The sequence below is a fragment of the Caulobacter sp. SLTY genome, assembly GCF_009905535.1.
Taxonomy (GTDB): domain Bacteria; phylum Pseudomonadota; class Alphaproteobacteria; order Caulobacterales; family Caulobacteraceae; genus Caulobacter.
Genome location: NZ_JAAALA010000025.1, coordinates 1 through 56,346, shown reverse-complemented (window position 1 = coordinate 56,346; position 56,346 = coordinate 1). Strand labels below are relative to the sequence as shown.

Below are 56,346 nucleotides of genomic sequence, written 5' to 3'. Positions count from 1 at the left end.
GCCGTCGGGAACCAGGATACGGACGTCGGCGTCCGGATAGCCGGCGGCCTTCAGCCGAGCGGCCATCCGCTCGGCGGCCAGGGTGCAACTGCCGGACGACAGGGTGGTGTTGGTCTCGACCAGCTCTTCATAGAGACCACGGAAGCGTTGGACGTCAGGCGGGAGGCCCTCCTGGGCCGAGGCGGCGCCGACGAGCGAAAGGGCGAGAACGGCGGCGGCCGAAGCGAAGGCTTTGTGGCGGACGGACATGGCGGCTCCCCGAGGTGTGAGGGAGCCTATGAGGCGGGATGGGTCAGGGCAACCGCCCGCCGCTACTTCCGCAACTCCAGCACGTCGAGCTTCGATTCCTGCTTTGGCCAGGGCAGGGTCAGGCGCCAGCGGTCGGTCCCGACGCGCTCGAAAACGCCGATCTGGTCGCGTTCGGGCATCTGGCCGTAGGTGGGGTAGCCCTTTTCTTCGGCGCCCCAGGCCTGGGCGCCGATGAACACCAGGCGCTTGTCGGTGTCTGGATAGAGCAGGCCGCGCAGGCGTTGGCTGCCGGTGGTCTTGGTGAGGATCAGGTCGCCGCCGGGGGTCAGCTCGATGGTGCATTTGAACGGCGGGTATTCGATGTAGGCCAGGCCCGCCGGCTGCAGTTGGGAGCCGAGCTTGATCGTCTTGCAGCGATAGGTTCCGGGGGCGGGCTGCAGGTTGCCGGCCAGAGCGGCGTCGGGGACCAGCAGCATGCCTTGGGTATCGACCATGGCGCCGTGGTCGGCGTTCGCCTCGCGCAGGGCGGTACGCCAGGCGTCGGGCAGGCGGGCGATGCGGTCCTCGTCCTCGGCATTGGCGACGGCGCGCCACTGGTCCGTGCCGCCCTGTTCGCCGGCCCCGGCGGGCGGGTCGGTCATGGGCGCGCCAGGATCGGCCGGCGCGCCGGTGACAGCATCCACCGCACCGGCGGCGGGCCCGAGCGCCTCCTGGCCGACGGATGGGGCCGTCTCGACCTTTTCCTCGGTCTTGGCGGGGCGGTCGCAGGCGGCGAGCGCGAGGACGGCGAGGGAGGCGAAGAGGGCTTTGCGCATCATGAGGTAACGGTGGCGCGCGTCGACGGTTTCGTCAAAGCCGCTCGCGCTACACGCGGTCCCGGAAGGGGTCGGCCGGGAAGACGCCGAGGATTTCCAGACGGTCGGTGAAGAAGCCCAGCTCCTCCAGCGCCAGGGCCAGGCCCCGGTCCTCGGGGCGGCCGTCGACCTCGGCGTAGAAGAAGGTGGCGGTGAAGGCGCCGCCCTCCATATAGCTTTCCAGCTTGGTCATGTTGACGCCGTTGGTCGCGAACCCGCCCATCGCCTTGTAGAGGGCGGCGGGAAGGTTCTTCACCCGGAAGCAGAAGCTGGTGATGCAGCGCTGGGTGAAGGGGGGCGGGGCCGGGGCCTTGTCGGCGGTCATCACCAGGAAGCGGGTGGTGTTGTGGCGCTCGTCCTCGATGTCCTTGGCCAGGATATCGAGGCCGTAGATCTCGGCGGCCAGGGCCGGGGCGATGGCGGCCTTGGTCGGATCGGGGTTCTGGGACAGGGCGCGGGCGGCGCCGGCGGTGTCGCCGACGGCCTCGGTTTCGACGCCGAGCTTCTTGAGCGACCGACGGCACTGGTGCAGGGCGATGGCCATGCTGGAGACCGTCTTTACTTGGTCCAGCTTGACGCCCTTGTTGGCCATCAGCTGGAAGCGGATCGGCTTGAACCGCTCGCCGATGATCTTCAGGCCGCTGGAGGGCAGCAGGTGGTGGACGTCGGCCACCCGGCCGGCGATGGAGTTCTCGACCGGGATCATCCCCAGTTCGCAGACGCCGCTGCTCACCGCCTCGAAGGCCTCTTCGAAGGTGGCGTAGGGGGCGGCTTCGTAGCCGGGGAAATAGTCGCGGCAGGCCTCGTGGCTGTTGGCGCCGGGGGCGCCCTGGAAGGCGATCTTCTTGAGCATGATCAGAGGGTCTTTGCGTAAGCCCGGGCGGCTTCGAGGTCGGCCGGGTTGTCGACGGAGATGGGCGCGGCCGCTGCGATGGACGCCCAGTATTCGAGGCCCATTTCCAGGCCGCGAAGTTGTTCCAGCTTCTCGCGCCGCTCCAGAGCCGAAGGCGGCGCGCTGTTAAATCGCTCGAGCGCGGCGCGGCGGTAGCCGTAGATGCCGATGTGGCGCCAGACGGGGCCGTCACCGTAGAGGGTGGAGCGGGTGAAGTAGAGGGCGCGGCCGGACTGGCCGTCGGCCTGGAGCGCCAGGATGGCCTTGACCACGTCGGGGTTGGCGCGGTCGTCAGGCGAGGCCTCGGGCGCGACCACCGTGGCGACGTCGCAGGAGGGCTGGGCGGCCAGCAGGCCGGCGCAGGCGCTGAGCACCGAGGGTTCGACGAAGGGCATATCGCCCTGCAGGTTGATCACCGCGTCATGGGCGCCGGCGGGGTCGAGCTCCGCCAGGGCCGCCTGAATGCGGTCCGAACCGCTGGGCAGGGCCGGGTCGGTCAGCACCGCCTTGCCGCCCGCGCCGCGCACCGCCTCGACGATCTCGGGATCGCCCGCAGCCACCGCGACAGGCCCGATGTCGGCCGCTTCGGCCTGGCGCAGGACGCGCACGATCATCGCCAGACCGCCGATGTCGGCCAACGGCTTGTCGGGCAACCGGGTGGCGGCCATGCGGGCCGGAATGAGGACGATCGGTTTCATGCGCTCAGAATGGGATCAACGGGCGGCGCGCCGCTTGCGAAGGCGGCGGTAGCGTGTCAGAGACGCACGCGCAACAAGGGCCGGGATTCTGAGTTTCCCGGTCGGTCTCGAAACAGACGAGTTCAGAGCGGACATGAGCGACCTGACCTTCAACAAGATCGCCGGCGGTGTGCTGGCGGCGGGCCTGGCCATCTTTGGCCTGCGTGAAGTCAGCGGCATCCTGTTTACGAGCCACGAGCTTGAGAAGGAAAAGTTCGGCTACGCCGTGACCGTCGTGGAAGACACCGGCGGCGCCGGCCCGGTCGAGGTCGCTCCCGATTGGGGCACGGTGATCCCGGCCACCAATCCGGCGCTGGGCGCCGCGGTCTCGGCCAAGTGCACCAGCTGTCACACCTTCACCCCCGGCGGCGCCAATGGCACCGGCCCGAACCTGTACGGCATCCTGGGCAAGGTCCCCGGCACCCACGCCGGCTTCGCCTATTCCGACGGCATGAAGACCTGGGGCGCGGGCAAGACCTGGACCTGGGACGAGATGGACCAGTTCCTCAAGGCGCCGCAGAAGCACGTCCCCGGCACCAAGATGTCCTTCGTCGGCCTGAAGAAGCAGGAAGACCGCATCGCCATGCTGTCCTACCTGCACAGCCTGGGCTCGACCCTGGCGGTGCCGGCGCCCAAGCCCGCCGCCGCCCCGACCGACGCCCCAGCGGCCGACGCGACCGATCCGACCGCCACCGGCACGACCCCGGCCCCGACGACCGCCCCGGGCGGCGCGACCCAGCCGCCGGCCACCGCCGAAGCCGCCAAGCCGACGACGCCCGCCCCGCCGAAGTAGGCGGCAAGGCCGGCAGATCAAAATCAACGGGCTCCACGCGCTGGGGCCCGTTTTTCTTTGGGCGTCAGGGTCGCCGATAGGCTGTGGGCGCCCCGTTCCCGGCTGCCTCGATGCGGGCAACGGCGGCCTCCAGCGGCTCGATCGTCACGGCCATATGGTGGGCGTTGGCATGGATCATCCGCTCGGCGTCGAGCATCATCGCAACATGACCCTTCCAGAAGACCAGGTCGCCGCGATCGAGCGCCGCGCGGTCGATGGCCTGGCCGATCTTCGCCTGCATGTCGGTATCGCGCGGGCAGGCCCGGCCGCAGGCCAGCAGGGCCTGCTGCACCAGGCCCGAACAGTCCAGGCCCAGGCTCTCGCGGCCGCCCCACAGGTAGGGGGCGCCGAGGAAGGTGGTGGCGACCTCGGCCGGGTCGGTCCGGAAGGCGGAGCCGACCGGGGCCAGATGGTCGGTCATGAACCAGCCGGCGTGGGCGGCGCGGGCGAACCGGCCATCGGCTTCCTCGACCGCGACCAGGGCGTTCAGGGAGTAAAGGCCGACGGGGGGCGACTTGATGTCCGGGCGGCTGAAGGCATAGGTCCGCAGCGCCGTGACCCGATGCGTGGGGCTGAGCGCCGGGGCGGCCAGGGCGTCGCTGCGCACCCAGCCGACGTAGCCGTCGCGCGCCAGCCTGCCGAAGGCGAACCCGTCGCGCTCCAGCAGCACATCGAATTGCTCGCCGAACAGCAGCAGGCTCTCCTGCTCGGCGCCGTCGTCCCTATGGCGGCGAAGCGGAGCGGAGGGGGCGACGCAGGTCATGGCGATCGGGTCGTCGTAGGTCTCGGCCGCGACCACGCCCTCCAGGACGCGGGCGGCGGTTCCCTCGTGGATCAGGGTCAGCCGGCGGTCGAAGCTCATCCGAAGCGGTCCTTGATCAGTTTGAAGAGGGCGCGGATCGCCTGGGCCTCGGCGCCGGTCGGCCAGCCAGGCCGGCCCTTGGGGTTCCAGGCGAAGATGTCGAGGTGGACCCAGCTGCCCGAGGTTGGGGCGAAGCGCTTGAGGAACAGGGCGGCGGTCACCGACCCGGCCTGAGCCCAACCGTCGGGGTCGTTCTTCAGGTCGGCGAGGTCTCCATCCAGCGCTTCCTCGTAGCCGGGCCAAAGGGGCATGCGCCACAGGGGGTCCTCGGTTGCGCGGGAGGCGGCGGCCAGGTCGGCGGCCAGGGCCTCGTCGTCGGTGTAGAAGGGGATCACCTGTGGGCCCAGCGCGATGCGGGCGGCGCCGGTCAGGGTGGCCAGGTCGATGGTCAGGGCGGGGCTGAGTTCCTGGGCGCGGGTCAGGGCGTCGGACAGGATCAGGCGGCCCTCGGCGTCGGTGTTCCCGACCTCGACGGTCAGGCCCTTGCGCGTGTTGAGCACGTCGCCCGGCCGCATGGCGTCGCCGCTGATGGCGTTCTCCACCGCCGGGACCAGCACGGCCAAGCGCACGGGCAGGCCCGCGTCCATCACCATCCGAGCCAGCGCCAGGGCGTGGGCCGCGCCGCCCATGTCCTTCTTCATGTTGCGCATGCCGGCGCCCGGCTTGATGTTCAGGCCGCCGGTGTCGAAGGTCACCCCCTTGCCGACCAGGGCGACGAGCGGGGCGTCTGGACCGGCGCCGGGACCGGTCCAGGCGATCTCGATGATCCGGGGATCACGTCCAGGACCGGCGGCGCGGCCGACGGCGTGGACGGAGGGATAGCCCTCGGCCAGCAGCTCATCGCCCGTGACCACGGCGATGGTCGCGCCATGCTGCTCGGCGATCTCGCGGGCGATGGTCTCGATCTGCAGCGGGCCCATGTCGCCGGCCGGGGTGTTGACCATGTCGCGGGCCAGGGCGCAGGCATGGGCCAGGCTGTGGACGGCGGCCAGATCCGCGCCGGGCACAACCAGCCGGGGGCCGGCCTCGCGGCCCGCGCGGTAGCGGTCGAAGCGGTAGCCGCCCAGCGCGAAGGCCAGGGCGACGGCCGTGGGATCGAGGCCCTCCGGCGTCTGCAGCTGATAGTCGCCGGCCGACAACTTGGCGGCCAGGGCGCGGAACACGGAAACCTCGCCGCCGTCGCCGAGACCGAACAGCACCATGTCGATCTCGCCATCGATGTCGTGGACCGGCATCAGCTGGCCGCTCCTGGCCTTGAAGCCGGCGATCTCCGCCAGCCGGCCCAGGGAGGCCGGCCGCTCGCTGAGCAGGGCCGGCCAGGCGGCCGTGGTCACCGCCAGAACGGGGATGGCGCGGCCTTCGGCGGCGGCGATCACGGGGTCGGTCATGGGAGGCGGTCTCTTAACGGACATGCTTAACGATTCCTTGAGCCGGAGCGGCGAGACTGGGCGCCTGTCGGACTGGCCAAGGGACTTCCCCATGTCGCGCAAGCGCGTCCTCGCCGCAACCATTCTCGCCCCTGCCCTGCTGGCGTTCAGCCTGCCCGGCGCCGCCCAGGCCTGGCCGTTCGGCGGCAAGAAGGAAGAAAAGAAGGCCGAGGCGCCTGCGAAGGCCCCTGCGGCCCAGGCCCCCGGCGCCATCACCCCGATCGCCGCCACCCCCACGCCTCGAGAGGCCAAGGCCACCGCCGCCCAGCGCGCCGAGGCGCGCCGGTTCGATCCCCTGGCCGCCGCCGCCTTTTGGGGCCGGGAGTTCGAGGTTGATCCGCGCGACGCCGAGGCCGGGGTCGCCCTGTCGCAGTCGCTACGGGCGATGGGCCGCTACCGCGACGCGGTGGCCACCGCCCAGGCGGTGCTGGTGGTCGATCCGCAAAACCTCAACGCCCTTCTGGAAAGCGCTCGCGGCTTCATCGGCATGGGCCAGGGCTTCTATTCTATCGAGCCGGCCCGCAAGGCCGCGGCCCTGAGCCCCCGCGACTGGCGGCCTCATTCGCTGCTGGGTGTGGCCTATGAGCAGGCGCAGCGGGACGAGGAGGCCCTGGCCGCCCACCGCCAGGCCGTGGCCCTGGCGCCCGACGAGCCGGCGGCCTTGACCAACCTTGCCATGTTCCAGGCGGCGCGCGGCGACCTGCCCGCCGCCGAAGCCCTGCTGCGCCGCGCCGCCGCCAGCCCGCGCGCGACCATCCAGGTGCGCCAGAACCTGGCGCTGGTGGTCGGACTGCAAGGCCGGCTGCCGGAGGCCGAACAGCTGGCCCGCCGCGACCTGCCGCCGGAGATGGTGGACAGCAACATGGCGTGGCTGAAGGCCGCCCTGGCCAAGGGTCCGGCGCCGGGCGCGGGCCGCAGCTACCAGTCCCTCAGCCAGGGCGGCGGCGGGCTTTAGAGAACCCACCCCGCCGTATCGGCGGTGACATCGCCATTGATCCGCAGCCGGTAGTCGGCGTTCCGGTCGCCATCGACGTCCAGCAGAACGGTGGTGATCCCACCGCTGAAGCTCAGGCTGATCCTGCCGGCCGTGCCGTCGAAGGCGCCGAAGGTCAGGGCTTCGTCGATCCCATTGGTGGAGATGTCCGCGTCCACGTCCGAGAAGTCGATGCTGTCCTGGCCGATGACATAGTCGCTGATGGTGTCGGTCTCCAAGGCGCCGATCAGGTCGGTGCTGGGGGAGATGGACTCGATCTGCACGAAGAAGACGTCGGCGCCGCCGCCGCCGATCAGGATATCGTTGCCGGCCCCACCGATGATCTCGTCGTTGCCGAGACCGCCATTGAGGGTATCGGCGCCATTGCCGCCGAACAGCAGGTTGGCCCCGCTGTTGCCGGTGATCTGATTGGCCTGGTCGTTGCCGCTGCCGTCGATGTCGCTCGTCCCTTCCAGGACCAGCCGTTCGAAGTTGTCGGCCAGACCCCAGGTGACCGTGCTGCGGACGATGTCGTTGCCCTCGCCCACCGCCTCGACAAGGATGTCGAGATAGTCGGTGACGATATAGGTGTCGTCCCCGATCCCTCCGGTCAGGATGTCGGCGCCGGCGCCGCCGGTCAGCTGATCGTTGTCGGCGCCGCCGAACAGCGCGTCGTCCGCATCACCGCCATCGAGCCTGTCGTTGCCGGCATCGCCGTTGAGGACATCCTCGCCGGTCCCGCCGTCCAGGGTATCGACGCCCGCCCCGCCGTGAAGGGTGTCGGCGTCCGCCCCGCCCTGCAGGACGTCGTTGGCATCTCCCCCGTAGAGGAGATCGTCCCCGTCGCCGCCCAGCAACTGGTCGGCGCCGCTCTCGCCCTCCAGGGTGTCCAGGCCGCCGGCGCCACGGATGACGTCATTTCCGCCGCCGCCGTTGAGGGTGTTGGCGCCGCTGTTGCCGTCGATCTGGTTTGCGCCGGCGTTGCCGACGCCATCGATGTCAGCCGTGCCGGTAAGCTGCAGATTCTCCACGTCGGCGCCGAGCGTGTAGGTGATGCCGGCCCGGACGCGGTCCACGCCGCTGGTGTCGGTGATCGTGTCGCCGAGGTCGTCCACGACATAGGTGTCGTCGCCCGCTCCCCCCGCCATCTCATCAGCGCCCTCGCCGCCGTCCAGCAGGTCGCCGCCGATTCCGCCGACCAGGTCGTCGGCGCCCAGACCGCCGTACAGCCTGTCCTTCCCGTCCCCGCCGTTCAGCAGGTCATCGCCGGTCAGGCCCTCGAGGGTGTCATCCCCCCCCGCGCCGCTGAGATCGTCGGCCGCGCCGCCGCCCACATAGGCGTCGTTGGCGCCCGTGCCGACCTCGACCACCGGCGCGGGCGGGAGGCCGTAGATGACGTAGGCCGCGCCCGCGCCGCTGCTCAGCCGGGCCCCGATGATGATGTCGCTGTTGCCATCACCGTTGATGTCGGCGGAACTGACCGACCAGCCGGCGCGATCGTTGGCGGCCGCGCCGTTGATCTGGAAGCCGTTGCTCCCGTCCAGGCTGGAGAGGGCGAGGGTGGCGCCGAAGCCGGTGCGGCTGCCGAAGACCACATAGGCGGCGCCGGAGCTGGAGCCGTTGGGGTCCGCCTGCGGGGCCCCGATGATCAGGTCGTCGATCCCGTCGCCGTTGAGGTCTCCGGCCGCCGAGACCGAGCGGCCGGCATGATCGGCCCCGGCCTCCCCGGCGATGCGGAAGCCGTTGGTCCCGTTCAGGTCGGTCACGCTGAGGGTGGCGGCGAACCCGGCGTTCGAGCCGAAGATGATGGACACCCCGCCGGTTCCGCCCGAGCCGCGGCCGCCGACCGCCAGGTCATCGAAGCCATCGCCGTTGATGTCCCCCGCGGAGGCGACCGAGAAGCCAACATATTCGTTGGTCGTCGTGCCGGCGATGCGGAAGCCGTTGCTCCCATTCAGGGCCGACAGGTCGAGGTCTGCGTCGAAGGGCTCGTCGGCGGAGCCGAACACAACATAGGCGGCGCCGGACCCAGCGTTGGCGCTGTCGACGCCGGTCGCGCCGATCACCAGGTCGTCGATCCCGTCGCCATTGACGTCGCCGGCCGCGCCGACCGAGTAGCCGGCCAGGTCGATGGCCGCGACGCCGCCGATCCGGAAGCCGTTGGCGCCATCGAGGGTCGACAGATCCAGCACGCCGCTGGGCGAGGCATGGCCGAACACCACGTAAGCGGCCCCGCTGGAGGAGCCGTTGATGTCGGCATACTTGGCGCCGACCAGGACATCGTCGAAGCCGTCACCGTTGATGTCGCCGATCCCGGCGACCGACCATCCGACCAGATCCTCGCTGACCACACCGGACAGCTTGAAGGCGCTGCCCAGGCCGCCGGTGGCGGGGCTGGGTCCGCCCAGGACGATGTAGGCCGACCCGGCGTTGGTCACGCCGCCCGGATCGTTGCCCCGGGCGCCGACAATGATGTCGTCATAGCCATCGTTGTTGAAATCGCCGGCCGCGCCGACCGAGCCGCCGGCGCGGTCGCTGGTCGTCTCGCCGGTGACCCAGAAGCCGTTGGTCCCGTCCAGGCCCGACAGCGCCAGGGTGGAGGGGAAGCCGCCTTCGTCGCCGAAAAGCACATAGGCGCGGTTCGCCGGCGAGCCGTCGATGCCGATCACGAAGTCCTCGACCCCGTCCCCGTTCACGTCGCCAGCCGACGAAACGGTGATGCCGGTGGCGCTGACGCCGCCGGCGGTGATGGTGAATCCGTCGCTGCCATTGAGCGCCGAGACGTTAACAGTTGCCGGAAAATCGGCCATGGAATGCCCTCTGTTGCTGCGGTCGCATCGGCGACCGCCGTTCCCTCAAAGCGAGGGGGCGGACGGTTAGCGGATCAGAACAGCGGGGGGCAAGGCTAAACGAAAGGATGCGCATTAAGCTTTTGACACTTAAACGGAATGTAATGACTTCGAAGTAATCGATCGTCTTATTCCGCCGTTACATCGCCGTTGATCCGCAGGTCGTAGTCGGCGATGCGGTGTCCTTCGAGATCGAGCAAAACCGTCGTGATGACGCCGCCGATGCTCAGGCTGATCCTTCCGGCCGTGCCGTAGAAGGCGCCGATGGTGGAGGCTTCGCTGATCCCGCCGGTCCACCGGTCGTTGTCAGCGCCGCTAGATCTTGCGGAGTGGACGGCGGCTCCTCTTCGCCGTCGCGGAGCGGGAACCAACACCGCGTGGTCACGCTGTTGTCCGGCAACGGGGAAACGAGAATCATGGCGGCCAAGGGGCTAACTCGGAGCCTTAAGCGGCTGGCTCGGGCCGGCGGCAAGGTCGATACGCCGGAGGTGCTGGAGTGGGTATCGCGCGCGGGATATGGCGCGCGAGGCTTCGTCTATTTGAGCATCGGCTTGCTGGCGGCCCTGGCGGCCGTGGAACTGGCGCGGACGCCGGCCGGGGCGCGCGGAGCGGTGACGGCGTTCGCGGAAGGCTGGCTGGGCCAGTTATGGATCGCCGGCCTGGCCGCCGGGCTGATCGGCTTTTCGGTCTGGCGCGGGCTGCAGGCGGTGCTGGACGCCGACCGGCAGGGGACCGAGCCCATGGCCCTGGTCAGCCGCGCGGGTCAGGCGATCAGCGGGCTGATGTACGGCGGCCTGGCCTGGTCGCTGCTGGAACTGCTGGACGAGCTGGAGGACATCGGCGAGGCCGACGAGAACCAGGATGCGCGGCAGATGGCGGCGGAGGTGATGGCCATCCCCTTCGGCCACTGGCTGCTGATCGGGGTCGGGCTGTTTGTGGTGGCGGTTGGGATCGCGGGGATCGTGCAGCTGTTCCGGCCGAAGTTCGGAGAGAAGCTGAGCTGTCCAGCCCGCTCGCACCGCTGGCTGTGCTGGGTGGGGCGCATCGGCTATGGCGCGCGCGGCGTCGCCTTCCTCGCGCTGGGCTATACCCTGGTGCGGGCCGGCTGGGACTTTTCGTCGTCCGAAGCGCGGAACATGGGCGGGGCGCTGCAGGCGCTGGAGGCTCAGCCGTTCGGCTCGCCCCTGCTGTTCCTGACCGGCGTCGGCCTGGCGGCCTTCGGCGCCTTTGCCCTGATCGAGGCCCGGTGGCGCCGGATCAACGCCCCGGACCCGCTGTAGCCTACAGCACCCAGCCGCCGGTATCGCCGGTGACATCGCCGTTGATCCGCAGGCGGTAGTCGGCGTTCCGATCGCCATCGACGTCCAGCAGGACGGTGGTGATGCCGCCGCTGAAGCTCAGGCTGATCCTGCCCGCCGTGCCGTCGAAGGCGCCGAAGGTGAAGGCGTCGTTGACACCGGGGGTCCCGGCAATGGCGTCGATGTCGGAGAGGTCGAGTTCGTCCTGACCGATGGCGTAGTCGCTGATGCTGTCGGTCTCGACGGCCCCGAGGCCGACCCGCACCGACTCCTGGCGGAACAGGAAAACGTCGTTTCCGCCGCCACCGATCAGGGTGTCGCCGCCCAGCCCGCCGATCAGGGTGTCGGCGCCCAGGCCGCCGTTGAGGATGTCCGCGCCCGCGCCGCCGTCGAGCGTATTGGCCCCGCCATTGCCGGTGAGTTGGTTGGCAAGCTCGTTGCCGGTCCCGTCGATGTCGCCTGAGCCTTCGAGGATGAGCCGTTCGAAGTCGGCGCCCAGGGTCCAGCTCACCGTGGCCTTGACGATGTCGCTGCCCTCGCCGGACGCCTCGACCAGGGTGTCGGTGTAGTCGTCGACGACATAGGTGTCGTCCCCCAGGCCGCCAGTGAGGACGTCGGCGCCGGACCCGCCGCGCAGCACATCGTTGTCAGCCCCGCCGAACAGCTGGTCGTTCCCGTCGCCGCCCTGCATCTGGTCATTGCCGGCTTCGCCGTAGAGGACGTCCGCACCCGTCCCGCCATCGAGGGTGTCGATACCGGCCCCGCCGTACAGGGTGTCGTCGTCCGCGCCGCCCGAGAGGATGTCGCTGGCGTCTCCGCCATAGAGCTCGTCGTTTCCGTCACCGCCCAGCAGCTGGTCGTTCCCGTCGTCCCCGTTCAGGTCATCGAGCCCGCCGTTGCCCCGGATGACGTCATTGCCGCCGCCGCCGGACAGGATGTTGTTGCCGCTGTTGCCGCTGAGCTGGTTGGCCAGGCCATTGCCCGTGCCGTTGATGTTGGCCGAGCCGGTCAGCTCCAGGTTTTCGACCTCGGCGCCCAGGGAATAGGTGATGCTGGCGCGCACCCGGTCCGAGCCCTGGGTAACCAGTTCGGTGACCAAATCGCCGAGGTCGTCCACGACATAGGTGTCGTCTCCCAGACCCCCGGCCATCTGGTCCGCCCCCGAGCCCCCGTCCAGCAGGTCGCCGCCGGCCCCGCCGATCAGGTCGTCCGCTCCCAGGCGGCCGAACAGCTGGTCCGCGCCATTCCCGCCATTCAGCAGATCGTCGCCCGTCCGACCGTCCAGGATATCCTTCCCATCGGCTCCGCGGAGGTCGTCGGCGGCGCCGCCGCCCGCATAGACGTCATCGGCGACCGTGCCGACCTCGACCACCGGCACGGGTGGAATGCCGTAGATGATGTAGGCCGCGCCGGAATACGTGACGTTCGGGCCGGCAAACCGAGCCCCGATGATCAGGTCGGCGGCGCCGTCCCCGTTTACATCTCCGGCCGAGGCGACCGAGCACCCGCTGTAGTCACCCTCCCCGACGCCGGAGATGCGGAAGCCGTTGGTTCCGTCCAGGCTCGACAGGTCGAGGTTGGGCGCAAATGCCGTGTCCTTGCCGAACACCACATAGCTGGCCCCGGAACCGCGGCCGTTGGGGTCGGCGTTCCTCGCCCCGACGATCAAGTCGTCTAGGCCATCGCCGTTGACGTCGCCGGCGGAGGCGACCGAGAAGCCGCTTTCGTCCCCCGCCGCGACGCCGGAAATGCGGAAGCCGTTGGTTCCGTCGAGGGTCGACAGATTGAGGTTGGCCGCGAACCCCGTGGCCTTGCCCAAGACCACATAGCTGGCCCCTGAACCGCTGCCGTTGGGATCGGCGCCCCGAGCCCCGACGATCAGGTCGTCGAGGCCATCGCCGTTCACATCGCCCGCCGAGGCGACCGAGTAGCCGGACTGGTCGGCGGACGCGACGCCGGCAATGCGGAAGCCGTTGGATCCGTTGAGGCTCGACAGGTCGAAGTTGGCCCCGAAGCCCGTGCCCTTGCCGAAGACCACATAGCTGGCGCCGGAAGTGCTGCCGTTGGGATCGGCGCCCCGAGCCCCGACGATCAGGTCGTCGAGGCCATCGCCGTTGACGTCTCCGGCCGAGGCGACCGACCACCCGCTGAAGTCAGCCGCGGCGACCCCGAAAATGCTGAAACCGTTGTTTCCGTCCAGGTCCGACAGGTTGAGGTTGGCCGTGAACCCGGCCTTGCTGCCGAAGACCACGTAGCTGGCGCCCGAGTTGCTGACGTTGGGGTCGGCGTACGGAGCCCCGACGATCATGTCGTCAATGCCATCGCCGTTGACGTCTCCGGCCGAGGCGACCGAACGGCCGCTTTGATCATACGCCGCGACTCCGGAGATGCGGAAGCCATTGCTCCCGTCCAGGCTCGACAGGTCGAAGTTGGCCGAAAACCCCGCGTCGCTGCCGAACAGCACATAGCTGGCCCCTGAGGCACTGCCGTTGGGGTCGGCGTCTTTAGCTCCGATGATCAGGTCGTCGATGCCATCACCGTTTACGTCTCCGGCCGAGGCGACCGAACGGCTGCTCTGGTCAAGAGCCGCGACCCCGGAGATGCGAAAGCCGTTGCTTCCGTCCAAGGTCGACAGGTCGAAGTTGGCCGAAAACCCCGCGTCGCTGCCGAACACCACATAGCTGGCCCCTGATGAACCGCCGTTCGGGTCGGCGCCTGGAGCCCCGATGATCAGGTCGTCGATGCCATCGCCGTTGACGTCGCCAGCCGAGGCGACCGAATGGCCGCTGTAGTCAAAGCTCGCGACGCCCGAGATACGGAACCCGTCGGTTCCATCCAAGGTGCTCAGCTCCACAACCGCCGGAAAGTCAGCCATAGTATCCCCCCAAAGCGCTACGATCGCCCCCGCGACCACTCAATACTCAAAACGAGCAACGCGCTCATAGCAGCTAGTTTTCGGGGGTGACAAGGGGCGAACGCGCCCTCGCGCGCGCACCCAGAAGCAGGCGGGTTCGCGTCATCTTTCGACGCGGAAGCGGGCAGAAAGTCTCGGAACGCGAGCTGCTGCCGCTTCAGCGCCGTCAGCCTGCTGGGGCCGGCCGACCCGCCCCTACGGCTTGGCCATGATATCGGGCGCCTTGATGATCGCGGGCCGAGGATCACCCCGAGCAGGACGGGCAGGAAGACCATGATCATCGGCGCCGTCAGCTTGGCCGGCAGGGCGGCGGGCGCCGTTTAGAGCACCCAGCCGCCGGTATCGCCGGTGACATCGCCGTTGATGCGCAGGCGGTAGTCGGCGTTCCGGTCCCCATCGACGTCCAGCAGGACGGTGGTGATGCCGCCGCTGAAGCTGAGGCTGATCCTGCCCGCCGTGCCGTCGAAGGCGCCGAAGCTGAAGGCGTCATTGACCCCGGCGGTCCCGGCAATGGCGTCGATGTCGGAGAAGTCCAGCTCGTCCTGACCGATGGCATAGTCGCTGATGCTGTCGGTCTCGACGGCCCCGAGGCCGACCCGCACCGACTCCTGGCGGAACAGGAAGACGTCGTTTCCGCCGCCACCGATCAGGGTGTCGGCGCCCAGCCCGCCGATCAGGGTGTCGGCGCCCAGGCCGCCGTTGAGGATGTCCGCGCCGGCCCCGCCGTCGAGGGTGTTGGCCCCGCCGTTGCCGGTGAGCTGGTTGGCAAGCTCGTTGCCGGTCCCGCCGATGTCGCCGGATCCCTCGAGGATCAGCCGCTCGAAATTGGCGCCCAGGGTCCAGGTCACCGTGGCCTTGACGATGTCGCTGCCCTCGCCGGACGCCTCGACCAGAGTGTCGGTGTAATCGTCGACGACGTAGGTGTCGTCCCCCAGGCCGCCGGTCAGGGTGTCGGCGCCGAAGCCGCCGCGCAGCACATCGTTGTCAGCCCCGCCGAACAGCTGGTCGTTCCCGTCGCCGCCCTGCATCTGGTCATTGCCGGCTTCGCCGTAGAGGACGTCCGCACCCGTCCCGCCATCGAGGGTGTCGATACCGGCCCCGCCGTACAGGGTGTCGTCGTCCGCGCCGCCCGAGAGGATGTCGCTGGCGTCTCCGCCATAGAGCTCGTCGTTTCCGTCACCGCCCAGCAGCTGGTCGTTGCCGTCATCCCCGGCCAGATCATCGAGCCCGCCGTTGCCGCGGATGATGTCATTGCCGCCGCCGCCCGACAGGCTGTTGTCGCCACTGTTGCCGCTGATCTGGTTGGCCAGACTGTTTCCTGTGCCATTGATGTTGGCCGAGCCGGTCAGCTCCAGGTTCTCGACCTCGGCGCCGAGCGCGTAGCTGATGCTGGCGCGGACCCGGTCGCCGCTGCCGCCGCCCGCCAGTTCGGAGACCACGTCCCCGAGGTCGTCCACCACATAGGTGTCGTCACCCACGCCGCCGGCCATGTCGTCGGCGCCCAGGCCGCCATCGAGCAGATCCCCGCCCGCCGCGCCGATCAGGTCATCGGCCCCCAGGCCCCCGTACAGCAGGTCCTTGCCGTCTCCGCCATCGAGGACGTTGGCGCCGTCGTTGCCGGTGAGGATGTTGGCGAGGCTGTTGCCCGTGCCGTTCAGGTCCGCCGCGCCGGTCAGGGTGAGGTTCTCGAAGTTGGCCAGCAGGCTGTAGCTGAGGCTGGCGTTGACGGTGTCCGTCCCCTCGCCCGCATTCTCGATGACCACGTCCCCGGCGTCGTCCACGTAGTAGGTGTCGTTGTCCAGCCCGCCGGTCATGGTGTCGGCGCCCAGGCCGCCGTTGAGGATGTCGTCGCCCGCCGCCCCGGCCAGGGTGTCGGCGCCATCGGCGCCAGTGTAGCTGTCGGCGCCGGCCGTGCCCGTCTCGACCGCCGCCGAGGACCGCCCGTAGATCACATAGACCGAACCGGCGGCCGTGGCGTCGAAGCTGGCCTGCACGGCGGTGACCAGGATGTCGTCCACCCCATCGCCATTGACATCGCCGCCGCCGGTCACGCTCCAGCCGGTCCGGTCGTGGCCGCCCAGACCCTGGATGATGAAGCCTTTGATCCCGTCCAGGGCCGGGGCGCTGATCACCGCGCTGAAGCTGGTCCCCCCATAGATCACGTAGGCGTACTGGGTCCCGTTCTGGCCGAACGGCGCGCCTATGATGATGTCATCGTACCCATCGTCATTGACATCCCCGGCCTTGGACACGGAGGTGCCGAGGGCCGCCGACTGCTGGTTCGTCTGGACGATGAAGCCGTTGCTGCCGTTCAGGCTCTGCAGGGAGAGGGTGGCCGGCGGAACGGCGGAGCCGAAGACCACGTAAGCCGCCCCGGCGTTGAACGCCGGGCTGCTGATGGCGTTCGAAGTGATGACGAAGTCGTCGAAACCGTCCCCGTTCATGTCGCCGGCGCCGGAAACGGCATAGCCGTGCTTTCCGTTGTAGCCCCAGCCGATCAGGTGCGTCCGCTGGTTGGCGGGGACGCCCGTCACCGGGCCGGCGGTCCAGCCGTCCGCGTCGCCCAGCAGCAGGTAGCCGCCCCCCGTATTGTTGCTGCCGCTGTCGATGCCGGGCGCGCCGACCACGATGTCCAGGAAGCCGTCACCGTTCACATCGCCGACCACCGAGACGCTCTGGCCGAACTGATCTCCCGAAGACGCGCCGTTGAGGCGCTGCCCGTCGGCGGCCGTCAGGCTGTTGACGTCGATCAGGGAAGCAAACCCGGTGTCCTTGCCCCAGATGACATAGGCCGAGCCGGAGTCGCCGCCGTTGAAGTCGGCGTTGCGGGCGCTGATCAACAGGTCGTTGAAACCATCATTGTTGATATCGCCGGCAGACACGCTCTTGCCGAGGTCGGCGTCCGCCAGCCCCCCACCGAAAAGCCTGAACCCATTGGAGCCGTCGAGGTTGGCCAGATTGATGCTGGCGCCGATGCCGCCGGACACCCCGAAAACGACATAGCCGGTCCCGGCGTTCGGGCCTGGCAGATCGGCGTAGCGGGCGCCGATGAACAGGTCGTCGATCCCATCGCCGTTGACATCGCCCGCATTGAACACGGCGTTGCCGAACTGATCGCTGACCGCCTGGCCGGCGATACGCACGCCGTCGGGGCTGGCCAGGGTGGCCAGCTTGACCGTGGCGCCGGCGACCAGCCTGGCCCCGTCGAGGATATAGACCGCCCCTGAGTTCGATCCGTTGGCGTCCACCCCGCCCGCCCCGATCACGATGTCGAGCACGCCGTCGTTGTTGAAATCGATCAGCGCCAGGCTGCTGGCGATGCTGTCGGCGAACGCCGCGCCGTCGATGCGGAAGCCGGTCGTGGCGCTGAGCGACGACAGCAGAAAGGTGGCCGGAAAGGCGGGCATGATGGAGTCCGTAAGCTTACTGTCAGGCCGGGCGCGGCTCCCGGCCACCGGCCGAGCCCGACATCGCTAGGCGGCAAGCCGCACTCCGTGATACGCGGCGATGCCCCAGATTGGGGTTGCTTGCCCAAATTGGGGCGCCGTGATCGCCGGTTGGCGTTTAGTGCGGAGTAGCGTCTTGTCAGACTCGACAGAGGACATGCGCCTGACCGGCCGGGCGATCGGCGAGTTCATCCTTCGCTGGGCCGAGGTCACCGGGCCCAACTTCGGCGGCGACCTGACCAGCGCGATCATCTACACGGCCGTGGTCCAGGCCAATATCCGCGAGGTCTGGAACGATCCGGTGCTGAACCGTCAGTACGCCGACGTCGCCCCGCCGAACGCCCTGCGCCGGCCGATCTCGATCTCGGCCATCGCCGCCTCGCTGAATCTGCCGCGAGAGATGGTGCGTCGGCATGTGGGCAGGATGCTCGACAGCGGCGCGATGGTGAAGAAGGACGGCGGCGTGATCGTGCCGGTGGAAACCGTTGACTCGCCGGTCGGGCTGGAGGCCATGCGGCTGCTTCACGCGGCGGCGCGCCGGTTTGTTCAGTCGATGCGAAAGGCTGGCGTCCGCTTCGCCGATAGCGACGGCGAGTGAGGGCCAGATGCCGGAGCGACGGGCGCGTCAGCCGGCGCGCCCTATGGGCCAGAGGCCTTAGAGCACCCAGCCTCCGGTATCGCCGGTGACGTCTCCGTTGATCCGCAGGCGATAGTCGGCGGTGTTGTCCCCGTCGATGTCGAGCTGGATCGTGGTGATCCCGGCGGAGAAGGCGACGGTCATCCGGCCGGCGGTACCGTCAAAGGCCGAGACGAGGGTGAAGGCGTCGTTGACCCCGCCGGTCGAGGCAATGGCGTCGATGTCCGAGAAATCGAGCTCGTCCTGACCGACGGCGTAGTCGCTGATGCTGTCGGTCTCGATCGTGCGGCCGCCCGGGTTGCCGCTGGTGAACACCGACTCCTGGCGGATCAGGAAGAGGTCGGCCCCGCCGCCGCCGATCAGGGTGTCGCCGCCCAGACCGCCGATCAGGGTGTCGTTCCCCAGACCGCCGTTCAGCAGATCGGCGCCCGCGCCGCCGTCGAGCGTGTTGGCGCCGCCGTTGCCGGTGATCTGGTTGGCGAGTTCGTTGCCGGTCCCGTTGACGTCGCCCGAGCCTTCGAGGATCAGCCGCTCAAGGTTGGCGCCCAGGGTCCAGGAGACCGCGGCCTTGACGATGTCGCTGCCCTCGCCTGAGGCCTCCACCAGGGTGTCGGTATAGTCGTCCACGACATAGGTATCGTCTCCAATCCCGCCGGTCAGGATGTCGGCGCCGGACCCGCCGCGCAGCACGTCGTTGCCGTCCCCGCCGAACAGCTGGTCGTCCCCGTCACCGCCCTGCATCTGGTCATTGCCCGCCTCGCCGTTGAGGATGTCGGCGCCGGTCCCGCCATCGAGGGTGTCGACCCCCGCCCCGCCGTAGAGGAAGTCGTCGTCCGCGCCGCCCGACAGGATGTCGCTGGCGTCGCCGCCGTAGAGCTCGTCGTTTCCATCGCCGCCCAGAAGCTGGTCGTTCCCGTCGTCCCCGCCCAGTTCGTCCAGGCCGCTGTTGCCGCGGATGACGTCATTGCCGCCGCCGCCCGACAGGATGTTGTCGCCGCTGTTGCCGCTGAGCTGGTTGGCCAGGCTGTTGCCCGTGCCATTGATATTGGCTGAGCCGGTCAGTTCCAGGTTCTCAACCTCGGCGCCGAGAGAATAGGTGACGCTGGCGCGGATCCGGTCGCTGCCTTCGCCCCCGGCCTCGGTGACGGTATCGCTCAGGTCATCGACGACGTAGATGTCGTCGCCCTGGCCGCCGGCCATCTGGTCCGCGCCCAAGCCACCGTCCAGCAGGTCCCCGCCGCCGCCGCCGATCAGGTCGTCCGCCCCCAGACCGCCGAACAGCTGATCCTTGCCGTCTCCGCCGTCGAGGACGTTGGCCCCGTCGTTGCCGGTGAGGATGTTGGCCAGGGCGTTGCCGGTCCCGTCCAGGTCGGCCACCCCGCTCAGGGTCAGGCGCTCAAAATCGGCGGCCAGGGTCCAGTTTATGGTGGAGATGACCGTGTCGGTCCCCTCGCCGGGGTTCTCGCCGACCGTGTCACCCAGGTCATCGACGTGGAAGGTGTCGTCGCCCAGGCCCCCGACCATGAGGTCGGCGCCCAGGCCGCCGTTGAGGATGTCGTTGCCCGCTCCGCCGGAGAGGTCGTCATCCAGGGCGCCGCCGACATAGCTGTCGTCCCCGCCGGTGCCGGTCTCCACCACCGCCTGCACCGCCGCCTGGCCGAAGATGACATAGCTGCCGCCGGCGTTGTTGATGGCGTTCAGGGTGGCGAACGGCGCCCCGACGATGAGGTCGTCGATGCCATCACCGTTGACATCCCCGGCCGCGGCGACGGAGAAGCCGCTGCGGTGATCGGCCGCCGCGCCGTCGATCCGGAAGCCGTTGGCGCCGTCCAGGTCGGCGAGATTGAGCACCGCCGCGAACCCCGCGTCGCTGCCGAACACTACATAGCTGGCGCCGGACATGGAGCCGTTCGGATCCGCGGCCCTGGCTCCGATGATCAGGTCGTCGAAGCCATCGTCATTCACGTCCCCGGCCGAGGCGACCGAAAAGCCGGAGACGTCGTCCAGCGCCACGCCGTTGATCCGGAACCCGTTCGATCCGTCAAGGCCTGACAGTTCGAGCGTGGCCGCGAACGCCGCATCGCTGCCGAACACGACATAGCTGGTCCCGGAGTAACGGTCGTTGGGGTCGGCGTAGGGGGCGCCGATGATCAGGTCGTCGATCCCGTCGCCGTTCACGTCCCCCGCTGAAGCGACACTGAATCCGGTCCGATCTCCCGCCAACGCGCCGCTGATCTGGAAGCCGTTGCTTCCATCGAGGGTGGAGAGGTTGACGTTGGCCGCGAACCCGGCGTCGCTGCCGAACACCACATAGCCGGCGCCGGAGGTGTCGCCGTTGGGGTCGACATACCCGGCGCCAATAATCAGGTCGTCGATGCCGTCGTCGTTGATATCGCCCGCCGAGGCGACCGAGGCGCCGCTCTGATCACCGGCTGCCTCGCCGCTGATCTGGAAGCCGTTGCTCCCATCAAGGTCTGCGAGGTTGAGGTTGGCCAGGAAGTCCCCGGCGGTCGCCGTATCACGGCCGAACACCACATAGCTGGCCCCGGAACCGGAGCCGTTCGGATCCGCGCCCCTGGCTCCGATGATCAGGTCGTCGATCCCGTCTCCATTCACGTCACCCGCCGAGGCGACCGAAATGCCGGAGTAGTCGCTCGCCACCTCGCCGCTGATCCGGAAGCCGTTGGTTCCGTCAAGTCCGGAGAGGTTGACGTCGGCCCCGAACCCGGCATTGCTGCCGAACACCACATAGCTGGCCCCGGCGCCAAAGACTGCGTTCGGGTCGGCCCCATAGGCCCCGATGATCAGGTCCCCGATCCCGTCGCCGTTCACGTCTCCCGCCGAGGCGACCGAGATGCCGCTCTGGTCGCCCGCGGCCACGCCCCGGATTCGAAAGCCGTTGGTTCCGTCCAGGGTGGCGAGGTTGAGGTCGGCCAGAAAGTCCCCGGCGGTCGCCGTGTCGCGGCCGAACACCACATAGCTGGCCCCGGAGTTTGAGCCGTTCGGGTCGGCCTCTCTGGCGCCGATGATCAGGTCGCCGATGCCGTCGCCATTGACGTCCCCCGCCGAAGCGACCACCCGGCCGCTGCGATCGGACAGCGCTGCGCCGCTGATCCGGAAGCCGTTGGTTCCGTCGAGAGTCGACAGGTCGAAGATTGCAACGAATGGCAAAGGCAGGCTCCCAAGCGGGAGACTCACGCCGCGCGAATGCCGACGTTACCCCCCGCCTGAGCCCATAGCGGCCAAGTCGAGGTCCAGCAACGCGGTTATCTGAATTACCGGCCTGCGCGGGCAGGAAAAAAATCAGCAACCGTTGGACGAAGACGCGTTTTTGGGTTGGCCGGCAGGGCGCCCGTCAGAGCACCCAGCCGCCGGTATCGCCAGTGACGTCGCCGTTGATGCGCAGGCCGTAGTCGGCGATGCGGTCGCCGTCGACGTCCAGCAGGACGGTGGTGATCCCGCCGGCGAAGTTCAGCGTCATCCGGCCGCCGGTTCCGTCGAAGGCGGACACGATGGTGAAGGCGTCGTCCACGCCGGTGGTCGAGATGTCGGCGTCCACGTCCGAGAAATCGATCTCGTCCAGGCCGATGGCGTAATCGCTGATGGTGTCGGTCTCGGCGGCGCCGATCAGGTCCGTGCTGGCCGAGATCGACTCGATCTGGACGAAGAAGACATCCGCCCCGCCGCCGCCGATCAGGATGTCGTTGCCCGCGCCGCCGATGATCTCGTCGTTCCCCAGGCCGCCGTTGAGCGTGTCGTTCCCGTTGCCGCCGAACAGCAGATTGGCCCCGCCGTTGCCGGTGATCTGGTTGTTGAGGTCATTGCCACTGCCGTCGATGTCGCCGGAGCCTTCGAGGATCAGCCGTTCAAAGTTCCTGCTCAGCCCCCAATCGACCGTGCTGCGAACAATGTCGCTGCCTTCGCCGGACGCCTCGACCAGGGTGTCGAAATAGTCGTCCACATAATAGGTGTCGTCGCCAAGACCGCCGGTCAGGGTGTCGCTGCCCGACCCGCCACGCAGCACATCATTGTCGGCCCCGCCGAACAGCTGATCATCTCCGTCGCCGCCCTGCAGCTGGTCATTGCCGGCCTCGCCATAGAGGACGTCCGCGCCGGTCCCGCCATCGAGCGTGTCGATACCGGCGCCGCCATAGAGGGTGTCGTCGTCCGCGCCGCCCGACAGGATGTCGCTGGCGTCCCCGCCATAGAGCTCGTCGTTTCCGTCGCCGCCCAGCAGCTGGTCATTGCCGTCATCCCCGCTCATCTCGTCGAGGCCGGAATTGCCACGGATGACGTCGGCGCCGCCCCCGCCGCTGAGGATGTTGTCGCCGCTGTTGCCGTCGATCTGGTTGGCCAGGCCGTTGCCCGTGCCGTCGATGTTGGCCGAGCCGGTGAGCTGCAGGTTCTCGACCTCTGCGCCCAACGTATAGGTGACGCTGGCGCGGACCCGGTCGCTGCCTTCGCCCCCGGCCTCGGTGACCGTGTCGCTCAGGTCGTCCACCAGATAGATGTCGTCGCCCAGGCCGCCGGCCATGGCGTCGGCGCCGGCGCCGCCGTCCAGCAGGTCGCCGCCCGCCCCGCCGATCAGGTCGTCGGCGCCCAGCCCCCCGTACAGCAGGTCCTTGCCGTCTCCGCCATCAAGGACGTTGGCCCCGTCATTGCCGGTCAGGATGTTGGCCAGGGCGTTGCCGGTGGCGTCGATGTCGGTCGCGCCGGTCAGGGTCAGCCGTTCAAAGTCCGCGGCCAGGGTCCAGGTGATCGTCGAGATGACCGTGTCGGTCCCCTCGCCGGGGTTCTCGCCGACCGTGTCATTGAGATCATCGACATAGAAGGTGTCGTCGCCCAGGCCGCCGATCATGATGTCCGCGCCCAGACCGCCGTTCAGGATGTCGTTGCCGGCCGCGCCCGAGAGGTCGTCGTCCGCGCCCCCGCCGACGTAGCTGTCGTCGCCGGGCGTGCCGACTTCGACCACCGGAACGGCCGGCGCCCTGCCGAAGATGACGTAGCTGGCGCCAGCGTAGGAAACACCGTTCGGATCGGCGTATGGAGAGCCGATGATCAGATCATCGACGCCATCCCCATTGACGTCGCCGGCCGAGGCGACGGACATGCCGCTGTAGTCCCCGCCCGCCGCCCCGATGATCCGAAAGCCGTTGGTTCCGTTCAGGGTGGAGAGATTGAGCTCGGCCGCGAACCCCGCGGTGCTGCCGAACACCACATAGCTGGCGCCGGAATTGCCACCGTTCGCGTCAGAACGAGGGGCGCCGATGATCAGGTCGTCGATGCCGTCCCCGTTGACGTCTCCGGCCGCCGCAACCGACATGCCGCTGACGTCAGCTGACGCCGCGCCATTGATCTGGAAGCCGTTTGAACCATTCAGGCTAGAGAGTTCAAAAGCGCTCGCGAACGGCCCCGTTCTGCCGAACACCACATAGCTGGCGCCGGCATTGCCGCCGGTGGCGTCTACGCCAAAGGCCCCGATGATGAGGTCATCAAGGCCGTCGCCGTTGATATCGCCCGCCCTCGCGACCGACGCGCCGCTGTAGTCGCGGGTCGTCTCACCCCTGATCTGGAAGCCGTTGGTTCCATTCAGGCTGGAGAGATCAATATTGGCCGGGAAAATGTCGCTGCTGCCGAACACCACGTAGCTGGTCCCGGAATAGACGCCGTTCGTGTTGGAATACCTGGCCCCGATGATCAGGTCGTCGATGCCGTCGCCATTGAAGTCTCCCGCCGAGGCGACAGACCGGCCGCCTTCATCACCCGCCGCAACACCGGAGATCTGGAAGCCGTTGCTACCGTCCAAGTCGGAGAGGTTCAGGCTGGCCGGGAACCCCTGGTTGCTGCCGAACACCACATAGCTGGCCCCGGACCCTGAGCCGTTCGGGTCGGCGAGCCGGGCCCCGATGATAAGGTCACCTATCCCGTCATTGTTGATGTCCCCGGCGGAGGCGACCGACCAGCCGCTGAAGTCGCTGGCCAGTTCCCCGCTGATCCGGAAACCGTTGGATCCGTTCAGGCTGGAGACGGCAAAGTCGGCTGCGAATCCTTCGTCGGTTCCGAACACCACATAGCTGTCGCCGGAGCCGTCGCCGGTCGAGTCGGCGAACGGGGCCCCGATGATCAGATCATCGACGGTGTCGCCGTTGAGGTCCCCCGCCCAGGCGACCGAGTGGCCGAGGAAGTCGCTTGGCGCCGCGCTGATCCGAAAGCCGTTGGTTCCATTCAGATCGGAGACATTGATGTTGGCCGCGAACCCCGCGCCGCCGCCGAACACCACATAAGATATCCCGGCGCCGCCATTGGCCAAACGGGCGCCGATGATCAGGTCGTCGAACCCGTCAAAGTTGAGGTCTCCAGCAGAGGAGACCGAATAGCCGCTGTGCCCGGATGCCAGGACCCCGGAGATGCGGAAGCCGTTGGTTCCGTCCAGCGATGACAGGTTGAGGGTGGCCGCGAAAGGCATGAGCGTGCTCCCAAACGGGAGACCCACGCCGCGCGAATGCTAACGCTCCCCCACTGCGGCAAGCCATACCAAGGGGTAGCAAAGGCGACAACGTCGTTATTTGACTTGAGATACCGGCGCGTGCTGAAAATTCAAAGCAACCCCGGGGCGAAAAAGAACCCTGTTGCTACTGCTTGGCCATGATGTCCTGCACCTTGATGATCGCGGGACCGAGGATCACCACGAACAGCACGGGCAGGAAGAACAGGATCATCGGCACGGTCAGCTTGGCCGGCAGGGCGGCCGCCTTCTTTTCGGCGGCGGAGAGGCGCAGCTCGCGGTTTTCCTTGGCCATGACCCGCAGGGCCGAGCCCAGCGGGGTGCCGTAGCGCTCAGCCTGGATCATGGCGGTGGCCACCGACTTGATGCCCGGATGGTTGGTGCGCTTGGCCAGGCCCTCATAGGCCATGCGGCGCTCAGGCAGGTAGCTGAGTTCTGCGGTCAGCAGGCTGAGCTCCTCGGCCAGTTCGATGGAGGTGCCGCCGACCTCCTGGCTGACCTTCATGATCGCCGCCTCGATCGACATGCCGCTCTCGACGCAGATCAACAGCAGGTCGAGGCTGTCCGGGAAGGCCGCGACGATGCTTTCGCGCCGCTTGGTGGCGATGTTGGAGATGTAGATGTTGGGGGCGTAGTAGCCGATCAGCAGGGCGGCCACGCAGGCGCTGAACTTCTGCATGGTCTGCAGGCCGAAGTCGTTGACCACGAACAGGTAGAAGGCCACCAGAATGGCGAACACGAACGGCATCACGAAGCGGAAGAAGTAGAAGGTGCTGATCGGCCGGGGGCCGCGGAAACCGGCCTGGGCCAGCTTGTCCACCACCTTGGGATCCTCGAGCAGCTTCGACAGCTGCAGCCGGTCGACGACGTTCTTGTAGAGGCCGGTGTCGGTGTGACGCAGGGTCGAGTTCTGGGCCTGGCCCTTCTTGCTGAGGGCCTCGCGGTTTCGCTTTCGCAGTTCCTCGCGGCGGTTGGCCACCGACTTCAGCCGGCCCTCCAGCTTGTCGCTGCGCAGCATCGGCGAGACGAGGGTGACGATGGTCGCGAACGACACCGCCGCCACGAAGGCGGTGAGGATGTTGTCCGGGTCGGTCAGGGTATTGACGAGGCTCATGGCGTGCTCCCCGTCAGAACTTGAAGTTGATCATCTTGCGCATCACGAAGATGCCGCAGGCCATCCAGAAGGCCGCCCCCATCAGCATCAGGTGGCCGCGCGGCTCGCTGAACATGGGGGCCATGTAGGTGGGGGTGGTCACGGTGATCAGCACCACCACGCCCGGCGGCAGGCTGCCGATGATAAAGCTGGACGCGATGGCTTCCGAGGACAGGGCCTTGATCTTCTCGCGCATCAGCTTCCGGGCCCGGAGCACCTGGGACAGGTTGTTCAGGGCTTCGGCCAGGTTGCCGCCGGTCTTCTGCTGGATGGCCAGGACAATGGAGAAGAAGCGCAGCTCGTTGGTCGGCATGCGCTGATACATCTTCTCCAGGGCCGCATCGATCGAGACGCCGACGCCGACGTTCTCGACCAGGCCGCGGAATTCGCCGGCCAGGGGCTCGGGGCTCTCGCGGCCGATGATCTTCAGGCAGTCGTGGACCGGAAGGCCCGACTTGATGCCCCGCACGATGATGTCGATCGCGTCGCTGAAGTGTTCGGTGAACTTCTTGATCCGCCGGTTGGCCAGGAAGTTGACCACCCAGCGCGGCAGCCCCAGGCCCGCGGCGAAGCCGGCGCCCAGCCCCATCCACGGGTTTGAGGTCAACAGCAAGACCAGGCCCAGCACCGTGGCGCCGAGGACGCCGCTGACGATCCAGAAGTTGCGGACATTGCCCTTCAGGCCGGCCTGCTGAAGCTTGGCGGCCAGGTTGAGGGTGATCTTCTTCTGCTGCTTTTCCTGCTCCTTGAGGGTCTTCAGGATCTGCTTGCGGCGAACTTCCGGGGTATTGGCGGCGGCGCGGGCGGCGGTCTTGCGGGTCTGGGCCGTGCCGCCGGAGACGATCGCCTGGGCCCGCTTGGTCACCTTGGACGAGCCGCCATTGCCGGCGAAGGCGAACCCGATGCCGGCGATTGCGACGAAGGCGAGCACGGCGATGAGGATGGTCAGCATCGCCCGCTACTCCGCCGCGTCCAGGGCCTCGGCGAGTTCTCGTTCCAGGCCGTAATAGCGGGCGCGGTCCCAGAAACGCGGGCGGGCGATACCGGTGGAGCGGTGCTTGCCGACGATCTTGCCGGCCTCGTCCTCTCCGGTCATCTCGTAGACGAACAGGTCCTGGGTGACGATCACGTCCCCTTCCAGCCCGACCACCTCGGTCACATGGGTGATCCGGCGCGAACCGTCGCGCAGGCGAGCAGCCTGGATGATCACGTCGACAGAGCCGGTGATCATCTCGCGGATGGTCTTGGAGGGCAGGCCGTAGCCGCCCATGGTGATCATGCTCTCGATCCGGCTGATCGCTTCGCGCGGGCTGTTGCTGTGCAGGGTGCCCATGGAGCCGTCGTGGCCGGTGTTCATCGCCTGCAGCAGGTCGAAGGCCTCCGGGCCGCGGACTTCGCCGACGATGATCCGCTCGGGCCGCATCCGCAGACAGTTCTTGACCAGGTCCCGCATGGTGATCTGGCCCTGGCCTTCCAGGTTGGGCGGCCGGGTTTCCAGGCGCACGACGTGCGGCTGTTGCAGCTGCAGTTCGGCCGCGTCCTCGCAGGTGATCACCCGCTCGGTCGGGTCGATGAAGGCGGTCATGGTGTTGAGCAGGGTGGTCTTGCCAGAGCCGGTGCCGCCCGAGATGATCACGTTGCAGCGGCAGGCGCCGATCACGCCCAGAACCCGCGCGCCTTCCGGACTGATGGACCTGAAGTCCACCAGGTCCTTCATCGTCAGCTTGTCCTTCTTGAACTTCCGGATGGTCAGGGTCGGGCCATCGAGGGCCAGCGGCGGGGCGATGACGTTCACGCGCGACCCGTCCGGCAGGCGGGCGTCACAGATGGGCGAGCTTTCATCCACCCGCCGGCCGACCTGGCTGACGATCCGCTGGCAGATGTTCATCAGCTGGGCGTTGTCGCGGAAGCGGACGTTGGTGAGCTGCGTCTTGCCGCCGACTTCGATGAACACCCGGGCGGCGCCGTTGACCATCACGTCGCTGATATCGTCGCGGGCCAGCAAAGGCTCGAGCGGGCCATAGCCGAGGACGTCGTTGATGATGTCCTGGACCAGGTGCTCGGTCTCGGCGACCGACATCGAGACGTTCTTGATCGCCACCAGCTCGGCGACGATGTCCTTGATCTCCGCCGCCGCGGCGCTGGTGTCGAGCTGGGCCAGCTGGCTCAGGTCGATGGTGTTGAGCAGAGCGTTGAAGATGGTGGTCTTGGTGGCGTGGTAGTAGTCGCTCTGTTCACGGATGATCTCCGTGGCCGGGGCCTGGGCCTCCTTGAGCTTGTCCATCACCGCATTGCTGCGCATCGCCGCTTCCGATTGCGGCTTGCCCGGACCGCCCACCGGCGGACCGCCGGGACGGGTGGTCGGCGCGGCGCCCTGCGGGCGGGTCGGGGCCGGCGCGCCCGTGAGGGCCGGCGGCGGGGCCGGCCGGGCGGGCGCCGGGGCGCCGTCGGATGCGCGCTTGCCGAACACCTACTTCTTCCTGAACAGGCCGGAGAGCATGGACGTCTTCTGGACGGCCGGCGGGTCGCGCCGGCTGATCAGCTGGGCCAGGGACTCGATGTCGGCGGCGGCCTTCGACTTGGGCGCGCTCTCGGGGATCATCTGCCCGTTGTTGGCGGCCTGGCCGAAGGTCTTGGCGTCGAAGCCGATGACCATGGACGGGGCGATGCCCAAGGCATCGCCGAAATCCTTGGCCGGGATCTCCGGCCGGCCGGGCAGGCCCACCTGGTTCAGCACCAGCCGGGGCGGATTGTCGTTCGGCCGGGCCTGGCGGACCAGGTCGACCATGTTTTTGGCGTTGCGCAGCGAGGCCAGGTCCGGCGTGGCGACGATCACCAGGTCGTCGGAGCCGATCAGCATCCGGCGGGTCCAGCTGTTCCAGCCGTGCGGGATGTCGAGCACCACATAGGGGGCGGCGGCGCGGATCTTCTGCGTCACCTCCTCATAGGCGTCGCCCGCGATGTCGTAGTCGCTGTCCAGGGTCGCCGGGGCGGCGAACAGGCTCAAGCGATCGGTGCAGCGGGCCATCATCCGGTCCATCAGGACAGGATCGAGACGGTCGGGTTGGCCCAGCGCATCGACCACACCCTGCAGCGGGTCGTGGTTGAAGTTGAGGCCGGCCGTGCCGAAGGCCAGGTCGTAGTCGACGATCACCGTGCCGGCCTGGATCCGCTCACTGATCGTCCAGGCCACATTGTGGGCCAGGGTCGAGGCGCCGGACCCGCCGCGGGCGCCGACGAAGGCGATCTGGCGGCCGGTGAAGGGCGAGGCCGGGTCAGCGTAGAGGCCGGCGATGGCGCTGATCACCTGAAGCGGTTTCAGCGGCGGGACCAGGTATTCGCTCACGCCCCGCCGCATCAGCTCGCGGTAGAGCGCGATGTCGTTGGCGTTGCCGATCACCATCACCTTGGTGCCCGGATCACAGACCTCGGCCAGGCGGTCGAGCTGGGCGATCATCTCCGGGGCCGGATCGAGGCTCTCGACGACCACCAGGCTGGGGGTCGGCTGGTTCTGGTATTGCTCCACCGCCGCCGCCAGACCGCCGGCCCGCACCACGGTGGAGGCCCGCGACAGGCGCCGGTCGGCGCTGGACCGTTCGATGACCTCGGCGGTGTCGGTGCGGGCGCAGAAGACGTGGATGGTGATCCGGGGAACCTGGGCTTCGCCGAGGGCGGCTTCGACCCCGGCATGCAGATCGTGGACGGGATTGTAAGCGGGGGCGGCAACCATACGCGGGGACTCGAACTCGTCATTCGGACGGGCGGGGGGGAAATCAGCGAACGGATCGGCGCCGTAGGGATCCGCCTTCAGGGGAGCAGGCGCGAAAGGATCGGCCGCGAAGGGGTCGGCGGCCTGAGGCGAGACCGAGCCCATGGGTGAGCCGAGGTCGGCCCACGGGTCCGCCGCCGGCGCTTGAGACGGCGTGGCGAACTCGTCTTCGGCGTCGAAGCCCAGGTCGAACGGATCGTCTGCGGGACGCGGCTGCATGGGATTAGTTCACCACCTGCGAAACAGCGGCCTTGGCGACCTCGTCACGGGCCGAGCCGGTGGCCTCGCCCTTGCGGAACTTGTCGAACATGGTGGTCCGGTTCTGGGCGTCGCCCAGCGGCATGTCGCGCGGCTCGATCAGATCCTCGGGATTGGCTACCTGCTGGGCCAGATTGGAGGTCACCGCGCAGCCGAAGTTGTCATAGACCCGGTTGTCGTTGCTGTGGCTCATGTTGCGCCAGGTCCCGCACTTGGGCGTCTCGACCACATAGCGGTTGAAGCTGACCACCACTGGGGCGCGGGGATCGTCGCCCCCGTCATAGGCCTGCATGCGGATGCGGCCCGCCGGCACCCCCAGGGACAGCAGCCGGTCGCGGGCGTCCCAGGCCACGCGGTTTGCGCCGCGGGCCGAGGGGCCGGTGTCAGGGGCGCGGACCACGATCTCGCGGCCCTCCGCATCCAGCCAGTTGCCGACGAAGCCTTCCAGGGCGTTCGACTGGTTGGTCGACAGGCCGGTGTCGTGCGGGGCCAGGCGGATGTCCTGCGGCTGGGCCAGGACCTTGACCTCCTTGCCCCAGGCGTCGAGCGGCGTGGCGGTGGTCTGATCGACCTGCGGCCCCGTCGCGGTGGCGCAGCCGGCCAGGAGGGCGGCTGAGGAAAGAGCGGAGAGGAGGAGGATGCGCGGGGTCATGGCTGTTACTCGATCACGTATCCGATGGGACCTTGGTAGCGGCGGCCGGCGTTGGCCCCGGGCGGCGCCTTGACGGCCCGGTTCAGCTTGCCGAGCAGCAGGGTCTCGGGGTCCGAGGCCAGCTGGAGGCCGTCTGCCGGGGTCTGGAACTGGCGGGGCGCCTGGGGGTCGACGATGTAGGGGGTGACCAGGATGACCAGCTCGGTCTGGCCCGAGGTGAAGTCGCGGCTGCGGAACAGGGTGCCGACGATCGGCATGTTCATCAGCCCAGGCAGGCTGTCGAGGTTCTGGGCCGAGCGCTCCTGCAGCAGGCCGGCGATCATCATGGTGCCGCCGGACGGCATCTCGACCACGTTTTCGGCGCGCCGCACCGACAGCCCGGGAACGGTCAGCACCGAGGAGGTGCCGGTGCCGACGGTGAAGGCGCCGGCGTTGCTGAGCTCGGAGACCTCGACCGAGATCTTCATGTTGATGCGACCGCCCGACATCACCACCGGGGTGAAGCCGAGACCAACGCCGTACTTCTTGAACTCGATGGTCACCCGTCCGCTGGTGTCCTGGCCCGTGGGGACCGGAAACTCGCCGCCGGCCAGGAAGTTGGCCGGCTCGCCGCTGGAGGTGGTCAGGTAGGGCTCGGCCAGGGTGCGGACCAGGCCGACCCGCTCGAAGGCCTTGATGGTGGCGTTGGCCTTGTTGACGCCGTCGGAGCCGATGACGTTCTGGGGTGTGGCGGTGTCGAAGTTTGGCGCGTCGGCGGGACCGCGCACGATGACATTGCAGAGCGATCCGGCGGGCCAGCCGGCGCCGCAGGGCTGTTGCATCACCGGGGCCTTGGTGGTGTCCAGCGAATAGCCGCCGGTCAGACCGCCCAGCAGCGAGCCATTGATGCCGAAGGTGGCGGCGGTTGCAAAGGTCAGTTGGTCCAGGCCGACTTGGCCAAGCACGGCGTTGAGGTCGAAGCCCAGCTGCTTGACCACATTGCGGTTCACCTCGACCACGCGGACCTTGAGGGTGACCTGGTCCTTGCCGGCCACCTGGATCATGTTCAGCACCTGCTCGGGCTTGGCCACGAACCGCTGCGCGATCTGGCCGGCCTTGTCGGCGTCGGCGGGAGTCAGGACCAGGCCCGACAGGATGATGGAGTCGGCCACCGGCTCGATGGTCACCCGCGATCCGGGCAGGATGCGGTTGATGGTGTCGGCCAGGGCGGTGACGTCCTGGTCCACCCGCACGTTCAGCGACAGGATGCGGCGCCCGGCGCCGTCGAAGAAGACCGCGTCGGTCTGTCCCGCCGTCAGGCCGAGGATGTAGATGCGGCGGGGGGTGCGCAGCACAGCGTCGGCCACCGCCGGATTGGTGACCAGCACGTCGCGCGCATCGACCGGCAGATCGACGATGGCCGACTTGCCGCGCGGCAGGCTGAGCATCTGGGCGCCGGCGCCGGCCGCCAGGTCCACCCGCATGGTCGGGGAGCCGTCATAGGCGCTGGGCGCTGGCGGCGGGCCGCCGGCCAGGGGCTGGGCCGCGACCGGGCCGCAGAGCAGGCCGGCGACGGCCAGCAGGGCGGGAATGAGTTTCAACGCCTTCATTGGCCCACCTTCACTTCGGTAACCTGGCCGGCCCGGTGGACGCGCACCGTGCCGGTGGAGCCGCCCGACTGGGCCGCGCCGGGAATGCCGTTGCCGCGCGTGGGCCCGCCGGCGGTGTCGCTGATGCTGCGCAGGACCAGGATCAGGGCGCCGTTGGCCTTGGCCTGGGCGACCGCGCTGGCGGCCAGTTCGATGTCGGCGGCGGGGACCTCCAGGGTGGCGACCGCGCCGACCATGGTCTTGGCGTCCTTCTCCGGATCGGGCTTCTGGTCGATGGCCAGCACCCGCACGTTCTTCAACACCACCTTGGTGATGTAGCCCTCGACGTCCTCGGTTTCGCTGTCGCGGCTGTAGATCAGATCGACCCGGTCGCCGGGCAGGATGAAGCCGGCCACGGCGGTGTCGACGGTGACCGGGGCGGCGATGGCCCGCATGCCGGGGGTCAGCACCACGGTCATGAAGCCGCCCTCGCCGGACCTGACCACCTTGCGGGCGACGATCGGCTCGCCGGTGACGAAGGGTTCCTTGACGATCGTGCCGATCATGCCCTCGAGCCCGGCGCCGCTGAACAGGTTGCTGGCGGCCTTGGTCGCGGTATCGACGGCGCCGGCGGCGCCCTCCTTCTGAACCGCCGGGGCGGTCCCGTCAGTGATGAAGGTCGGGTTCAGGCCTTCCGCCGGCCAGGATTGCCAGCCGATGTCGTCGGTGGTCAGCCGGGTTCCGATCGGCAGGTCGCGCTTGGCGACCAGCACCTGAACGGTCGGCTTGGCGGCCGGGGCGGAGGCGACCACGGCGGGCGCTTCGGCCTTCTTGGGCGCGAAGGCGCCGCGCACCACGAACGCCAGGACGATGGCGGCCAGGGCGGCGATCACGAGGATGAACAGGCGGACGGGGCTCATGCGGCTCGAACTGCTTTCCCGACCGTCAGCGGGTCAGGGGATACTCTGGCGCGTGAAGGCTTGGGCCCCACGCACGGGCGATTCGCGTCGCGCCCTTCTGGCGGCGATCCCACAATCCGATGGCCATGGTTAACGCGGGCCTAAGCCAGCCGCGCAAACGCTTCCACCAGAGGGCTTTCCGGGAACGCCGCCAGGGCGCCGATAGCGATGGCCACGCCATAGGGCGCATCGCCCCCCGGCTCGGCCAGCCGGCCGACCCAGTCGGGCCCGCGCACCGCCAACGGGCGCAGCCAGACCGAGCGCAGGCCCAGCAGCGAGAGCGCGAGCGCCCCGCCGGCCAGGCCGGTGACCAGCACGAATGTCAGGGAGGCGGGCCAGCCCAGCCACAGGGCTGCCGCCGCGAACAGCTTGGCGTCGCCCCCGCCGATCCAGCCGAGAGCGAACATTCCCATGGCCAGAAACAGGGCCGCGACGCCGACGCCGAGCGCCATCAGGGCGGACTGCCAGGGCAGGCCCACGCCGACGGCGGCCAGGAAGAAGCCGGCGATCAGCACGCCGCTGATCCAGTTGGGGATGGTGTAGCTGGTGATGTCCTTCAACCCGCCGACGATGACCATCGCCGGGAACACGCTGAGCAGCAGCAGTTGAAGGGTGTGAAGCATGGGATGGAAAGATCGCTCGGGAGGGTGAACCAAACGTTGCTGGGGGACTGGATCGCCGCGCTTGGGCGGTAGTTTTTTGGGTCCGGGCGGTCAGGGCGGCGTTCCCGTCCCCGGTCAGCGCCGGCCGGGGACATGTACGCCCCTCGGGCCGATTGCGCTCCGACGCCTGGGACTGTGCGGGCGAACATGTCCCCCAAGCGGAAAGGGCCGCGGATTTCTCCGCGGCCCTCCCGTTTTCACAGCGAAGAAGCCGGATCTTACGGCAGCTTCGTGTTGATGTTGCCGAACGCGGTGTTCAGCTTGGTGCCCAGGGTGGTCACGGCGGTGATGATCACCACGGCGATCAGGGCGACGATCAGGCCATACTCGATGGCGGTGGCGCCGGATTCATCCTTCACGAAGCGCGAAACGAACTTGGTCATGGCTTTATCTCCTGTTTGCAAGCCTTGGGTCAGCGGGTCCAAGCCGCTTTGGCTTGCTCGCCCCGAAAACAAGGCCAATTTGGGGGATCGCGCTTAAAGGCCAGTAAACATCGGAGGGTTGCTGAGATTTTTCTTATGGTTTACTAGAATTTACCATTATCATTTGTTAAGTATGCCGTATTTCTCGTTATATATCAGCGCCTTATGTAGACTGGTGAATCGCAAGTAAATCTCGGCTGTCGCAATTATTTTTGCCCGGTCTTCCGTTCGCCGAGGCGGAGCTGATCGTCGCCAGGACGAACTGTTTCAAAATGGGTCAGGGACGTGCGCGGGCGGCGGCATCCAATCGGCGCCTCGACGGACAGACGCCGCCAACCGGACCTCAAGCCCCCGGGGCGGCGCATGCGAAAAGGGCCCCGGCTTGCGCCGGGGCCCTCCTGCTTTCCAAGGCTTGCGGGCCTTTCGGCCCCTTGGAGTCCTTGTTTTACGGAAGCTTGGTGTTGATGTCGCCGAAGCCGGCGTTGAGCTTGGTGCCCAGGGTGGTCACGGCGGTGATGATCACCACGGCGATCAGGGCGACGATCAGGCCATACTCGATGGCGGTGGCGCCGGACTCGTCCTTGGCGAAGCGCGAAACGAACTTGGTCATGTGTGGTCTCCTGTTTGCGGACTATAGGCGGGGTGGTTCAGGCCCATCGCCCGCTGCCCCCAGATGCAAGGCCACAATGGCGCACCGCACTTAACGTCGAGTAAAACGTCGGGAACATTACACAGTGCACTGGTATATTTTTCTGTATACTTAAAATCGATTCACCAAGCCGAATCCGGAGTTACCGCCACCGCCGCTCATTCAGGCTTTCTTGACCAATGGGGCCGATGCTTAAGGTCTGATTCACCGCTGGCCCGGAGTCCGCCATGCGCCGCCTCGCAGTTCTGGTCATGGGGCTTTCGCTCTTCGCCGCCCCGGCCCTCGCCCAGACCCTTTCGGTCCGCACCGACCAGGCGGTGCGCATCGCCCTGCCCTCCCCGGCCAAGGACGTGGCCATCGGCAACCCGGCGATCGCCGATGTCGTGGTCATGGACGAGCGCAACATCCTGGTGGTCGGAAAGAGCGCCGGGACGACCACCGTGATCGTGCTCGACCGCGGCGGCCGGATGATCGTCGACCGCACCGTGATCGTGGCCGGCAACGACGTTGGCCAGGTCTCGGTCTTCAAGGGCGGGGCCGCTTCGCAATACACCTGCAGCCCGCGCTGCGAGATGACCGACGGCGAGGAGCCGCGTCGCCGGTAGCCCCTTGCGCGCGTGAGTCTATAAAGACTGCCTGCGCGGGGCGCCCATTTGGGCCGCCCTAAACCCTGCCTTAAGCCTAGACCCCTAGTCTGCGGCCAATGGCCACGACCGCACTCCTTCGCGCCCGGCGCTTCCTGGCCCGCTTCCGCGCCGCTCGGCGTGGATCGGCGGCCGTGGAGTTCGCCTTTGTCGCCCTGCCTTTTCTGGCTCTGCTGTTCGCGGTGCTGGAGCTGGGCATGGTCTTCCTGGTCTCGACCACCCTGCAGAACGCGGCCGACGCCGCCGGTCGCAAGATCCGCACCGGCGAGCTGCAGGCGGCCGGCGGCACGGCGGCCACCTTCAAGACCAGCATCTGCGCCGACATGTCCTGGCTGGGCTCCGACTGCGCCAACAACCTGACGGTGGATGTGCGAAAGTTCAGCAGCTTCGCCGGCTCCAGCGCCGCCACCCCGGTGACCAACGGCGTCATCGACCCGACCAAGACCAAGTGGGAGCCGGGCGGCGCCGAGGAGATCGTCCTGGTCCGCGCCTACTATACCTGGACCCTGATCACCCCGCTGCTGAACTCGGGCATGCAGACCCTGGGGAACGGCAAGCGGCTGATCTCGACCACCGTCACCTTCCGCAACGAGCCCTGGGGCACATAGAGATGGGGGAAAGCTGATGGGCCTGTTCCGCCGCCTGAGGCGCGACGAGCGGGGCGTCTCCGCGGTCGAGTTCGCCCTCATCGCCCCGGCGCTGATCGCCTTCTATTTCGGCCTGGCCGAACTGACCCAGGCGATGATGGCCGAGCGCCGCGCCAGCCATGCCGCCTCCTCGATCGGCGACCTGGTCGCCCAGTCGACCCAGGTGACCGACGCCAACCTCACCGACATCTTCTCGATCGGCAGCACCATCATGTCGCCGTTCCCGACCACGACCCTGAAGATGCGGGTCACCTCGATCGTCGCCGACTCCAACAAGAACCCGAAGGTCGAGTGGAGCAAGGGCAGCGGCCTGACCGCCAACGGCGCCGGCAACAGCATGACCGTGCCGACCGGCCTGATCACCGCCGCCGGCGAGAGCGTCATCAAGTCGGAAGTGCAGTACAGCTACGACTCGCCGGTGGACTATTTCGTGCCCAACGCGGTGACTTTCACCAAGACCTTCTACCTGCGCCCTCGCAAGTCGGACAAAGTCACCAAGACCAACTGACCGCGCCGGCCAACTCGGCGACAAGGGGATGACCCGGCGCGGCATGGCCATCGAGCCGGTCGACCGCCCGCACCCCGATCAGGCTGTTGGTCAGGAACAGGCCCTCGGCGCCCTCCAACCGCTGGCGCCCCGCGCGGACCTCCGCGACCGTCACCCCCAGAGCCTTCGCCGCCGCCAGCACCTGGCCGCGGATGATCCCGTCCAGCACGCCGCAATCGAGCGCCGGCGTCTCCAGCCGCCCCTCGGCGATCCAGAACAGATTGGCGACCGCCGCGCAGGCGACCTCGCCCTGGCCGTTGAGCATCAGGGCCTCGGCCGGCCCGGCCTCGCGCCGCGCCAGGACGTTGTCGAGATAGCTCAGTGTCTTCAGCCGCGAGGCGGGCGAGCCCTCGTTGCGACGGACCGACACGGTGACCAGCTGGGCCGGCCCCTCGGGCCGCGCCGCCGGCGCCGCCGTGGCGAACAGGCGCGGCGTGATCTCCGCTGGCCGGTCCAGCCCCCGCCCGCCGGAACCCGCGGTGAGGGTCAGCCGCACGGCCCCGCGCGCGCCCGTCAGTCCGGCCACCGCCGCTTCGCACAGCCGCAGGGCTTCGTCGGCATCGGGCGGCGGCAGGCCGAGCGCCGCGCAGCCGGCCGTGAGCCGGGCCAGATGCGGCTCCCACAGCACCAGGGCGCCGTCCTTGGCCAGGATCGTTTCGAACAGGCCATCGCCCAGCAGCAGGCCGCGATCGTCGAACGGCACGCTCATGTCAGGGCCCTGGCCAGGGCGGCGATCTTGTCCTCGGTCTCCAGCCGCTCGGCCAAGGGATCGCTGTCGGCCACGATCCCCGCCCCCGCCCGCGCCTCGTAACGCCAGCCCAGCGGGTGGCGGGCGAAGGCGGCGGTGCGGATCAGCACGTTGGAGTCAAAGCTGCCGTCGAACCCGGCCCAGAACAGCGAGCCGCAGTAGGGTCCGCGCGGCGGCTCCAGCTCGGCGATGACCTTCATCGCCTGCACCTTCGGCGCCCCGGTCACCGAGCCGGGCGGGAAGCTGGCGCGGATCAGGTCGGAAAGGCTGAGCCCCGGCGCCAGCCGGCCGGTGACCGTCGAGACCAGATGGTGGACGTTGGTGAAGCTTTCGACCTTGAACAGCTCCGGCGTCTTCACCGATCCAGCCGGGCTGACCCGCGCCAGGTCGTTGCGCATCAGGTCGACGATCATCAGGTTCTCGGCCCGGTCCTTGACGCTGGCCAGCAGCTCCTCGGCCAACCGCCGATCCTCCGCCGCATTGGCGCCGCGGGGTCGGGTGCCCTTGATCGGCCGGGTCTCCATCCGGAAGTCGGCGCCGGCGTCCACGGTGATGAACCGCTCCGGCGAGTTGGAAACCAGGGCCAGGTCGCCCAGGTTCATGAAGCCGGCGAAGGGCGCCGGGCTGTCCCCGACCAGCCGCATCAACAGGTCGATCGGCCGGGCCATGACCTCCAGCTCGCCGCCCCAGGCGCGGGCGATATTGGCCTGAAAGATTTCGCCGGCATGGATGCGCGCCACCACCTGGGCCACCGCCGCCTCATAGGTTTCCGCCGCCGTCCGCGCCTCGAAGCTGGCGGTCAGCCGACCCTCGAAGGTCGGCCGCGTCGGCTCACCCAGCCACTCGGCGGCCCAGCCGGCCCGCTCGCGCGCCTCCTCCGCGTCCTCGCCGCGCCCGACCGCCACCACCCGCCGCTCCACATGGTCGAAGGCCAGCAGGGCGGGAAACCGCATCAGGGTCAGGTCGGGCCAGCGGTCGGGATGCCGCCCCAGCCCCAGGGCTTCGATCCGGTCGCCAAGCTCATAGGCGGCCAGGCCGACCACCCCGCCCTGAAACGGAGGCCCCTCCGGATCGACCGGCAACCGCTCGCCCAGCAGACCGTCCAGCGCCTCGAACGGGTCGGCGCCCCAGCCGGCATAGGCAGCCACCGTTTCGTCCGGCCAGCGCAGCACATAGGACCACCGCGCCCGCTCGCCCCCGCCGCCGGAAAGGAAGGCGCAAGCGCCCGCGTCCTCTCCGAACGCCGAGAGAACCTCGGCCGGCGCCCGCCAGGGGCGCGTCTGCAGGGCGACGTGGCGCATGGGCGGGCCATAGCGCTCTGCATGGGCCGGGGAAAGGGTGTCAGTCGGCGCGGTGCTCGTCCTTGCCGCCGCCCTTGACGAAGAACATGCCGATCAGCCCCAGGAACAGCAGCGCCGCGATCGGGATGAAGCCGCCCTGCTGGCTGCCCGAGAGGGCGGTAAACAGGGCCACCAAAAACGAGCCGACCCATACGGTGGCCGTGCCCGACATGGCGTAGAGACCGAAGAAGGCCGGCAATTTTTCCGGAGGCGACAGGCGGGTCAGCAGGGTGCGGCTCGAGGCGTAGTGGGCGACCACGAAGATCGCCACCCCGAAGCCGATGACCAGGTAGATGATCTCCGGCAGGGTGCGGAACATCGGGCCGTTCCACAGCGGCGCGTGGGCGGCCGGATCGTAGGCCCAGAAGAAGAGAATCTTCTCGCGGCCCATCCCCAGCAGACCGATCAGGCAGACGATGGCTCCGCCAACCGCGATCTTCACCGCCTTCAGCGGCCCCACGGCGCGGTCCATGAAGGAGCCGACAAAGCCGCCGATCACCGCGAAGATCGACAGCAGGATGCCGTAGCCCAGCATCTCCAGCACCTGCCAACGCATCACCCCCGCGGCGTACAGCCCACCGAAAGCCAGCAGCGAGGTCATCCCGTCGGTGAACAGCATCCGCGCGATCAGATAGTTGCGCATGTCGGCCTCGCCCTTGAGGCTCTTCAAGGTCTCCCACAGGCCACCGGCCCCCTTGGCCAGGCTGGTGACGAACCGCTCGCCCGAGCGGGGGACATCAGGGCTGAACAGGAACATCGGGATGGCCAGCAACACCAGCAGCGCCGCGCAGATCGGGCCGACGATGCGTGAAGGTTCGGCCTTTGCCGGATCGATACCGAACATCGGCTTGTCGGGGACGAAGCTCCAGTCGACAGCGCCCGGCAGGGCAAAGGCGATCATGCAGAAGACCAGCGCCACGACAGCGAAAGCATTGCCCAGCGACAGCGCCAGCCCCGAAGCGTGCGGCGCATGGCTGGTCCCCGCCGCGCTGATGAGCATCGAGTTGTGCAGCACCTCGGCATAGACGAACAGCACGCCTATCGCACCCAGCATCCAGAGCGTGGCGTTCACCGAGATAGGCCCGCCCGGGGTGACGAACCACAGGGCCCAGATCAGCGGCGCCATCAGGGCAATAAGCACCAGCAGCACCGGCTTGCGCGCCCCGAACCGCTCCATCGCCGCGCCCAGGAACGGCGCGGTCGCCGCCACAAACAGGCTGTAGATGGTGGTCATCGTAGCCACCAGCGACTGACCCTTCACCTTGTCCCCGACCACATACTCGCTGAAGTAGGGGGCGAAGATGTAGATGCTGATCAGGATGACGTAGGGGTCGCGCCCGCCCTGGAACAGCGACCACGACCAGCCGCCCAGGGACAGGCCCGCATAGCCCGACTTGGCCAGCTGCGCCGGCCCCGCCGCGTCGGCGGCGGCTTCCGCTTCCGGCGCCAGGCTGCCCGGCAGGCCGTCGCCGAGCGCGCCGGATGGTGGCTGCTGAACCATATGGACGTCTCCCGATCCCAATGCAGAGAGCCGTCTGTCGCCGCGGCCTTGGGATTCAGGTTGGGCCGGAAATCAGCCAGTGGGAAGGGCCTTACCCGGCGTCAGCGCGCGATCAGACGAGGATGCGACGCTCCACCGCGGCCCGGCGGGCGTCGTCCACCCCCAGGACCTCACGCAGGTAGCCGTCGATCGAGCCGTGCTGGTCCTTCATCGCGGCGAAGGCGCGGTGCAGGTAGTCGGCCTCCACGCCCAGCGCGGTCCGCATCGCCGCCCGGTCCGGCGCCTTGCCGGTCAGCTCCTCGACATGGGCGGCCATCAGCGGGATGCGCCGCTCGAACCGCTCCTCGTCGTTGGTCAGCAGGTAGTCGGCCATGATGTCGTCGGGATGCACCCCGGCGATGTGATGGGTCAGGGCGCAGAGGATGCCGGTGCGATCCTTGCCCGCCGCGCAGTGCACCAGAGTGGCCCCCTCGGTGGCGCCCAGTCGGTCGAACCAGCGGCTGTAAGCGTCGACATGGCGCGGGTCGTGCGGCGCCCGGTCGTAGTAGGTCAGCATGTAGTCGCGCATGGTCTCGGAGGTGATGGTCCCCGAGGCCATGAACTTCTGCCAGGGATCCTCGCCGTCCTCGGGATGATCGTTGGCGATCACCTCGGCGGCGAAGTTCTTCCAGCGGCGAGACGGCGCCCGCTCGCGCTCGCCCGGCCGGCGCAGATCGACGATCAGCGACAGGCCGAGCGCGGCCAGGGCCTCGAGTTCCTCGTCAGAGGCCTCCGCCTGGTGGGCGGAGCGGAACAGCACGCCCTTCTTCATGTGGCGATGCGCCCCGGCATAGTCGCCGAAGTCGCGCAGGTTCTCGATGGTGTTGAAGGGCAGCTTGCGGGTCATGCCGCCGCTCCTAAGGCCTGGTCGTGACGAAAGCGAGACGGCTCATTTTCCCACCGCGCGTTTTGATCCGATAACCGGTTCCCACCTATCGGAACGCGCTCAAAGCCCCTGGACCAGGAAGACCCGGTAGTCGGCGCCCTTCAGCCGATGCGGCAGGGCCTCCTGATAGGCCGGGCTGTTGTACCAGGCCTTGGCCTCTTCCATGGTTGGGAAAGAGATCAGCACGGCCCCGTCGACCGGCTCGCCCTCGAGGGTCTCGGTGGCGCCATAGAAGGCCAGCGGGGTGAGGTTGTGTCCCGCGGCCGCGCCGGCGGCCTTCTGGCCATAGGTGGCCATTTCCTGGGGGTCGTTGATGCGGTCGCGAACGAAGACGGCGTAGACGGTCATGGGGTTTCCTCTGGGGCGTCTTTTGGGCTTGTTGGGACCACGCTACGGAGGCGCATCGACGGCGCCAAGTATGACGTGGCGGAACACGGAACCTCCATCTGGGCTGCAAGCCCCTTGAGGTTCCCTGCGTTGACACCCCCGCCCCCGGACGCCATGTGACAGGCCACACTCGCGCCTCCCCGCGCGTATAATGGACCCCCTTGCCATGACCGACGTCACTGACGCGCCGGCTCCCGCCTGGACCCCCTCCGCCGCCCAGCACCTGGAGCGCGTCCTGTGGGTCAAGCACTGGACCGACCGGCTGTTCAGCTTCGCCATCACCCGGCCGGATACCTTCCGGTTCCGCTCGGGTGAGTTCGTGATGATCGGCCTGCCGCCGGCGCCGGGCGAGACCAAGCCGATCCTGCGGGCCTATTCGATCGCCTCGCCCAGTTTTGCCGAGGAGCTGGAGTTCCTGTCGATCAAGGTCCAGGACGGCCCGCTGACGTCTCGCCTGCAGCACATCCAGGAGGGCGACGCCGTCCTGCTGGGCAAGAAGCCTACCGGGACCCTGGTGCTGGACGCGGTGCGGCCCGGCAAGCGCCTGTTCATGTTCGGCACCGGCACGGGCCTGGCGCCCTTCCTGTCGGTGGCGCGGGACCCGGACGCCTATTCCAATTTCGAGCAGGTCATAGTCGGCCACGGCGTGCGCGAAGTGAACGAGCTGGCCTATCGCGACCTGTTCACCAAGGACATCTTCGAAGACCCCCTGGTCGGCGAAGAGGCCCAGAAGCAGCTGGTCTACTATCCCACCGTCACCCGCGAGCCCTTCGAACGCCAGGGCAGGTTCACCGACCTGATCGCGTCCGGCAAGCTGTTCGCCGACCTGGGCCTCGACCAGGCGAAGTTCGACCGTGAGCACGATCGCATCATGCTCTGCGGCTCGATGGAGTTCATCAAGGACATGGCCGCGTTGATCGAGAGCCATGGCCTGGTGGAGGGCTCCAACGCCGAGCCGGGCGACTATGTGCTGGAGCGGGCGTTCGTCGGGTAGCCCACGGTTCAGGCTGGCGCCTGTCGGCAACTCATGGGAAACCCGAATCCGTGAGTTCGGTGTCCCCCCTGAAGAATCTCCCCGTCGAAGACGCCCGCGCCCGGATGCTGGCCGGAGCGGGGGTCCTGCGGCCCTCCTCCATTCCCCTGACCGTGGCCGACGGCGCGGTGCTGGCGCAGGACATCCTGGCCCAGCGCGACCAGCCCCCCTTCGACGCCTCGGCGATGGACGGCTGGGCCGTGCGTCGGACCGACGCCGGCGAAGGCGCGGTGCTGAGCATCGCGGGGGAGAGCGCCGCCGGACGCGGCCATGAACAGCGCCTGCAACCGGGCCAGGCCGTGCGCATCTTTACCGGAGCTCCGGTCCCCGCCGGCGCCGACCTGGTGGTCATCCAGGAGGAAGCGCAGCGAGACGGCGACGCCGTCCGGCTGACCCACCCGCCCGGCCAAGGCAGCCACATCCGCCCCGCCGGCGGCGACTTCCGCGCCGGCCAGATCCTGCTCCCGGCCGGCACGCGGCTGGACCCCTGGCGGCTGTCGCTGGTCGCCGCCGCCGGCTATGCCATGGTCCCGGTCGCCGACCGGCCGCGCGTCGCCATCCTGGCCACCGGCGAGGAGCTGGTTCCTCCCGGCGGCAGCCCCGGGCCGTTCCAGATCTACGAATCGGGCAGCGCGGGCCTGGCGCCCATGCTCACCCGCTGGGGCGCCATTCCCGTACGGCTGACCCCGGCCGGCGACGATCTCGCCGCCATACAGCGGGCCGTGAATGGCGCCGACGCCGACCTGGTGGTCACCATCGGCGGCGCCTCGGTCGGCGACTATGACCTGGTCAAGCCCGCCCTCGCCGGCCTGGGTCTGAAGCTGGCGGTCGAGACCGTCAATGTGCGCCCCGGCAAGCCGACCTGGTTCGGAACCCTGGGTGACGGCCGCCGCGTGCTCGGCCTGCCCGGCAACCCGGCCTCGGCCTTCGTCTGCGCCGAACTGTTCCTCAAGCCCCTGGTGCTGGCGCTGCAGGGCGCCGCCGCCGGCCCGGCCATCGAGACGGCCCGCCTGGCCCAGCCGCTGGCCGCCAACGGCCCGCGCGAGCACTGGATGCGGGCGGTGCGCACCCCGGACGGCGTCCGCGCCCTGCCCGACCAGGACAGCTCCCTGGTCACCGTCTTCGCGGCGGCGGACGCGCTGCTGCGACGCGCGGCGCATGCGCCGGCGGTGGAGGCCGGTGGGATGGTCGAGATTTTGCGGTTGGATCGGGCCTAATGCACCGTCGGCCGGTGCTCGCCGGGCACGCGCCGGTCCCACTGGTCCCTCAGCAGGTTGGCGATACCCATCCAGCCGGCCGTCGGCGCCGCGACCGCGCCGGGCGGCGGCTGCACCTTGCTGGCATGGTAGGCATAGACCGCGCCCGCGCCGACAGACGCAACGGCGGCCGCCACACGTCCGCCGACCCGCTTGGGTCCCAGCGCCATCCAGGTGGCCGAGAACGCCTGCACCAGACCCCACAGGGTCAGGGCGCGCGTCCGGGTGGCGCCCTGCGGCGCGTTCCAGACCCGCAGGCCGGAGATGGTCAGGGCGGTGAACATGGAGGGCCAGATCACCGCGAAGGCGGCCTTCGGCGGGCTGGACACCGGGCCTTGCGCCTCGGCGTAGTCGCTGAGCAACTGGGGCTCGTCGTCATTCCGCTTGCGGCTGGCGATCACCTCGGCCGCGGCCACGGCCCCGGCCGCCAGCAGCACCCCGAGCAGCACATGGCCGGCGGTGGACACCGGCTTGGCGTGGACCTCTTCCATCCCCTCGGGGCCCATCTCGTAGCGCATGCGTCATCTCCCTCTTGCGGGGCCACAGTCGTCTGGCAAACGCGGCGCGATTGAGGCGGTTCCGATCCCGCGTTGGATCAGTGGCCGCCCTCGCCCTGCAGCTCGCCCATGGCGCTTTGCAGGTAGTTCTGTTCGCCCAGCTGCCGGACCAGGTCGAGCTGGGTTTCGAGGAAGTCGATGTGATCCTCGGTGTCACTGAGAATTTCGACCAGCAGTTCGCGGCTGACGTAGTCGAGGGCTTCCTCGCAGGCCTTCACGCCGGGAATCAGCGTCTCGCGACCGCCCTTTTCCACGGCGAGGTCGGCGGCCAGGCCCTCGGGCACGGTCTCGCCGATCTTCAGTTTGTGCAGGTCCTGCAGGTTGGGCAGGCCGTCGAGGAAGAGGATGCGCTTGATCAGTTTGTCGGCGTGCTTCATCTCGCCGATCGATTCGTCGTAGGTGATCTGGCCCAGCCGGTTGAGACCCCAGTGCTGGTACATCCGGGCATGCAGGAAGTACTGGTTGACCGCGGTCAGCTCGTTGGTCAGCACCGCATTCAGGATGCGGATGATCGCCGGGTCGCCCTTCATGGCCTTCTCCTCAAGACTGTAGAGGTTGTGTTGAACCCGGTTTGGGCGCCCTCGCAACCCAAATCCGTGCGAACGTTTCTCGCTTGCACGACTATTTGCGCGAATGCCTCGCGACTACAGTAAAGGCGTGAGAATGAGCCTCAACTACGCCTATTCGGCGGCGTAGCGCAGCGCCTCGCGGCTCTCATCGATCATCTGGCGCATCTCGCAGACGCACTTCGCGCACTGGGGTTGGCAGGCCTGGCTGCGGAAGATTTCTGCCGGGCGGGACGCGCCCGCGGCGATCGCCTGGCGCACGTCCCGTTCGCGGATGCCGTTACAGTTGCAGACGTACACTTGGAGCCCGAACCCCAGTTGAGAACGATTGTCGTTCTCTAGCCCATCCCGAACGCCTTTGCAACGCGTTCGCAATAGCTATCAACAGCGGATCGGCCAGCCCCGACGGCAGCTAGCCCGTGGGGCCTTCCCAGACCACCATCGGCGGATTGTGGTGTTTCACCAGGCTCTCCAGCTCCAGCGCGCGCGTGGCGCCCGCGACGTTGAGCCGGATATAGAGCGCCTCCGCGCCATGCTCGCGAACCGCGGCCTCCCAGGCGACGCCGGCGGTCATCAGGCTGTTGGTGGCGCCGCAGGCGACCACCTCGGGCGTATCGCCGCTCATCTTGATGCACACGAAGTTGCCGGCCATGGCCGGCAGGGGCGCCGCGTCGGAGCGCAGGCGAAAGCGGAGGGCGGAGCCTGAGGCTCCCTGAAGTTCGATATATTCGTTCACCGTCGTCCCTTAATCCCCGACGGTCCGCACCGCCAGCCGCATTTCTACGGACGACGGGCTGACCGTCCGGGAGACCCGAGGCAAAACCCGCCCCAGGCCCCCAGGACAGCGCCTCAGGCTCGACCGCTGGTCGGGATGTCCTTGAAGGCCACATCCTTGTCGACGCGGATGTCGCCGGGCAGGCCCAGGACGCGCTCGGCAATGATGTTGCGCAGGATCTCGTCCGTGCCGCCCTCAACGCGAGTTGCGGGCGACCTCAGCAGCATGGCCTGGAAGCGGCTGGAGGCCTCGGTCTGGTCCGGGCCGTTGATCACCCCGGCCTGGCCCTGCAGGTCCAGTGCGAACATCGCCAGGTCCTGCATGGTGGCGCCGGCGACCAGCTTGCCGATGCTGTTTTCCGGCCCTGGGGTCTCGCCCTTGGACAGCGCGCTGATCGCCCGCATGCCGGTGTACTTCAGCCCCGAGGCTTTGACCGCATACTGGGCCAGGCGTGAGCGGACGGCCGCGTCATCGATGGCCGGTCCGTCCTGGGTCTGCAGGCTCATGCAGTAGTCGAACAGCTCGGGGAAGCCCGTGGGCATGCCCGAACCGATCGACAGTCGCTCGTTCATCAGGGTGGTCAGCGACACCGTCCAGCCCTGGCCCACCGCGCCCAGGCGCTGGTTGTCGGGGATGCGCACGTCGGTGAAGTAGACCTCGTTGAAGCCGCTTTGCCCGTTGGCCTGCTTGATCGGCCGCACCTCGACGCCGGGCGACTTCATGTCCAGCCAGAACATGGTCAGCCCCTTGTGCTTGGGCACGTTGGGGTCGGTGCGGGTGATCAGGATGCCGTAGTCGCTGTGCTGGGCCCCGCTGGTCCAGATCTTCTGGCCGTTGATGATCCAGTCGCCGGAACCGTCGCTCGCCTGCTCGGCGCGGGTGCGCAGGCCGGCCAGATCCGACCCGCCGGCCGGCTCGCTGAACAGCTGGCACCAGATGTGCTCGCCGCTGGCCATGGTCGGCAGCAGCTGGCGCTTGTGCTCCTCGCTGGCCCAGGCCATCAGGGTGGGGCCGCACATGCCGTGGCCGATGATGAAGGTGCCGGAAAGGGCGCCGAACACCCCCTCCTCCTGGCCCCAGATCACCCGCTCGATGGGCGAAGCGCCGCGACCACCGTACTCCTGGGGCCAGTGCAGGCAGGCCCAGCCGGCCTCGGCCTTTTTCTTCTGCCAGGCCTTGGACAACTGCAGCGGATCGCGGTTGCCCACGTTGACGCCGGCAAAGCCGCTCTTCTTCAGGTCCGCCTCCAGCTCCTTGGGGGCGTTGGCCTCGATCCAGGCGCGGGCGACGGCGCGGAATTCGGCTTCCTGGGGGGTGTCGTCGAAGTTCATGTCTGTCTCTCCCAATCAGGCCGCGGCCGGGGATTCGTTACGATTGCGCAGGCGATCGATCAGCAGGTCCTCCCAGGTCGACTTCGACCCGAGCGACAAGGCCAATGCGTTCGAGCGGCGGTAGTAGAGGTGGCAGTCGAAGGCCCAGGTGAAGCCCATGCCGCCATGCACTTGGATGTTGTTCTTGGCGCAGTGCTGGAAGGCGTCGGTCGCCGACACCCGCGCCGTGGCCGCCGCGACGGGCAGCTCCGGAGAGCCGGTCGAGAGGGCCCAGGCGCCATAGTAGGCGTTGGACCGGGCCAGGGTGGCGGCCACATACATGTCGGCCAGCATGTGCTTCACCGCCTGGAAGCTGCCGATCTGCCGGCCGAAGGCCATGCGGTCGAGGGCATAGTCTCGGCCCATCTCCAGCGCCCGGTCGGCCCCGCCGACCTGTTCGAAGGCGACCAGCACGGCGGCCCGGTCCATGACGTCGGCGGCGATCCGCCAGCCTTCGCCTGGGGAGCCCAGGGGCTCGGCCGGGGCGCCGTCGAAGACGATTCTGGCCTGGCTGCGGCTGGGGTCGATGCTGTCGACCACCTCGCGGCGGACGCCCGGCCCGGTCAGATCGACCAGGAACAGGCCCACCCGGCCGCCACTGCGGGCCACGACCACCGCCAGGTCGGCGACATCGCCGTCGGCCACGGGGACCTTGGTTCCGGAGAGCTTGCCGCCGCTGACGCTCGCATTGATGCCGGCCTCGGTCACCTTGCCGACGCCCTCGGGCAGGGCGAAGGTTCCGATGGCCTCACCCGACGCCAGCTTGGGCAGCCATTTCGCCTTCTGCGCGTCCGACCCCGCCGCCATCAGGAATTCGGCCGCCAGATAGATGGAGCTGGCCATCGGCACGGGCGCGACCACCCGGCCCAGTTCCTCGGCGATGACGCAGAGCTCCAGATGGCCCAGGCCGACGCCACCGTATTCCTCCGGAATGGCGGCGCCCAAAAAGCCCATCTCGGCCAGGCCCTTCCACAGGGCCTTGTCATAGGGCTCAGGCCCTTCCAGCACGGCCCGCACGGCGGTGCTGGGGCAGCGGTCGGCCAGGAAGCGCCTGGCCTCCTCGCGCAATTGCTTCTGCTCGTCGGAGAAGTCGAAATTCACCTGTGGCCTCCCGGAATTCTTTGCTTTCCGCGAACGTGAACCGGATCACGTTGGGGCAGTCAAAGGCCAAGCCATGCGCTAAACCGCCGCCATGACCGACTGCCGACTCTATCTGATCACCCCGCCCGTCCTCGACGACCTGGCCGCCTTCGGCCGCACCCTGGCCGAGGCGCTGGACGCCGGCGACGTGGCCGCCCTGCAGCTGCGCCTCAAGGATCAGCCGGAGGCGGTGATCGCCGCCGCCCATGATGTGATCGCCCCGCTCTGCCTGTCGCGGGAGGTGGCCCTGATCCTCAACGACGACCCGAAGCTGGCGGCGAAGCTCGGCTGCGACGGAGTCCACATCGGCCAGTCGGACATGGCCCTGGACCAGGCCCGCAAGATCATGGGCAAGACCGCGATGATCGGCGTCACCTGCCACGACAGCCGGCATCTGGCCATGGAGGCGGCCGAGGGCGGCGCCGACTACGTCGCCTTCGGCGCCTTCTACCCCACCGCGACCAAGGAGACGCTGTATCGGCCCGAGCCGGAGATCCTGACCATCTGGCAGGAGACCATGGAGATCCCCTGTGTCGCCATCGGGGGGATCACGGCGGAGAACGCTGGGCCGCTGGCGGCGGCGGGGGCGGACTTCGTGGCGGTCAGCGGCGGGGTCTGGGGACATCCCGATGGCCCTACCGCTGCGGTGAAGGCGATCAACGCGGCGATCTCGGGTTAATCACCGGCCACCGTAAACCCTCTCCCTCCCACGCCTGCGGCGCGGGTCCCTCCCTCTCCCTCGCGGGAGAGGGTTATGAGCGCCACCGTCTCTCCAATCGAGGAGGCCGACCCGATCAGGCCCTCTCCCGCGAGGGAGAGGGAGGGGCCCGCCGCGAAGCGGTGGGAGGGAGAGGGTTTACGGTGGTCAGGGATTATCCACCCAACCTTGCTATAGACTCCCCCCATCGCTAGGTTCCGCGACCTTTTTTCGAGACCCCAGTTTTCGAGACCCCGACATGCCCGCCACCTCTCCCCTGATCAACGTCATGACCGAAGCCGCCCGCAAGGCCGGCAAGGGCATGGCCCGCGACTTCGGCGAGGTCTCCGAGCTGCAGGTGTCCCGCAAGGGCTCGGCCAGCGACTTCGTGACCGCCGCCGACCTGAAGGCCGAGCAATTCCTGTTCGAAGCCCTGACCAAGGCGCGCCCCGGCTACAGCTTCATCGGCGAGGAGCGGGGCCTGATCGAGGGCACCGACAAGACCCACACCTGGATCGTCGACCCGCTGGACGGCACCACCAACTTCATCCACGCCATCCCCCACTTCGCCATCAACATCGCCCTGCAGCGCGAGGGCGAGGTGGTCGCGGCCGTGACCTACAACCCGATCACCGCCGACCTGTTCTGGGCCGAGAAGGGCAAGGGCGCCTGGCTGGGCTCGGAGCGGCGGCTGCGCGTCGCGGCTCGCAACCGGCTGGACGACGCCCTGCTGGCTACCGGCATCCCGTTCCTGGGCAAGCCCGGCCATGCCCAGTTCCTCAAGGAACTGCACCAGATCACCCAGAGGGTGGCGGGCGTGCGCCGCTACGGCGCCGCGGCGCTGGACCTGGCCTGGGTCGCCGCCGGCCGCTTTGACGGCTTCTGGGAGCGGGGGCTGAACAGCTGGGACGTGGCGGCGGGGATGCTGCTGGTCACCGAGGCCGGCGGCAAGGTCACCGACCTGGAGGGCGGGGAAAACGCCCTGGACGGCGGGACCATCCTGGCGGCCAACCTCGACCTGCACCCGCTGGTGCTGGAGCGGCTGAAGGCGGCGGCTTAGGGGGTCTGACACCCCCTCCCACTTCGACATGAAAAGGGCGGCCCCGGAGAACCGGAGCCGCCCCTGATTTCACGCGATGTGAAGCGGCCCTTAGACCACCTTCTCCACCTGGCTGTATTCCAGCTCGACCGGAGTAGCGCGGCCGAAGATCGAGACCGCCACGTGCAGGCGGGCGCGTTCCTCGTCGACCTGTTCGACGGCGCCGTTGAAGCTGGCGAAGGGGCCGTCGGTGACGCGGACCTGCTCGCCGATCTCGAAGGAGATGGTGGGCTTGGGACGCTCGGCGCCCTCGGCGGCCACGCCGATGATCCGCTCGACTTCCTTTTCCGACACCGGCATCGGCTTGGAGCCGCTGCCCAGGAAGCCGGTGACCTTCGGGGTGTTCTTGATGAGGTGGTAGGCCTCATCGGTCATTTCCATCTTCACCAGGACGTAGCCAGGGAAGAACTTGCGCTCGGCGTTGACCTTCCGGCCGCGGCGGATTTCCACCACGTCCTCGGTCGGCACCAGGATGTCGCTGAAGTACTCGTCCAGACCCTGGGCCTTGGCCTGATCGAGGATCGACTCCTTCACCTTCTTCTCGAAGTTGGAGTAGGCGTGGACGATGTACCACTTGTGGCGCGGGTTGGCGGGGCGCTCGGCGGCGGTGTCGGTCATCTGGGCTTACATTCCGGAGACGAATTCGAGGACCATCTTCACGCCGTTCGACAGGATCCAGTCGACCAGCAGGAAGAACAGCGACGCCATGATCACCATGATGAAGACCATGATCGAGGTGATCCAGGTCTCTTTCCAGCTGGTCCAGGTGATCTTGCGGGCCTCGGCGCGAACCTGACGGAAGAATTCCGGAATCGAGGTACGGGGCTTCTTCGGCTCGGCCGGCGCGTGACCGGCGGGCGCGGCGACCGCCGCAGCGCTCTTGGCGGCGCGGGACTTCATCGCGGCGAGGTTGCCAGGTTTCTTGGCCATGGACGGGTCTTGGAACTCTATTTCATGTTGCGGCGGCCCGAGCCTTGGACCGCCATGTGAAGAATGGCACGAGTGGCAGGACTCGAACCTGCGACTTTCGGTTTTGGAGACCGACGCTCTACCAGCTGAGCTACACTCGTTCGACAGACGGCTCGCACAGAAGACCAGGCCCCGGCGCGACCCCTTATCGGAGCCGGGCCGTTTAGCAGGCCGGCCGGTCCTCGGCAAGCATCCGACCCAACGCAGGTAGGAAGGGAGCGACACGCCCGCCAGTGCGTTTGCTGCAACACCTTCAGGAGATGCAGACGATGACCGCCCCGCGCCCGGATAACCGAGAAGTCGAGAACGAGAACCAGCGCCCCGCCGGCGACGGCCAACCGCCCCGCCCGGCGACAGAACCGGTGGGCTCGGAGGGCAGCTCCGATTCGCCGAAGACGCAGACCGATCCGGGCTCGGGCGAGCAGTAAGGGTGACATCCCCGCCCCCGTCCGCTATCGCACCCCGCGACTAGCAACGGGAGCCTGATGGCCTTGAGCGACAGCGTCGAAGAAGCCGGTTGGGCGACCGCCAAGACCCTGGCCGAGGCGCTGCCCTACATCCAGCGCTATGACCGCGAGAAGGTCGTCATCAAGTACGGCGGCCACGCGATGGGCGAGGAGCAGGTCGCCAAGCTGTTCGCAGCCGATGCGGTGCTGCTCAAGCTGCTGGGTGTGCTGCCGGTGGTCGTCCACGGCGGCGGGCCGCAGATCAGCGCCATGCTCGACCGGGCGGGGGTCAAGTCGACCTTCATCGACGGCCTGCGGGTCACCGACGCCCCGACCATGGAGGTCGCCGAGATGGTGCTGTCAGGCGCTATCAACAAGGAGATCGCCAGCTGGATCACCCAGGCCGGCGCCGAGGCCGACGTGCGCGGCGTGGGCCTGTCGGGCAAGGACGCCCGGCTGATCACCGTCACCAAGGCCCGGCGCACCAGGAAGGATCCGGGCAGCCAGCTGGAGCAGGTGGTGGACCTAGGCTTCGTCGGCGAGCCGCAGAAGGTCGATCCCCAGCTGCTCAATGCCCTGATCCACGCCGAGCAGGACTACATCCCGGTGGTGGCCCCGATCGGGGTGGCCAAGGACGGCCAGACCTACAACATCAACGCCGACACCGTGGCCGGGGCGATCGCCGGGGCGCTGGGCGCCAAGCGGATGCTGCTGCTGACCGATGTGAAGGGCGTGCTCGACAAGAACGGCGAGCTGATCCGCAAGCTGACGGTCGCCCAGGCCTTCGCCGCCATCGAGGACGGCACCGCCACCGGCGGCATGATCCCCAAGCTGGAGACCGCCATTGCCGCGGTCGACGCCGGGGTCGAGGCGGCGGTGATTCTCGACGGCCGCCGCCCCCACGCCATGCTGGTCGAGCTGTTCACCGAGCACGGCGCCGGGACCATGGTGACCAAGTGAGCGGCGCCGATCTCCGCCATATCGACACCTGGCTGTTCGACCTCGACAACACCCTCTACCCGGCCGAGACCGGCTTCATGAAGCTGATCGAGGTGCGGATGACCGACTTTGTCGAGCGCCGCACAGGCCTTCCGCGCGACGAGGCGCGCGCCCTTCAGAAGAAGTACTGGACCGAGCTGGGCACCACCCTGGCCGGACTGATGACGCACCATGACGTGGCGCCCGAGGAATTCCTCGACGAGGTCCACGACGTCAGCCTCGACCTGCTGGAGCCGGACGCCCGGCTGATCGCCGCGCTGGAGCGCCTGCCGGGCCGGCGGCTGATCTTCACCAACGGGTCCGGCCCGCATGCCGAGCGCGTCCTCGAAAAGCTCGGCATCGCCGAGCTGATGGAGGACGTCTTTCACATCGCCTCGGCCGACTACCTGCCCAAGCCCGCCCGCTCGACCTTCGAAAAGATGAGCGCCGCCCTTCGCGTCGATCCGCGCGGCGCCGCCTTCTTCGAGGACAGCGAGAAGAACCTGGCCCCCGCCGCCGACCTCGGCATGACCACCATCCTGGTCGGGCTGAACGCCCCGGCCAACACCGCCCCCTTCGTCCACCACCGCACCGACGACCTGGCCGGCTTCCTCAGCTCGGCGAGGGTCAAGGAGACCGCCGCATGACCACCGTCACCGCCGCCGACCTGGCCCTGGAGATCGAAGCCGCCTGGGAGGCCCGCGACGCCCTAGGCCCCGACACCACCGGGCCGATGCGCACCGCCGTGGAGGAAGCCCTCCTCTGGCTGGACAGCGGCAAGGCGCGGGTGGCCGAGAAGGTCGGGGACGATTGGGTCACCCACCAATGGCTGAAGAAGGCGGTGCTGCTGTCCTTCCGCCTGAACCCCAACCGGGTCATGCGCGCCGCCGCCGTCGGCGAGGGCATGGGCCCCTGGTGGGACAAGGTGCCCAACAAGTTCCACGGCTGGGACGACCACCAGTTCGACGCCGCCGGCTTCCGCGCCGTGCCGGGCGCCATCGTGCGCAAGGGCGCGCATGTGGCCAAGAACGTCATCCTGATGCCCAGCTTCGTGAACATCGGCGCCTTTGTCGATGAAAGCACCATGGTCGACACCTGGGTCACCGTCGGGTCCTGCGCCCAGATCGGCAAGCGGGTGCACCTGTCGGGGGGCGTCGGCATCGGCGGGGTCCTGGAGCCCCTGCAGGCCAACCCGACCATCATCGAGGACGACTGCTTCATCGGCGCCCGCTCCGAGGTGGTCGAGGGGGTGGTGATCGGCCAGGGCAGCGTGCTGTCGATGGGCGTCTTCATCTCCGCCTCGACCAAGATCGTCGACCGCAAGACCGGCGAGGTCCACCGCGGCTATGTCCCGCCCTACAGCGTGGTGGTGCCGGGCTCCCTGCCCGACCCGCACGGGACCGGCCCGAGCCTGTACTGCGCGGTGATCGTCAAGACGGTGGACGCCCAGACCCGCAGCAAGACCAGCATCAACGATCTGCTGCGGGACTGATCCAAACCCTTGCGCCGTAAGGCGTTGCGTGGATTCCTTGACCCATATCGAGTTTTGGGGAGCGTTTTCATGCGGATCAAGATCATCATCGGCGGCCTGGCCGCCCTGGCCCTCTCGGCGGTGGCCGCCTCGGCCCAACGGGCGGAGGTGACCGGCGACTGGCGGGCCCAGCACGTCGGATCCAGCGGCAATGTCCAGACCTGCGACGTGGGCCTGACCACCCAGGACTGGTTCGGCGCCTACAAGGCCAGCAGCTTCGCCTGCTCGGGCGATCTGTTCGGCGTCGACCGCTACCGCATCGAGGGCGGCGAGGTGGTGCTGGTCCAGGGGATGAGCACGGTGAAGGCCCGCCTGCGGATGCGCGGCGACCGGCTGGTCGGGACCGACGCCAAGGGCCGCGAGGTGACCCTGACCCGCAAGGGCGCCCCACCCACCGTGCCGTCGCGTGGCGGCGGTGGCGGCAACAGCGGTGGCGGTTGGGATGACAGCCCGCGCGGCGGGGGCTGGGACGACGGCGGTGGTCAGTGCGTGCGCCACGGCGACTCCGACCGCTGCGCCACGGTTGCCGAGATGTCCCCGCCGCAGGTGCGGGTGATCACCCGGGCCAATCTGCGCAGCGCCGCCAACAAGGACGCCTCGGTGGTGACCGTGCTGAACAAGGGGACCTGTGCAGCCGTGCAGGAATGCCGCCAGCAGGGCGACCAGCTATGGTGCCGGGTGCAGGTCGAGGGCGCCACCGGCTACCTCCTCCAGATCAGCCGCAGCACGAGCAACCCCAACCAACGGGTGCTGGTGTTCAAGTCGGGCTGCCCCGACTAGTTGTTCGATGGATACGGCCGGCCGTCCCGATGGGTGTACCCGGGGCCGCCGGCCGGGCAGACCATGTCGATGTCGGAATAGACGGTCACGTCCAGCGGCTCGCGGCTGCCGACCTCCAGGACCACGGCCATCCGGTCCGAGCGGTTGACCAGTTGGTGTCCGTCCCCCGATCCGGCCTTGAAGCCGGCGCAGTCGCCCGCCTTCAGCACCGTTTCGCCCCCGTCCTCAACCAGCACCACCTCGCCCTCCAGCACGATGATGAACTCATCCTCCAGGCTGTGGTGGTGGCGCTGGCTGGACCAGACGCCGGGATCCAGCTCCAGCCGGTTCACCCCAAAGCCGGTGAGCCCGGCGGCATCGCCCAGGCGCCAGCGACGCCGGTCGCGGACCGGGCCGTCATGTGGCGGCGGATAGTCGGTCCCCTGGCGGAACGGCGCCTGAGACAGCTCGATCTTCGGCATGGCCGGGTTCCCTCGTTTGCTTCGCCAATCGCGCCAGCCTAAAGCGTTGGCCATGACCGCCGCCACCCTAGACGCCGTCGCCCTGACCCAGGCCCTGATCCGCCGCCCGTCGGTGACGCCGGCCGACGCGGGCGCCATGGACCTGATCCAACGCGAGCTGGAGGCGCTGGGTTTCGGCTGCCGCCGCATGAAGTTCGGCGAGATCGAGAACCTCTATGCCCGGCGCGGCACGGCGCGGCCCAACCTCTGTTTCGCCGGCCACACCGATGTCGTCCCGGTCGGCGACGAGGCGGCCTGGAGCCAGGATCCGTTCGCCGGGGACATCCGTGACGGGGTGCTGCTGGGCCGGGGGGCGGTGGACATGAAGAGCGCAATCGCCGCCTTCACCGCCGCCGTGGCCGCCGTGTTGGCGCGGGGCGAACCGAAGGGCAGCCTGAGCTTCCTGATCACCGGCGACGAGGAAGGCCTGGCTCTGGACGGCACCCGGAAGGTGGTCGAGGCCCTGCTGGCCGAGGGCGAGGCCATCGACCATTGCGTGGTCGGAGAGCCGACCTCGGCCCAGGCGCTGGGCGATATGGTCAAGATCGGCCGCAGGGGCAGCATCAACGCCTGGTTCACCGTCGAGGGAAAGCAGGGCCACGTGGCCTATCCGCAGCGGGCGGCCAACCCGATCCCGGTGCTGGTGCGGCTGTTGGGCCGGCTGCAGGACCGGGTGCTGGACGAGGGCTATCCGGAGTTCCAGCCCTCCAACCTGGAGGTCACCACCATCGACGTGGCCAATGCGGGAACCAACGTCATCCCGGCCAGGGCCACGGCGCGGGTCAACATCCGCTTCAACCCCGGCCACCAGGGCGCCGACCTGGCCGCCTGGTTCGAGGAGGAATGCCGGCGGGCCAATGAGGAGTTCTCGGGGACGGTCAGCGTCCGCAGCATGATCAGCGGCGAGGCCTTCCTGACCGAACAGGGGCCCTTCACCGAGGTGATCGCCGAGGCCGTGCGCGAGACCACCGGCCGCGAGCCGGACCTCTCCACCACCGGCGGCACCAGTGACGCGCGGTTCATCCGCTCGATCTGTCCGGTCGTGGAGTTCGGCCTGGTCGGGACCACCATGCATGCGGTCGACGAGCGGGCCCCTGTCGAGGAGATCGTCGGCCTCCAGCGGGTCTATGAGCGGATCATCGAGCGGTATTTCGAACGCTTCGCCTGATCGGCGAAACAATCCGGACCCTCACGCGCTACGCACCGGACGGCCGCAACGGCCATCAGTGTGTAAAGGACACGTCAATGGGCATCTTCGGCAATATTCTCGGCAAGATCTTCGGTCACAAGCCCAAGAAGGCCCCTGCCCCCGTACCCGCGCCTCAGTCCCAGCCGACCCCCAC

Annotated in this window: 52 protein-coding genes and 1 tRNA gene (1 of these 53 only partly in view); 16 read left to right on the top strand and 37 right to left on the bottom strand. The window is 68.5% G+C overall.

Going from position 1 to position 56,346, the window contains the following annotated elements; genetic code table 11:
- The 4 genes from GVN21_RS14580 to GVN21_RS14565 all read right to left on the bottom strand — a co-directional run.
- Window positions 1-249, bottom strand: the 5' portion of a protein-coding gene (locus GVN21_RS14580; RefSeq protein ID WP_166575488.1) for a M20/M25/M40 family metallo-hydrolase. The gene continues 1,176 nt to the left of window position 1, outside the view; the window shows 249 of its 1,425 coding nt (coding positions 1-249); the start codon lies at window positions 247-249; its stop codon lies off the left edge, out of view.
- A 62-nt stretch (window positions 250-311) separates the two neighbouring features.
- A complete protein-coding gene (locus tag GVN21_RS14575) occupies window positions 312-1,064 on the bottom strand; it encodes a DUF4893 domain-containing protein (RefSeq protein ID WP_205690104.1) in 753 nt (250 codons plus the stop codon).
- A 49-nt stretch (window positions 1,065-1,113) separates the two neighbouring features.
- Window positions 1,114-1,962 carry a prephenate dehydratase gene (locus GVN21_RS14570; RefSeq protein WP_166575492.1) on the bottom strand — a complete coding sequence of 283 codons (849 nt, stop codon included), beginning with the start codon at window positions 1,960-1,962 and terminating at the stop codon, window positions 1,114-1,116.
- A complete protein-coding gene (locus GVN21_RS14565) occupies window positions 1,959-2,693 on the bottom strand; it encodes a 3-deoxy-manno-octulosonate cytidylyltransferase (RefSeq protein ID WP_166575486.1) in 735 nt (244 codons plus the stop codon). Before GVN21_RS14565 ends, GVN21_RS14570 begins: the two co-directional genes overlap by 4 nt.
- Window positions 2,694-2,826: 133 nt before the next feature.
- On the opposite strand from GVN21_RS14565, the gene GVN21_RS14560 reads away from it, so the two are divergent.
- The gene (locus GVN21_RS14560; protein WP_166575485.1) at window positions 2,827-3,525 is read left to right on the top strand and encodes a cytochrome c family protein; all 699 of its coding nucleotides are present in this window, start codon (window positions 2,827-2,829) and stop codon (window positions 3,523-3,525) included.
- Window positions 3,526-3,589: 64 nt separating this feature from the next.
- Here the strand turns inward: GVN21_RS14560 and GVN21_RS14555 are convergent, their stop codons facing one another.
- Window positions 3,590-4,426 carry an NlpC/P60 family protein gene (locus GVN21_RS14555; RefSeq protein ID WP_166575484.1) on the bottom strand — a complete coding sequence of 279 codons (837 nt, stop codon included), beginning with the start codon at window positions 4,424-4,426 and terminating at the stop codon, window positions 3,590-3,592.
- Complete coding sequence (locus GVN21_RS14550) at window positions 4,423-5,814, bottom strand: leucyl aminopeptidase family protein (protein WP_166575483.1); 1,392 nt, start codon at window positions 5,812-5,814, stop codon at window positions 4,423-4,425. The genes GVN21_RS14555 and GVN21_RS14550 overlap by 4 nt, the downstream gene beginning before the upstream one ends.
- Before the next feature lie 91 nt (window positions 5,815-5,905).
- On the opposite strand from GVN21_RS14550, the gene GVN21_RS14545 reads away from it, so the two are divergent.
- The gene (locus GVN21_RS14545; RefSeq protein WP_205690103.1) at window positions 5,906-6,808 is read left to right on the top strand and encodes a tetratricopeptide repeat protein; all 903 of its coding nucleotides are present in this window, start codon (window positions 5,906-5,908) and stop codon (window positions 6,806-6,808) included.
- Here GVN21_RS14545 and GVN21_RS14540 read toward each other — a convergent pair.
- Window positions 6,805-9,636, bottom strand: coding sequence for an FG-GAP repeat protein (locus GVN21_RS14540; RefSeq protein WP_166575481.1), 2,832 nt, complete (start codon window positions 9,634-9,636; stop codon window positions 6,805-6,807). The genes GVN21_RS14545 and GVN21_RS14540 overlap by 4 nt on opposite strands.
- A gap of 167 nt (window positions 9,637-9,803) precedes the next feature.
- Window positions 9,804-10,049 carry a hypothetical protein gene (locus GVN21_RS14535; RefSeq protein ID WP_166575480.1) on the bottom strand — a complete coding sequence of 82 codons (246 nt, stop codon included), beginning with the start codon at window positions 10,047-10,049 and terminating at the stop codon, window positions 9,804-9,806.
- Between the two features lie 42 nt (window positions 10,050-10,091).
- Between GVN21_RS14535 and GVN21_RS14530 the strand changes: the two genes are divergently transcribed.
- On the top strand, window positions 10,092-10,955 hold the full coding sequence (locus tag GVN21_RS14530; RefSeq protein ID WP_166575479.1) for a DUF1206 domain-containing protein: 864 nt from the start codon (window positions 10,092-10,094) through the stop codon (window positions 10,953-10,955).
- Window position 10,956: 1 nt separating this feature from the next.
- Here the strand turns inward: GVN21_RS14530 and GVN21_RS21225 are convergent, their stop codons facing one another.
- Window positions 10,957-13,848 carry an FG-GAP repeat protein gene (locus GVN21_RS21225; protein ID WP_166575478.1) on the bottom strand — a complete coding sequence of 964 codons (2,892 nt, stop codon included), beginning with the start codon at window positions 13,846-13,848 and terminating at the stop codon, window positions 10,957-10,959.
- Window positions 13,849-14,207: 359 nt separating this feature from the next.
- Window positions 14,208-17,294 (bottom strand): FG-GAP repeat protein, encoded by a 3,087-nt coding sequence (locus tag GVN21_RS14520; protein ID WP_166575477.1) that lies wholly within the window; start codon window positions 17,292-17,294, stop codon window positions 14,208-14,210.
- A gap of 175 nt (window positions 17,295-17,469) precedes the next feature.
- Between GVN21_RS14520 and GVN21_RS14515 the strand changes: the two genes are divergently transcribed.
- Window positions 17,470-17,931, top strand: coding sequence for a hypothetical protein (locus tag GVN21_RS14515; RefSeq protein WP_166575476.1), 462 nt, complete (start codon window positions 17,470-17,472; stop codon window positions 17,929-17,931).
- A 57-nt stretch (window positions 17,932-17,988) separates the two neighbouring features.
- Here GVN21_RS14515 and GVN21_RS14510 read toward each other — a convergent pair whose 3' ends face one another.
- The 12 genes from GVN21_RS14510 to GVN21_RS14455 all read right to left on the bottom strand — a co-directional run bounded on the left by GVN21_RS14510 (window position 17,989) and on the right by GVN21_RS14455 (window position 34,528).
- On the bottom strand, window positions 17,989-21,141 hold the full coding sequence (locus GVN21_RS14510; protein ID WP_166575475.1) for an FG-GAP repeat protein: 3,153 nt from the start codon (window positions 21,139-21,141) through the stop codon (window positions 17,989-17,991).
- Window positions 21,142-21,325: 184 nt separating this feature from the next.
- Complete coding sequence (locus GVN21_RS21220) at window positions 21,326-24,436, bottom strand: M10 family metallopeptidase C-terminal domain-containing protein (RefSeq protein WP_166575474.1); 3,111 nt, start codon at window positions 24,434-24,436, stop codon at window positions 21,326-21,328.
- 166 nt (window positions 24,437-24,602) lie between these two features.
- Window positions 24,603-25,589: a type II secretion system F family protein gene (locus GVN21_RS14500; protein ID WP_166575473.1), complete on the bottom strand. Its 987-nt coding sequence runs from the start codon at window positions 25,587-25,589 to the stop codon at window positions 24,603-24,605.
- A 13-nt stretch (window positions 25,590-25,602) separates the two neighbouring features.
- Window positions 25,603-26,580 carry a type II secretion system F family protein gene (locus GVN21_RS14495; protein ID WP_166575472.1) on the bottom strand — a complete coding sequence of 326 codons (978 nt, stop codon included), beginning with the start codon at window positions 26,578-26,580 and terminating at the stop codon, window positions 25,603-25,605.
- A gap of 6 nt (window positions 26,581-26,586) precedes the next feature.
- Window positions 26,587-28,098: a CpaF family protein gene (locus GVN21_RS14490; RefSeq protein ID WP_166575471.1), complete on the bottom strand. Its 1,512-nt coding sequence runs from the start codon at window positions 28,096-28,098 to the stop codon at window positions 26,587-26,589.
- Window positions 28,099-29,616, bottom strand: a complete 1,518-nt coding sequence (locus GVN21_RS14485) for a CpaE family protein (RefSeq protein WP_166575470.1) — start codon at window positions 29,614-29,616, stop codon at window positions 28,099-28,101.
- A 4-nt stretch (window positions 29,617-29,620) separates the two neighbouring features.
- Window positions 29,621-30,307 carry a CpaD family pilus assembly protein gene (locus GVN21_RS14480; protein WP_166575469.1) on the bottom strand — a complete coding sequence of 229 codons (687 nt, stop codon included), beginning with the start codon at window positions 30,305-30,307 and terminating at the stop codon, window positions 29,621-29,623.
- Between the two features lie 5 nt (window positions 30,308-30,312).
- On the bottom strand, window positions 30,313-31,896 hold the full coding sequence (locus GVN21_RS14475) for a type II and III secretion system protein family protein (RefSeq protein WP_166575468.1): 1,584 nt from the start codon (window positions 31,894-31,896) through the stop codon (window positions 30,313-30,315).
- A complete protein-coding gene (gene cpaB, locus GVN21_RS14470) occupies window positions 31,893-32,795 on the bottom strand; it encodes a Flp pilus assembly protein CpaB (RefSeq protein WP_166575467.1) in 903 nt (300 codons plus the stop codon). Before cpaB ends, GVN21_RS14475 begins: the two co-directional genes overlap by 4 nt.
- Before the next feature lie 140 nt (window positions 32,796-32,935).
- Window positions 32,936-33,457 carry a prepilin peptidase gene (locus tag GVN21_RS14465; protein WP_166575466.1) on the bottom strand — a complete coding sequence of 174 codons (522 nt, stop codon included), beginning with the start codon at window positions 33,455-33,457 and terminating at the stop codon, window positions 32,936-32,938.
- A gap of 257 nt (window positions 33,458-33,714) precedes the next feature.
- Window positions 33,715-33,879: a Flp family type IVb pilin gene (locus tag GVN21_RS14460; RefSeq protein WP_166575465.1), complete on the bottom strand. Its 165-nt coding sequence runs from the start codon at window positions 33,877-33,879 to the stop codon at window positions 33,715-33,717.
- A 484-nt stretch (window positions 33,880-34,363) separates the two neighbouring features.
- The gene (locus GVN21_RS14455; protein WP_166575464.1) at window positions 34,364-34,528 is read right to left on the bottom strand and encodes a Flp family type IVb pilin; all 165 of its coding nucleotides are present in this window, start codon (window positions 34,526-34,528) and stop codon (window positions 34,364-34,366) included.
- 266 nt (window positions 34,529-34,794) lie between these two features.
- Between GVN21_RS14455 and GVN21_RS14450 the strand changes: the two genes are divergently transcribed.
- The 3 genes from GVN21_RS14450 to GVN21_RS14440 all read left to right on the top strand — a co-directional run bounded on the left by GVN21_RS14450 (window position 34,795) and on the right by GVN21_RS14440 (window position 36,366).
- Window positions 34,795-35,172, top strand: coding sequence for a pilus assembly protein N-terminal domain-containing protein (locus GVN21_RS14450; protein ID WP_166575463.1), 378 nt, complete (start codon window positions 34,795-34,797; stop codon window positions 35,170-35,172).
- 98 nt (window positions 35,173-35,270) lie between these two features.
- On the top strand, window positions 35,271-35,819 hold the full coding sequence (locus GVN21_RS14445; RefSeq protein WP_166575462.1) for a TadE/TadG family type IV pilus assembly protein: 549 nt from the start codon (window positions 35,271-35,273) through the stop codon (window positions 35,817-35,819).
- A gap of 16 nt (window positions 35,820-35,835) precedes the next feature.
- Window positions 35,836-36,366: a TadE/TadG family type IV pilus assembly protein gene (locus tag GVN21_RS14440; RefSeq protein WP_166575461.1), complete on the top strand. Its 531-nt coding sequence runs from the start codon at window positions 35,836-35,838 to the stop codon at window positions 36,364-36,366.
- Here GVN21_RS14440 and GVN21_RS14435 read toward each other — a convergent pair.
- The 5 genes from GVN21_RS14435 to GVN21_RS14415 all read right to left on the bottom strand — a co-directional run bounded on the left by GVN21_RS14435 (window position 36,350) and on the right by GVN21_RS14415 (window position 41,267).
- On the bottom strand, window positions 36,350-37,114 hold the full coding sequence (locus GVN21_RS14435; protein WP_166575460.1) for an aminotransferase class IV: 765 nt from the start codon (window positions 37,112-37,114) through the stop codon (window positions 36,350-36,352). The genes GVN21_RS14440 and GVN21_RS14435 overlap by 17 nt on opposite strands.
- On the bottom strand, window positions 37,111-38,454 hold the full coding sequence (locus tag GVN21_RS14430; RefSeq protein ID WP_166575459.1) for an anthranilate synthase component I family protein: 1,344 nt from the start codon (window positions 38,452-38,454) through the stop codon (window positions 37,111-37,113). Before GVN21_RS14430 ends, GVN21_RS14435 begins: the two co-directional genes overlap by 4 nt.
- 40 nt (window positions 38,455-38,494) lie before the next feature.
- Window positions 38,495-39,994, bottom strand: coding sequence for an MFS transporter (locus GVN21_RS14425; protein WP_166575458.1), 1,500 nt, complete (start codon window positions 39,992-39,994; stop codon window positions 38,495-38,497).
- A gap of 112 nt (window positions 39,995-40,106) precedes the next feature.
- Window positions 40,107-40,880, bottom strand: coding sequence for a tyrosine-protein phosphatase (locus tag GVN21_RS14420; RefSeq protein ID WP_166575457.1), 774 nt, complete (start codon window positions 40,878-40,880; stop codon window positions 40,107-40,109).
- Between the two features lie 99 nt (window positions 40,881-40,979).
- Complete coding sequence (locus GVN21_RS14415; RefSeq protein WP_166575456.1) at window positions 40,980-41,267, bottom strand: DUF1330 domain-containing protein; 288 nt, start codon at window positions 41,265-41,267, stop codon at window positions 40,980-40,982.
- A 205-nt stretch (window positions 41,268-41,472) separates the two neighbouring features.
- Between GVN21_RS14415 and GVN21_RS14410 the strand changes: the two genes are divergently transcribed.
- Entirely contained in the window at window positions 41,473-42,300 is an 828-nt protein-coding gene (locus tag GVN21_RS14410) for a ferredoxin--NADP reductase (RefSeq protein ID WP_166575455.1), read from the top strand.
- Window positions 42,301-42,350: 50 nt separating this feature from the next.
- Complete coding sequence (gene glp, locus GVN21_RS14405) at window positions 42,351-43,556, top strand: gephyrin-like molybdotransferase Glp (protein WP_346764269.1); 1,206 nt, start codon at window positions 42,351-42,353, stop codon at window positions 43,554-43,556.
- On the opposite strand, the gene GVN21_RS14400 is transcribed toward glp, so the two are convergent.
- The 6 genes from GVN21_RS14400 to GVN21_RS21390 form a co-directional block, all read right to left on the bottom strand.
- On the bottom strand, window positions 43,553-44,113 hold the full coding sequence (locus GVN21_RS14400; RefSeq protein WP_166575454.1) for a TspO/MBR family protein: 561 nt from the start codon (window positions 44,111-44,113) through the stop codon (window positions 43,553-43,555). The two genes, glp and GVN21_RS14400, sit on opposite strands and share 4 nt — an antisense overlap.
- A 77-nt stretch (window positions 44,114-44,190) precedes the next feature.
- Window positions 44,191-44,682 carry a bacterioferritin gene (gene bfr, locus GVN21_RS14395; protein WP_166575453.1) on the bottom strand — a complete coding sequence of 164 codons (492 nt, stop codon included), beginning with the start codon at window positions 44,680-44,682 and terminating at the stop codon, window positions 44,191-44,193.
- 150 nt (window positions 44,683-44,832) lie between these two features.
- Entirely contained in the window at window positions 44,833-45,018 is a 186-nt protein-coding gene (locus GVN21_RS14390; protein ID WP_166575452.1) for a (2Fe-2S)-binding protein, read from the bottom strand.
- A 112-nt stretch (window positions 45,019-45,130) separates the two neighbouring features.
- Window positions 45,131-45,454, bottom strand: a complete 324-nt coding sequence (locus tag GVN21_RS14385) for a hypothetical protein (protein ID WP_166575451.1) — start codon at window positions 45,452-45,454, stop codon at window positions 45,131-45,133.
- Window positions 45,455-45,567: 113 nt separating this feature from the next.
- A complete protein-coding gene (locus GVN21_RS14380) occupies window positions 45,568-46,824 on the bottom strand; it encodes an acyl-CoA dehydrogenase (RefSeq protein ID WP_166575450.1) in 1,257 nt (418 codons plus the stop codon).
- A 15-nt stretch (window positions 46,825-46,839) separates the two neighbouring features.
- The gene (locus GVN21_RS21390; RefSeq protein ID WP_166575449.1) at window positions 46,840-47,964 is read right to left on the bottom strand and encodes an acyl-CoA dehydrogenase family protein; all 1,125 of its coding nucleotides are present in this window, start codon (window positions 47,962-47,964) and stop codon (window positions 46,840-46,842) included.
- Between the two features lie 91 nt (window positions 47,965-48,055).
- On the opposite strand from GVN21_RS21390, the gene thiE reads away from it, so the two are divergent.
- Window positions 48,056-48,682, top strand: coding sequence for a thiamine phosphate synthase (gene thiE, locus GVN21_RS14370; protein ID WP_166575448.1), 627 nt, complete (start codon window positions 48,056-48,058; stop codon window positions 48,680-48,682).
- Window positions 48,683-48,959: 277 nt separating this feature from the next.
- Window positions 48,960-49,760, top strand: a complete 801-nt coding sequence (locus tag GVN21_RS14365; RefSeq protein WP_166575447.1) for an inositol monophosphatase family protein — start codon at window positions 48,960-48,962, stop codon at window positions 49,758-49,760.
- Window positions 49,761-49,850: 90 nt separating this feature from the next.
- On the opposite strand, the gene nusG is transcribed toward GVN21_RS14365, so the two are convergent.
- From nusG to GVN21_RS14350, 3 genes are all read right to left on the bottom strand, one after another.
- On the bottom strand, window positions 49,851-50,417 hold the full coding sequence (gene nusG, locus GVN21_RS14360; RefSeq protein WP_166575446.1) for a transcription termination/antitermination protein NusG: 567 nt from the start codon (window positions 50,415-50,417) through the stop codon (window positions 49,851-49,853).
- A 6-nt stretch (window positions 50,418-50,423) separates the two neighbouring features.
- Entirely contained in the window at window positions 50,424-50,729 is a 306-nt protein-coding gene (gene secE / locus GVN21_RS14355) for a preprotein translocase subunit SecE (protein WP_166575445.1), read from the bottom strand.
- 64 nt (window positions 50,730-50,793) lie between these two features.
- A tRNA-Trp gene (locus GVN21_RS14350) sits at window positions 50,794-50,869 on the bottom strand.
- A gap of 390 nt (window positions 50,870-51,259) precedes the next feature.
- On the opposite strand from GVN21_RS14350, the gene argB reads away from it, so the two are divergent.
- The 4 genes from argB to GVN21_RS14330 all read left to right on the top strand — a co-directional run bounded on the left by argB (window position 51,260) and on the right by GVN21_RS14330 (window position 54,503).
- The gene (gene argB / locus GVN21_RS14345) at window positions 51,260-52,174 is read left to right on the top strand and encodes an acetylglutamate kinase (RefSeq protein WP_166575444.1); all 915 of its coding nucleotides are present in this window, start codon (window positions 51,260-51,262) and stop codon (window positions 52,172-52,174) included.
- Window positions 52,171-52,839 (top strand): pyrimidine 5'-nucleotidase, encoded by a 669-nt coding sequence (locus tag GVN21_RS14340; protein ID WP_166575443.1) that lies wholly within the window; start codon window positions 52,171-52,173, stop codon window positions 52,837-52,839. The genes argB and GVN21_RS14340 overlap by 4 nt, the downstream gene beginning before the upstream one ends.
- Window positions 52,836-53,684 carry a 2,3,4,5-tetrahydropyridine-2,6-dicarboxylate N-succinyltransferase gene (gene dapD / locus GVN21_RS14335; RefSeq protein ID WP_166575442.1) on the top strand — a complete coding sequence of 283 codons (849 nt, stop codon included), beginning with the start codon at window positions 52,836-52,838 and terminating at the stop codon, window positions 53,682-53,684. Before GVN21_RS14340 ends, dapD begins: the two co-directional genes overlap by 4 nt.
- A gap of 69 nt (window positions 53,685-53,753) precedes the next feature.
- A complete protein-coding gene (locus GVN21_RS14330) occupies window positions 53,754-54,503 on the top strand; it encodes an SH3 domain-containing protein (RefSeq protein WP_166575441.1) in 750 nt (249 codons plus the stop codon).
- Here the strand turns inward: GVN21_RS14330 and GVN21_RS14325 are convergent.
- Entirely contained in the window at window positions 54,500-54,964 is a 465-nt protein-coding gene (locus tag GVN21_RS14325; RefSeq protein ID WP_166575440.1) for a cupin domain-containing protein, read from the bottom strand. The two genes, GVN21_RS14330 and GVN21_RS14325, sit on opposite strands and share 4 nt — an antisense overlap.
- Window positions 54,965-55,016: 52 nt before the next feature.
- On the opposite strand from GVN21_RS14325, the gene dapE reads away from it, so the two are divergent.
- Entirely contained in the window at window positions 55,017-56,171 is a 1,155-nt protein-coding gene (gene dapE, locus GVN21_RS14320; RefSeq protein ID WP_166575439.1) for a succinyl-diaminopimelate desuccinylase, read from the top strand.
- Window positions 56,172-56,346: the final 175 nt, after the last annotated feature.

Coding starts and splice junctions, on each gene's coding strand:
- thiE (WP_166575448.1), top strand. CDS start 48,056: ATGACCGACTGCCGACTCTATCTGATCACCCCGCCCGTCCTCGACGAC.
- GVN21_RS14325 (WP_166575440.1), bottom strand. CDS start 54,964: ATGCCGAAGATCGAGCTGTCTCAGGCGCCGTTCCGCCAGGGGACCGAC.
- GVN21_RS14550 (WP_166575483.1), bottom strand. CDS start 5,814: ATGACCGACCCCGTGATCGCCGCCGCCGAAGGCCGCGCCATCCCCGTT.
- GVN21_RS21225 (WP_166575478.1), bottom strand. CDS start 13,848: ATGGCTGACTTTCCGGCGGTTGTGGAGCTGAGCACCTTGGATGGAACC.
- GVN21_RS14495 (WP_166575472.1), bottom strand. CDS start 26,580: ATGCTGACCATCCTCATCGCCGTGCTCGCCTTCGTCGCAATCGCCGGC.
- GVN21_RS14330 (WP_166575441.1), top strand. CDS start 53,754: ATGCGGATCAAGATCATCATCGGCGGCCTGGCCGCCCTGGCCCTCTCG.
- GVN21_RS14460 (WP_166575465.1), bottom strand. CDS start 33,879: ATGACCAAGTTCGTTTCGCGCTTCGTGAAGGATGAATCCGGCGCCACC.
- GVN21_RS14440 (WP_166575461.1), top strand. CDS start 35,836: ATGGGCCTGTTCCGCCGCCTGAGGCGCGACGAGCGGGGCGTCTCCGCG.
- GVN21_RS14365 (WP_166575447.1), top strand. CDS start 48,960: ATGCCCGCCACCTCTCCCCTGATCAACGTCATGACCGAAGCCGCCCGC.
- GVN21_RS14520 (WP_166575477.1), bottom strand. CDS start 17,294: ATGCCCGCCTTTCCGGCCACCTTTCTGCTGTCGTCGCTCAGCGCCACG.
- GVN21_RS14445 (WP_166575462.1), top strand. CDS start 35,271: ATGGCCACGACCGCACTCCTTCGCGCCCGGCGCTTCCTGGCCCGCTTC.
- dapD (WP_166575442.1), top strand. CDS start 52,836: ATGACCACCGTCACCGCCGCCGACCTGGCCCTGGAGATCGAAGCCGCC.
- GVN21_RS14430 (WP_166575459.1), bottom strand. CDS start 38,454: ATGCGCCACGTCGCCCTGCAGACGCGCCCCTGGCGGGCGCCGGCCGAG.
- GVN21_RS14565 (WP_166575486.1), bottom strand. CDS start 2,693: ATGAAACCGATCGTCCTCATTCCGGCCCGCATGGCCGCCACCCGGTTG.
- GVN21_RS14545 (WP_205690103.1), top strand. CDS start 5,906: ATGTCGCGCAAGCGCGTCCTCGCCGCAACCATTCTCGCCCCTGCCCTG.
- GVN21_RS14500 (WP_166575473.1), bottom strand. CDS start 25,589: ATGAGCCTCGTCAATACCCTGACCGACCCGGACAACATCCTCACCGCC.
- GVN21_RS14485 (WP_166575470.1), bottom strand. CDS start 29,616: ATGCAGCCGCGTCCCGCAGACGATCCGTTCGACCTGGGCTTCGACGCC.
- GVN21_RS14530 (WP_166575479.1), top strand. CDS start 10,092: ATGGCGGCCAAGGGGCTAACTCGGAGCCTTAAGCGGCTGGCTCGGGCC.
- secE (WP_166575445.1), bottom strand. CDS start 50,729: ATGGCCAAGAAACCTGGCAACCTCGCCGCGATGAAGTCCCGCGCCGCC.
- GVN21_RS14555 (WP_166575484.1), bottom strand. CDS start 4,426: ATGAGCTTCGACCGCCGGCTGACCCTGATCCACGAGGGAACCGCCGCC.
- GVN21_RS14480 (WP_166575469.1), bottom strand. CDS start 30,307: ATGACCCCGCGCATCCTCCTCCTCTCCGCTCTTTCCTCAGCCGCCCTC.
- GVN21_RS14420 (WP_166575457.1), bottom strand. CDS start 40,880: ATGACCCGCAAGCTGCCCTTCAACACCATCGAGAACCTGCGCGACTTC.
- nusG (WP_166575446.1), bottom strand. CDS start 50,417: ATGACCGACACCGCCGCCGAGCGCCCCGCCAACCCGCGCCACAAGTGG.
- GVN21_RS14415 (WP_166575456.1), bottom strand. CDS start 41,267: ATGACCGTCTACGCCGTCTTCGTTCGCGACCGCATCAACGACCCCCAG.
- bfr (WP_166575453.1), bottom strand. CDS start 44,682: ATGAAGGGCGACCCGGCGATCATCCGCATCCTGAATGCGGTGCTGACC.
- GVN21_RS14540 (WP_166575481.1), bottom strand. CDS start 9,636: ATGGCCGATTTTCCGGCAACTGTTAACGTCTCGGCGCTCAATGGCAGC.
- GVN21_RS14475 (WP_166575468.1), bottom strand. CDS start 31,896: ATGAAGGCGTTGAAACTCATTCCCGCCCTGCTGGCCGTCGCCGGCCTG.
- GVN21_RS14575 (WP_205690104.1), bottom strand. CDS start 1,064: ATGCGCAAAGCCCTCTTCGCCTCCCTCGCCGTCCTCGCGCTCGCCGCC.
- GVN21_RS14560 (WP_166575485.1), top strand. CDS start 2,827: ATGAGCGACCTGACCTTCAACAAGATCGCCGGCGGTGTGCTGGCGGCG.
- GVN21_RS21220 (WP_166575474.1), bottom strand. CDS start 24,436: ATGCCTTTCGCGGCCACCCTCAACCTGTCATCGCTGGACGGAACCAAC.
- GVN21_RS14450 (WP_166575463.1), top strand. CDS start 34,795: ATGCGCCGCCTCGCAGTTCTGGTCATGGGGCTTTCGCTCTTCGCCGCC.
- GVN21_RS14455 (WP_166575464.1), bottom strand. CDS start 34,528: ATGACCAAGTTCGTTTCGCGCTTCGCCAAGGACGAGTCCGGCGCCACC.
- GVN21_RS14425 (WP_166575458.1), bottom strand. CDS start 39,994: ATGGTTCAGCAGCCACCATCCGGCGCGCTCGGCGACGGCCTGCCGGGC.
- GVN21_RS14400 (WP_166575454.1), bottom strand. CDS start 44,113: ATGCGCTACGAGATGGGCCCCGAGGGGATGGAAGAGGTCCACGCCAAG.
- GVN21_RS14435 (WP_166575460.1), bottom strand. CDS start 37,114: ATGAGCGTGCCGTTCGACGATCGCGGCCTGCTGCTGGGCGATGGCCTG.
- GVN21_RS14465 (WP_166575466.1), bottom strand. CDS start 33,457: ATGCTTCACACCCTTCAACTGCTGCTGCTCAGCGTGTTCCCGGCGATG.
- GVN21_RS14380 (WP_166575450.1), bottom strand. CDS start 46,824: ATGAACTTCGACGACACCCCCCAGGAAGCCGAATTCCGCGCCGTCGCC.
- dapE (WP_166575439.1), top strand. CDS start 55,017: ATGACCGCCGCCACCCTAGACGCCGTCGCCCTGACCCAGGCCCTGATC.
- GVN21_RS14410 (WP_166575455.1), top strand. CDS start 41,473: ATGACCGACGTCACTGACGCGCCGGCTCCCGCCTGGACCCCCTCCGCC.
- cpaB (WP_166575467.1), bottom strand. CDS start 32,795: ATGAGCCCCGTCCGCCTGTTCATCCTCGTGATCGCCGCCCTGGCCGCC.